The organism is Pulveribacter sp., assembly GCF_032079985.1.
Taxonomy (GTDB): Bacteria; Pseudomonadota; Gammaproteobacteria; order Burkholderiales; family Burkholderiaceae_C; genus Melaminivora.
Genome location: NZ_DAMATK010000006.1, coordinates 1 through 55,874 on the forward strand (window position 1 = coordinate 1; position 55,874 = coordinate 55,874).

Here is a 55,874-nt window from a genome sequence, read left to right on the forward strand (position 1 = left end):
TCCGTCTGGGGGAATTCTCTACTTCCGGGTGGTTCAGGTTTTCAAGGGGACTTCAGGCAGCGACTGCTTCTCCGCGCTGACGCAGAACCTTTGGCGGTTGGCCATAAGCCAAGACGATGGTTTTGGCCTGGGTCGCCATTTCCAGAATCATTCGGTCGTTCTCCGGTCCGATGGGATCGGCCACTTCCAGTAACCGGTTTTTGTCGGTCGCACGGTAGGCGTGGACGTTGCCAACCAGCTGCCCACCGTAACCCCAAGATCGGGCAAACTTGCCTGTCTTGCGCAGCGTCGGGTCACTGAATTCCGTGCAAGCCACACTGGGGTTCATGAGCAGCCAAAGGACGAGGGGTTTGTTCTTGTCCCAGACTTCCGAAAGCTGGTATCGGTACTGCTGACACTCGGAAAACAAGGCGGTGACAGTGGAATCCGCAGGCCATGCCGGGCGAGCTTTACCACCGGCGTCATGCTTTGAAGTAGCCAAACTCATGCGTTTGCTCCTCGTGGCTCAACCAGCCTCGTCTTTCCGGTGAGCAGCTCCTGCATCATGGCTTGTTTGATGTTGCGGGTTTTATCGCGGCTTGCTACGAGCACTGACAGCTCGGAGTCCATGCTCGAGAGCGCGGTGGCAATGGCGTTTTGCTCAGGAAGCGATGGCAGGGCTAGAACGATGCTGGACAAGGCGGCAGCACTAATGTGAACAACGGCATCACCCTGTCCTTTGCTTGCTTTTTGAGCAGCAATTGGCGCAGTGTTGCAGTAGTAGCCCATGAACATTGGGTTGATGCCAGCGGCTCGAAGAATCACAGTGTCTCCACCAGCGTAGGCCTCGCAGTCGTCAATAAAGGCGACACATTTGCCAATTTCCTCCTTGGTCTCGCCTGAACCAGCAAACAGCAAATCGCCTTGCTTCAATTTCGTCGCCGTTGCCGCCACCTGCGGGGAAATCCAGGAGTTAAAAGACTTGATGTAGTCGTTGTGATGCGTATAAATCTCGCCATAACGGATGCAGGGGAGCGTCCCGCTCTGCGCTTCGTCTTTCTTAACACCGCGCCCCTTCAAGAACTGGCCAATATCCCCCAGTTGCTTCACCTCCCAATTTCCACTGAACCCCGGCAGACGAGTTTCACCAGTGAGCAGTTGCTGCATGGTCGCCTGCTTCAGATCGCGCTTCTTGGCGATCATTTGGTCAAGGGTAGCGAGCAACGCATCGACATCGCTCAGAGCTGCGGCGATTACACGTTGTTCGGGGAGAGGGGGAAGGGCTAGCACCATCTCACCGAGCTGTTTTCCGTTCAGTGCGGGAAGGGCCGTCGTGGCAACCAACGCGCCCAGCTTCTTCATCAACAACATCGAGTGGACAAAGCGGACATCGGCGCGACTCGCATCGAGTACATACGCCGCCATGTTGTTGTCGATGCAGCTCGGCTGGCCAAGGATCTTCTTTCGCTCTAGGAAGACCGCAGCCCCAACTTTCGCGAAGACGATACTGTCAGCTGGGAATACTTGGGCGCCTAGATGTTTACGCGTTTGCTCTGAGACGTAGTGGTTGGCTGCTGTCATGAAGGTCTCGTTGCCTTCATTGTTCATGTCCGATACTTTGAAGAATGGGTATTCACCAGTACGTTGTCCCTGAGCCCAAAGAGGGAAACCGCTGCCGCCCTTGAAAAAACCAAATTCACACGCGCGCAGGCAATCCCAATCATCAGGAATGACGCCGACATCGCTGCGCTTGTAGCCAGGCATCAGTTCCATACCGCCCCCATTTTTTTCAGGTGCTCATCCACCCGCGCTGAGAGTGTGGCGAGCTCTTTGGTCAGCGTCGGCAGCGGCGTGGCATAGCGTTCCGCAAGCTGACGGATGCGGCCTGTGAGGGTTTGAGAAACCCGATCCAGCTCACCTTGCACGGCATCGGCCAAGGTCGCCAGCCATTTGTCGTCCACTACAAGCTGCTTGATCTCGTCCTCGGTCAGCTTGGGGTACTTGGCATCCAGCTTGGCCTCAAGGTCGTCCTGCGCCGCTTTCAGCTTGCCTTTGATATCAGTCTGCTTGTCAAGCAAGGCAGCGTAGTCCTGCAGCGCCTTGCGCTCGTCGGCGTAGTCAGGATCTTTGCCGATCTCCTTCAGGCGGACTTTGACAGCCTTAGCCGTGATCTTCTGCTTGTCGCCTTCGCCTTCAATGACCTCGGCTAGCAGCCCTTCTCCGCCGCTGTTCTCTTCCATCATCTCCTGAAGTTGTTGCTCGACATCTGCCAGCTTGGCCTCCAGCGCTTCAATGGCGTCGCGCTCAACGGTGAAGTAACGGGCGATCAGAATTGGCGCGGGAATCAGGTCGGATTTGAAGCGGCGCTTGCCTTTCTTGTAGTCATGCGCTTCGGGCCACGCCAGCTTGCCGTCCTTGTTCTTGACTTGAAGAATTTCACGCGGCTGTGCCCCAGCCTGCCAGCCTGCGTCTGATATCAGGTAGCAGTCGTCTTGCATCGTCTCGGCCCAGTAATCCATGAGGTGTTGGTACACGTCATAGGCATTGACGAGCGGCGTTGGCTTGAATCGGGCAAGCAAATCCTCGGACAGTGCCTCGATCAGTTGCTTTGGGTGGCCGTTTTTCGCAAAGCCCTTCAGTAGCGGGGTGCGGGCGTGCTTCCAATCAACAAAGACCTTGGTGGCCGCCTGATTGAATGCAGTGAACTCAGGATGCGCAAAGATGGTGGTCTTCACCTCGGCGATGGGCAGTTTCAACTGTGCATAACCTGCGCGCCCGGCTGACTCGAACAGGGTATTGCGCACACCGGGGATCACCTTCCAATAGTCGCTCAACGCATCCAGGTCACGCTCTGGAATCCCGCCACGCAAGTGGCCATCGATGTCCTGGATGTCTTCAGGTTCGGTGCTGTCGATGTAGCGTGGCAGGTTGAGGTTGTAGTCGTTCTTGGGATCTGCGATCTCGGTCAGGGGCACCATGCGCGAGTAGCGTGGCAACTCTGCGAACTTGGTGAAGGCATCGACGATCTTGTGAATGTCCTGCTCACGCAGGCGGTTCTTGGCGCCGTCCTTGATGAAGCCCTTGGAGGCGTCGATCATGAAGATGCCTTTGCGTGCAGAAGCGTTTTCCTTGTCCAGCACCAGGATGCAGGCGGGGATGCCCGTGCCGTAGAACAGGTTGCCCGGCAGGCCAATGATCCCTTTGAGGATGCCCGACCGCACCAGCTTCTCGCGGATGACAGCCTCGGCATTGCCCCGGAAAAGAACACCGTGAGGGAGAATGCAGGCGCCTTTGCCGGTGCTCTTCATTGAGCGAATGATGTGCAGCAGGTAAGCGTAGTCACCTTGCTTTTTCGGCGGTTCGCCCCAAGCAAAACGCTGGTGCGCATCGCTGGCAGGGGTCAGGCCGGTGCTCCAGGTCTTGTCTGAAAACGGCGGATTGGCGACGACGTAGTCATAGGTACGCAGCGCCTCGCCATCCTTGAACTTCGGCGAGGCCAGCGTGTTGCCCTGCAGGATGTTGGCGGTTGGAAAGTCGTGCAGGATCATGTTCATACGGGCAAGACCAGCAGTGGTCACGTCCATTTCCTGCCCTTCCAACGTGATGTGCTTGCCAGCCTCGGCGGCCACCTTGAGCAGCAAGGAGCCAGAGCCGCAGGTGGGGTCATACGCGGTGGTCGAGGCCACTGCATTGGCAGGGGAGATGCCCACGACCTTGGCCATGATGCGACTGACCTCGGATGGCGTATAGAACTGGCCTTTGCTCTTGCCGCTCTGCGAGGCAAAGTGCCGCATCAGGTATTCGTAGGCATCGCCCAGAATGTCGTCGTTCTCGGCTCGGTTCTTCGAGAAATCCAACTCGGGCTTTTGGAAGATGCCGATCAGGTTGCTGAGGCGATCCACCATCGCCTGACCTTCACCGAGCTTGTTCGGGTCATTGAAGTCAGGGAAGTCGCTGCGTGCAAGACGGGTGTTGGCGTCGATCAGGGGCTGAATGACCTGTGTGTTGATCTTGTCGCCAATATCGCTTTTGCCCTTGAGGGCAACCATGTCCTTGAAGCTGGCTCCGGGCGGAATGGTGACAGGCGGGGCAAAGTCATCAGAGTCCCCGTACTTGTCCGAGACGTACTTGATGAACAGCATGAACAGGACGTAGTCCTTGTATTGGCTGGCATCCATGCCGCCGCGCAGTTCATCGCAAGATGCCCAGAGCGATGAGTAGAGGTCTGATTTCTTGATTGCCATTTGTGATCCTATTTCCGTGTTGTGCTTGTCGCCGGGGCGCGGTAGCCGGGCGCGAGCTTCGCGTTTTCGACGCCATACAAGGCCAGCGGATCGCTGAGCCAAAGGCGGTACTGTTCTTCTGTGAGGCTGTGATTTGGTGAAGCATCCACGCTCCAGCGCAGCAGCATGTAGCCCGCCACCGCCGCGCGAACGCGCATCCGGATCGAGCCATCGGTCATCCCGTAGTCCATCTTGATGATCTCGGGGCGGGCGAGACGCGGATGCGGTACCAAGTCCAACTCCACGATCCGAGTCCACTGGATGTCGTTATCCGGGCGCTCGTTGGCCTTGGGTTCCTCATCGACCAAAGTCGGCGCTTCGATGCGCGTGACGACGAAGTCGCGGAACTCGCCGGACTTGCGGTCAAACGCCCGAACGTGCCAGCGCAGGCCGGTGTCAACCAGCGCAAAGGGAACGATGATCCGCTCGGACTCTCCGCTGCTCATCGAGTGGTAACGGATGGCGATGGGTCGCTTGGCGTGGATGGCTCGGCAAATCGGTGCCAGCACATCCATCCGGGGGCTACTCAAAGCTGCGGGGGATTCGCAGGGCAGCAGCGGTTGCGACTCGACGTTCACTCCATCGCCAAACCCAAGAGCAAGCGCCGACAAGACACGCTGCGTCGCGTGCTCGAAGATCGGGGAGAACGTCTTGCCGATACGGTAGATCTTGTTGCTGCCGTCGAAGGTGATGTTCTGCGGCGCGATTTCCCGGTACAGCGCCAAGTCGCGCGTTGCCCCGGCTGGAGCCACCCCAAAGCGGCTCGCCAAGTCTGGGCGGCCGATTTCACCCATGAAGTACAGGCGAAAGTCGATGTACGCCAAGCGCTCGCGCTGGGCATGGCTCAGACTCTCGAAACGTTGGGGGTGCATGGTCAGGTGATCCTCACCCACGGAAGATGACGGTTAGACCGAAATTGGTCGTTCGATTGCTCATTTCTAGGCAGTTTACATCATCAAATTGATGACATAATACTCTGCGACGGAAGCTGGGGCAATGAGGTATGGCGAGTGAATGCCGGGGAGTGTGAACTTGATCGGTTTGCGCTCCTCGCCGTCCAGAATTTCGCTTGTCATCAGCCAGCGCCTACGACGCTTTTCATATGCATATGACCCACGATAGAATGAAATTTATGTAGTCACATAATTTCTTATGCCTGATGCCCACACTTTTTACCTGGCTTGGTAACTCAGACCTTCGCGCCTCGGAAGATGCGTCGGGCACAGACTTCGGCCCCATCTTGATGGCGCTGGAGACCGGGGTGTATGACCGTCTAGTACTCCTATCAGATCACGGTCAGCAGAAAACGCAGAACTTCGTGGCGTGGCTGAGCGGCAAATTCACGGGAGCTACAGAGGTGCGGTACGCAAAACTGCGTAGCCCCACCGATTTCGAAGACATTTACGTCGCAGCCAACGGAGCGGTGTCCGCGACGCTCTCTTCTTCTCCTGAGCTGCCGGTCACTTTTCACGTGAGCCCTGGCACCCCTGCCATGGCTGCTGTCTGGGTGCTGTTGGCGAAAGCCAAGTACGGGGCTAACCTCATCGAATCCTCTCGTGAACACGGCGTGCGTCCTGTCGTTGTTCCATTCGACCTGGCCGCTGAGTTCCTTCCAGTTGCGAGCAAGCAAGCTGACGAAGCTCTCGCACACCTGGTCCAAGGATTGCCCCCGGCAGCGCCGGAGTTCGCCAGCATCATTCACCGCTGCAATGCGATGAAGCGTGTAGTCGCGATGGCGCAGCGTTTGGCGCAACGGGATCTGCCCGTATTGATCCAAGGGGAGTCCGGGACCGGCAAGGAACTCTTTGCACGTGCGATCCACGCTTCCAGCAAGCGAAAAGGCGCTCCCTTTGTTGCAGTCAACTGTGGGGCCATCCCGCTCGAACTGATCGACTCCGAGCTTTTCGGTCATGAAAAGGGTGCGTTTACCGGTGCCCATGCAACCCGTGCTGGCTACTTTGAGGCAGCTGATGGCGGGACGCTTTTTTTGGACGAAATCGGTGAACTGCCGCTGCAGTCACAGGTTCGACTGCTGCGCGTACTCCAGGAGCATGAAGTGACCCGCCTGGGGGCCAGTAAGTCCCGAAAAATCGATGTGCGCATCGTCGCCGCTACCAACCGGGTTCTGCCGGAAGAAGTTCGGGCGGGGCGATTCAGAGAGGATGTGTTTCATCGAATCGCGGTTGGCATCTTGGCGTTGCCTCCCCTGCGCGCTCGCGAAGGGGACCTCAATCTATTGATCGACGCTTTGCTGGCGCAGATCAATCGCGAAGCAACTTCCCAGCCGGGCTTTAAAAATAAGAAATTATCTGTTGGCGCAAGAAATCTTCTTCTTCGCCACACCTGGCCGGGCAATGTGAGGGAGCTGCACAACGCGCTTTTGAGGGCGTCCATCTGGGCGCCAGGAGAGGAGATAGCCGCCGAGGATATCGATGAGGTTCTCTCGCTCACAACCACCGGCACAGACGACGCCATTCTTGGGGCCGCACTTGGCGATGGGTTTTCGCTACCTGATCTGATGGCAGATGTGGCCCGGCACTACCTGGATAGGGCCATGGAGCAGAGTCGTGGCAACAAGACTGAGGCAGCGAAGCTGTTGGGTCTTGGCAGTTACCAAACTTTGACGAATTGGTTGCTCAAGTACCAGTCCACAAAAGCTGGCACGGATGGTGCATAAGCATAAGAACTTTTATGAATTGGAGGCTGGGTCATGGGGTTTGCCAAATACCAAGAAGACATCGTGAGTCGATACGTCGGCGATCTCGCGATGCGTTCCACCAAGGTGCCGGTTCCACCACCCAAGCCCCCAAGCTCGAATGCCAAAAATCAACCTGATCAAAGGACAAAGAAGATGAGCAGTCTCAAAAAATTCGCTGTCGCCACGCCCCGGCCTCTCCCCGTGATCGTCTTGGCAGACACAAGTGGCAGCATGGGGGAGAACGGCAAGATCGAAGCGCTAAATGCTGCGATGAAGGACATGGTCTCGACTTTCGCCAAGGAAAGTCGTTTGCGCGCCGAGATCCAGGTGGGCCTGATCACCTTTGGTGGCAAGGCGCAGATGCACTTGCCATTGGTTGCGGCACATGGCGTCGCAGGGTTCTCGGAATTTAAGGCTGACGGTGTCACGCCGATGGGTGCGGCATTTGATCTCGCGCGTCAGTTGCTGGAGGACAAGGATCGCATCCCCTCCAGAGCCTATCGCCCCGTCTTGATTCTGTTGTCTGATGGACAACCGACCGACGACTGGGAGGCTCCTTTCAAGGCTCTTTGCGACTCCGAGCGGGCACAGAAGGCGACCCGGCTAGCTATGGCGATTGGGCCGGATGCCGATGAAGCAATGCTGAAGGATTTTGCAAACGACGCAGAGGCTCCCATTTTTAAAGCCCACAACGCCCGGGACATCCACCGCTTCTTCCGTGCAGTGACCATGAGTGTGACCACTCGCACGGCAAGCCAAAATCCAGACATCTCAACCGCATTCGTTGTCCCGCCGCCGGATGACGACGCACTGGACCTCGACTTCCAATGAGGTTTATTGCCTGCGGCGCGAGCGTCATTGGCCCCCGACACCGGGATCTGGGCGAGCCTAATCAGGACGCGATGGTTCTGGCGGGTTGCCGAGGTGGCTGGATTGCGGCTGTGGCAGACGGATTGGGATCGAGAGCACGTAGTGATCTGGGGGCACGTAGTGCCTGCCAAGTTACCCGGCAGATTTTGCGTGCCACATCGAGCAGTTTCGATCTACCGGCAACGCTGCCCTTGATTCACCAGCAATGGCTTGGAGCGATCGATCCGACAACTCCTCGAGACGCCGCGACCACGCTGCTGTTCGGCCGCGTGACAGATCAAGGCGAGGTCCATGCAGCCCAATTGGGTGATGGTCTTCTGCTGGTGAAATGCGCTGGCGAGTTCCGTCGCGTCACGCCAGAGCGCACAGCTTATGGCAATCAGACCTGGGCACTTGAGTCCACGCACCTGCAGGACAAATGGAGCTGTACGAAAGGCCGATTCACCGAGCCTGGTGATGGTGTTGTCTTGATGACAGATGGCGTGGCCGATGACCTCGAACCTGCACATCTTGCCGACTTCTTTGATGCGCTTTACCAAGACTTAAGCGTTCGAAATCGGCGCAGAGGCAGACGCTGGTTGCAGTCTGAACTGAATGACTGGGCGACACCCTTACACAGCGACGACAAAACACTCGTGGCCATTTTTAGGACTTCTGAATGAGCGCAGCAACACCAGAGGCACCAAAGAAAAACAGGACGGTGCTAGACCAACACGGTCAGTCCTATGAACTGACAGGGCGTATCGGCGAAGGCGGTCAGGGGATCGTTTGCACGACCAACTACCCCAATGTACTCGTCAAAGTCTCTCGCGCAACAACAGAAGAAAAGCGAAACAGTTGGACGAGCAAGATTCGCGCACTTATGCGTCAGCCACTTGAGGGCCTTCCCATCGCACATCCGCAAGCCCTCATCACGCAGCCGCAGCCCGGTTACGTCATGGAACTGATGGATGGTCTGGTCCCAATGACTGAACTGATGCAGGTCGCGACGGACGCCTTGATGTCAGATGAAGGCCTCTCGGGCTATGTGAAAACAGGCGGTCTGTTGCGCCGGTTGAAGATGCTCGCGCGACTGGCTCGGGTCCTGGCTGACTTGCATGGCCGAGGACTCGCTTATGGCGATCTTTCTCCTGCAAATGTCTTCGTATCGCAGTCACTAGAGTACGCCGAAGTCTGGTTAATCGACGCCGACAACGTTGCGAGTCAGTCGCATGACGGTCAGCAAGGTGTATTCACCCCCGATTACGGGGCTCCAGAGATTCTGAGGGGAGAGTCCGGCATCAATACACTGACCGACAGCTGGAGTTTTGCGGTCATGGCGTATCGCATCCTCACGCTGGTTCACCCCCTCAAGGGGGACGTTGTGCTTGAGGGTGAACCCGAGCGTGAAGAGGCAGCCCTCCGCGGCGAACTCCCTTGGGTAGATCACCCGGTTGATCGCAGCAATGTCTTGTCGATAGGTCTGCCTCGCGAAATCACGCTCAATGCGCCACTGCGTGCGCTGTTTGAACGATGCTTCAATGCCGGGCTGAACAATCCGGGTGAGCGACCAAGTCTCAATGAGTGGGCAGATGCCTTCGAGGCTGCCACAGGCCATTGCGATCAATGCGAGTCTTGTGGCAGCACTTTTTTTTACACATCTAAGCACATCTGTCCATTTTGCGATCACACCCAGGGCACGAATCGCACGATCCTCTTGCAGGAGTATCGCTATATGCCACCGGACCTGCTCCGGGAGGGCTTACCGGAAGACGTTCCAGAGTCGTTGATTCGAAAAGAGTGCTGGACTCGCACAGGCAAGGCGATGGTTTTGACTATGAGCCCTGCCGAGTTAAAAACTTTGCCTTTAGGAACGTCTCTGTACGCGGACGCACGTCCGCTATGCACTGTCGAGCTTGCAAAGGATGGCTTGTGGATAGAGCCATCAGCCGGTACGCAAGTTTCCTTGCAAAGAGCATCTGACGACAAAGTCGTCCCGGTTGTGCGTCGGCAGCGGCTCAAGTCAGACAGCCGTTCAGGAGTGTCTTTTTGGCTCCACCTAGGTGCAGTAGAAGAAGAGCACGTCGTTTGGCGTTTCAACTGGTGAGGCAACGATGAAACTCTGCGACTTTCCTCTTCTGTCGGGTGAACTTGGCCAGTTCACATGTGACGACCTGGGAGCCGATTGGCAGATCGGTGAGGCCGTGTCAGTACAGGCACACGGTAATGACTATCTTCTCCGACAGGGCGACGCCGTTTGCGTCGGCAAAGTAGAAGGACGCCAAGATCGAACTGCGCTTCAGGTCCAACGAGGTCTGACGTTGTGGGTGTTAAGGCATCGGCATGGGGAGGTTCTCCACCTTCAATCCTTGGATTTGGTCGAGCAGATCCAGTTGGATATGGCGATTTCTGTTGATGAGGCCATTGCGGAGCAATTGGCCAGCAGGGGTGAGATTTCTGCTCCCGACGTACCCACTGCAGTTGGTTGGTTGAATGAGCAATTCATCTCAGCCGAAAAAGCACCGAATTCAGAAATGGATCGTGTTTTTCTTGGCCGCTTCGACAACCCTTCCGATGAGAGTTTCGTTCTGTTTGGTGCAGGCTGGCGCGGCAACGTCAAACGAGATGCTGGCGTGCTCAAACTGATGAGCGTCACTCGTCTCAAGGGGGCTACAGCACGTGTAGCCATGGCCGTTGGCACGATCTCTTTCCAAGATGCCAGTGTCGCCGTGCGTCTCCAGAGTACAGAACAACGCGCACTTCTGGATGCCGCGCTGCGCGACAACGGCAGCTACCTACGTTTATGGCAAGAGTATGGTGCGCTCGAATGGGAGCAGGCTCGAGATTGCGCGAGGGAACTGGGTTCTCTTCGTTTCAAGAGTGCGGAACTCGTCGAAGGTGAACTGTGGGCCTGGTTTCTAAAAGTTGATGCGGATCACCTGAAGGATTTCCGGAAGCGATGGAAAACTTTGGGGCTGGCGAATACGACGCAAGTCGAGCTTGGGGATCGGGAGCTTGATCTTGATTCCGAGGTTGAAGACGCGCCGAGCAGAGCTGACCGAGCACGCCGTCGCCCCGTTCGTGGTGTATTGCGATTCGAGCGAGAGGGCGTGGTCTTGGTTCCCAGCCAGGACCGGCGCTCAGAACGCCCCCCAACCAAGGGGTTCATCTACTACTCACTGTCAGGTGATGAAGCCGTACAGACCCGTCGTGCGCGCGCAAGGCAATCTATTAATGAAGGGCGGCGACTGCCGCAGCTGAGCTACTTGCTGGAAGGGGTGGCTCCACCAAGCGCCCGGCGACGTCAACTCGTTGGCCTATCTAGCTATGCCAAAGCTTGTTTCAAGGGGCTTCCAACCGAGCGCCAGAAACTAGCCCTGGATGTGGCCATCAATACCCCGGACATTGCACTGATCGTCGGCCCTCCAGGTACTGGTAAAACCCAAGTCATAGCTGCGCTACAGCGTCGCCTAGCAGAAACTCTGGGCGAAAATTCATTGCAGCATCAGGTGCTGATCAGCAGTTACCAGCACGATGCAGTCGATAACGCCCTGAATCGTGCCGAAGTCTTTGGCTTGCCTGCCGTTCGAATTGGCGGCCGAGGGCGCCGTGACGAAGGCGGTGTCGACCCCGTTGGTGTTTGGTGTGGACGCAAACGGAAAGAAATCTCTGTTCGACTCGACGCGATTCGGCTGAATGAGCCGCTGACTCAACCATTGGAAGAGCTAGATCGACGTATCACAGCATTGAGACTCGCGAGCATGTCGGCACAGGAACGCCAAACACAGTTCGAGCAAATTGATGTCCTTTTGCGTCAGCTGTTCGATCTAGATGTTCGTCTTCCGGCCCATATTAAAGACCGATGGGATGAGTTTCTTGCTCAGCAGAAAAGAGTCGAAACCCAGCGTCAGGCCAATGAGCCTGCTGGGCTTGTGCGCTTGGTGAGGGCCCTGCGCACCAGTTCTATCGGGTTCGCCGACGACGGTCCGGACAGAGTTCACCAGCTTGAGCGTACGCTGCGACGTAACAAGGTCAACCTTCAAGATTCGGAATGGAGCTTGCTCCAGCGTCTTTCAACGGTTGCCGATGCAACAGAAGCAGACCTTGCTGAATTGGCTGCGTTTAAACGGTCCATGCTGGATCGGCTGATCCCCGATTACAGGCCCCCGCAGCTTAAGCAGGCGTTGAGCGGAGAAGTGCTCGGGCTCTTGGCCGAGATCGAGCACGCAATAGATGCGCCTTTACGCCAATCTCGCCGTGGCATCTCTGCGGTAGTGGCCTCCTACCAGGCGGCACTTTCCCAAGCCCCCAATGAGGCAGCTAGAGCGGTCCGCGAGTACGCCAGCATTGTCGGTGCGACATGCCAGCAGTCAGCTGGTAAGGCGATGAGCAGCTTGAAGGAGTTGAGCGACCTGGATGCATCAGAAGGAATTGAATTCGACACGGTTGTCATTGACGAAGCCGCAAGAGCAAATCCTCTCGATCTTTTCGTTCCAATGGCGATGGCGCGGCGTTGCATCATCCTGGTTGGCGATCATCGGCAACTACCTCACCTTGTTCAGCGAGAGTTGGAAGATGAACTCATTTCCAGGCAAAGCCTGACTGAGGCTCAAGCGAAGGCGTATGAGCAGAGTCTTTTTGAGCGGCTGGTGAAGCAGCTTAGGGAGCAAGAGAAAGTCGACAACATCAAGCGCGTCGTGATGCTCGATACGCAGTACAGAATGCATCCGAGACTGGGTGACTTCATCAGCAAGCAGTTTTATGAATCTGAGGGATTGGACGTCTTGCACTCAGGTCGGCCTGCGCAGGATTTCGTTCACACGATTCCTGGCTACCAAGGCAAGTGTGCAGCTTGGTTGGATGTGCCTCTGCAGGACGGGAAAGAAAAATTCCTAAAACCCGGTTATGAAAGACGGGCGGAGGCAATTTCTATTGCAAAAGAGGTTAAGCGGATTGCAGATTCTTGTGGGCCGTCGCTGAGCATTGGGGTCATCAGTTTCTACCGCGCCCAGTGTGACCTGATACTTGATGCACTGGCTGACGAGGGCTTGGCCGAGGAAGAGGATGGGGAAGTCCGGATCGCGCGCTCCTACCGGCAGACTGAATCAGGTGATGAGCGACTGCGCGTCGGCACGGTTGACGCGTTTCAAGGCAAAGAGTTTGACGTCGTCTTCCTGTCCGTAGTGCGAGCTAACGACGTGGTGGTTCCCGATCAGAAGGAGGGGGAAGAGCGCGAACGATTGCTCAACGGCAAGTATGGGCACTTGCGGTTGGCAAATCGCATGAACGTTGCAATGAGTCGCCAGAGGAAGCTCTTAGTCGCCGTCGGTGCCAAACATATGGCCGAAGGGCCCGAGGCTGAGGAAGGGGTCCCGGCTCTAGCTGCATTCCTCAAGCTTTGTAGAGAGGAGATGGCGCATGGCCGCTGACCGCTATCTTCGCTTCGATGTCCGTCGCCCCCCGGGTGGGCGTCCGCTTTTGTGGCCTGTCCGCGTTTGGAAGGTCCTTTATCCAACAAATCGTGTCCTCAAGTTAAACCTGTTCCAGCAGGCGATCCTTGGACTTGCAAGGGCCAGATGCCAGGACAGTTCGGAAATGGCTGAGTTGTTGGGGCTGGATCGAGAACTGGTGGCGTTCATCATTGCAACCCAACTGATCCCGAACGGCTGGATGACCACCTTGGGATCAGTCACCTCTCAAGGTGAACGTGTCCTCGAAGAGGCTCAGGATGCCAGCGAAGAAGTCCGCATGGGGTACGCATATCAGGACGCGATCTCGGGGAACTGGCTGCCGCGATTCACTGAAGAACTTCCAGAGATCGAAGCGAAGCGAGTCGATGAACGTGGTTACCCAGTGTTCCTGCGAGACCTCGATTCCGGAAAGGAAGATCGCCCCTTCCGCCTCAATCACTTCCGAGAGGGCACACTGGACACAGCAGCCCTCTTTGATGCGTTTCAGCGCTATCGGACGGATCACGACCACGCCAAACAGCGTGATGACGAGCTTTCGGCACGTGTCCGTATTGAGAGTTTGAGCTTCGTCGAAGATTCGGCGCAGTCGATGTGGTTGTGGACATGGATTTTTCCCGACGAGGCTGGGCCACAACCTTGGTTGGTTGCCGACCCATTCGGGTTGCAGCAGGCTGCGTCTTGGTTGCGCAAACCCCTGCAGGAAGTCTTGCCGCGAAACGATCGACTCGCAAGATACATCGCTGACGCGGTAGGCGAGACAAGATCTAACGATTTGTCGGCAGAGGAATGGCTCCGATCCCTAGAGAACCAGATCGACTTGACGCTGCTTGCAGATTACAACTGGTCGCGGAAGGTACCGATTGTTGAGGGATACCTCGCCAGCGTTCTGAGACGAAGATCCGTGCTGGCCAGTCAGGAGCGGTCTTGGCAGGAGGATGTGACGAGCTTTCTCATTGAGACTCACAACTTGGCAGAAAGCGTGCTGCAGTGGCTGTTGAAAGCATTCCCATCGGACATTCGTAGATTGCCGCACTGGAAAGACCAGAGAGATTGGAAAGATGGGGAAGCGCAATATTACCTCCAGTTCTTCAACCTTCCTTGCCTCACCGATGACGTAATTAAGCGCTTGTCTGAGCAGCGCTTGGATCAGGTGCGCACAGCGGTGAAGCGCGGTAGCAGTTCGCTCAAGGCGTTGTTGTTTGCGGCGCTGTTAGGGACAGTGGATCAAACATCACACCCCTTCCTCAAATTATCCGCCGATGAGCTTCAACTGACTCGTCTGCTTGATATGGCCGATGCTCGCAACAAAAAAGCTGGGCATTCAGGTAGCGAAAGAATCGATAGAGAAGAAGCCATGGAACACGCTGACTTTGTCATCGAATGGGTTCAAATTTTTAAGGGCTGGTATTGAAATGGCAAAACACAATAAGGGGAACAAAGCCCCAGTCGCGCAAAACGCAAATACTGCACAAAGTGCGGTCGCATCGGCATGGCAGAAAGCAACTGCTGGAATTGGCTCCCTTGCATCGTTGGTGCAAGGCGATGCTTCCGCTGTGGCACTCCCTGACTTGGAGAAAGATCAGGTCAGCGAGTTGGATAAGGTAGAGCCCGAGAAAAAACTTGAGCTCGAGAGGTTGCTTGCGGATATCTCTGATGTCGCAAAGAGAGTTCGTGATCTACATGAAGACGCGCAGAAGCGCACAGAGGACCTGGCTCGCAAGGAGGAGGCATTCTCCCGCCGAAGTGATGAGAACAAGAAGCGAACCGAAGAGATCCACAAACTCGACGAAGAGTTGAAGCAAAGACAAGTTGAGATAAAAAAGTCCGAATCAAGTTTGGCTGATAAGGAGCGTGAACTTGAGAAGCGAGAACTGGATGCGCGTTCCGGTTTTGCCGCCCAAAACGTGGCCGCACTCAGTGAACTCAAGAAAGAAATCGTGGAACTTGAGTCTAAGAAGACTGAGATTCAACTTGGCATCCTCCAAGCGGAGCAGAAGGCGCTTGACGACGAGTCCGCGCGCGCATTAGCGCTGATGGAGCGTGAAGCGGAGATTGCAAACAAGGAGAGAGGTCTACAGCAGCAACAACGGCGACTAGATGCGGAGTGGAAAGAGCTAGAACGCGAACGAGCACAGATCCGAGAAGATGCGCTACGGGAAGCGGAGCAGGAAATTGCTGGTTGGAAGACCGCTCATCAAAGAGCCAGGGATAGCCGTCAAAAGGTTTATGACGAGCTAGAGTCAACCAGGCAGGAAATTGAACAATTCCGCGAGTTATCCGAAGTATTGGCAGGGCGGTCTGCACGCGAGATCCTTGACGAGTTGGCTGCCCACAAGCGTCGAGTGACTCAACTAGAGAACCAACTCGCAAGCAGTGAAGATGATCAGTTGCGAGCAGAGAATGAGGCGCTGCGAAAACTCCGTGATGAGCAAAAGGCTCAACTCGACGAGGTACATTTAGATTTGGCTGATGCAAAAGCTCAGCTTCATCGCCTCCGCCTCGGCGTGAGTGACAAAGAGAACCTGGAAAGAGAAAAGCGCGCCCTGGAAAAGAACAATCAGATCTTGAGTGCAAGGCTCAATGACTTGGGCAAAACGGTAGATGACCTAACCCAGTCACAGCAATCTGAGAAGCCGTTCCCTCAAATGGCATGGATGGACTCGGCGTCCACTGCCGATTGGATCAAGGATCGCAAGGCCAAGGAGTTGAGCCTGCCGGAGCAAGACGTTCCTGATCTGAAAAAATTCTCTGTTGAATTGCAGCACCGGATCGCTCAAGCGGAAGAAGGTGCAACACTGCATTTCCGCCTCGAAGATATTCAGTTGCTTATTGCTGGGTTGGCCATGAGCCAGCTTCACATCTTTCAGGGAATCAGCGGCACAGGCAAAACAAGCTTGGCGAAGGCATTTGCAAAGGCTGTCGGGGGGCATTGCACCGACATCGCCGTCCAGGCTGGCTGGCGAGACCGTGATGATCTACTGGGACACTACAACGCTTTCGAAAAGCGCTTCTATGAGCGCGACTGCCTGCAAGGTCTCTACCGTGCGCAAACTGCCGCTTACAAGGACCGGTGCAACATCATCTTGCTGGACGAGATGAACCTGTCTCGCCCGGAGCAGTATTTTGCTGAATTCCTCTCGGCGCTCGAAAAGAATGACCCAAGAGATCGACTCATAAGTTTGTCGGAAAGCCAGTTGCCGAACGCCCCTGCGCTACTGGTGGAGGGGCGAAGGATTCGGGTTCCCCACAACGTCTGGTTTGTAGGCACTGCTAACCACGATGAAACAACGAACGAGTTCGCCGACAAAACCTACGACCGTGCTCATGTCATGACGCTTCCCCGCCACGAAGCGGGATTCAAGGTAGAGCCAAAGCCAAAGGCCAGCTTTAGCTATGGATCATTGATCGAGCGTTTCGATGCCGCTGTGACACAAAACGCTGTTGAGGTTTCAGAGTTGTTGGCGGAGTTGACGACAGGCCCGCTCACGAGCATCTTGCAGGATCGCTTTGACTTGGGTTGGGGTAATCGACTCGAACGTCAGGCCATGCGATTTGTCCCCGTTTACATGGCTGCAGGCGGTCGCAAAGAAGATGCTCTGGACCATTTGCTTGCCAGCAGAGTATTTCGACGTGGCAAGGTTACTGGCAGATACGATGCGACCATCGATGATCTAAACGCCATCGAACAAGCCCTGACCACAGTTTGGAAGGGGTGGAAATCGGAGCCTCGCCGTTCCATGGCCCTGTTGGCTGAAGATCGCCGCCGCAAGGAACGCGGGGCATGAGATTTCTTGATCGCCTTACGGGTGAAAAACTCAGTCACCTACCCGATGCGTTTCTGCCGGGTCGGTATTGTTTGCTTGAGCCACTTGTTGTCAATGGACACAGCCATTTAGAGGCCGGCGATCTAATCACGGATGATGGGTCGGGTTTCATCCGGATTCAAGACACTGAATCACAAGTGCTCTCCATCGATCAAACTGGCGACGATCAAGCGGACTCCGATCTTTCTGCAGAGGCGATTAATTCAATCGCAGGAAAGCTTTCCCACGCAAATGGTTTGAGTGTGTCCCCGATGCTGCCCGCTGAGATGGCCGCGCAGTGTGCCCTTGAGGAACTCGAACGGAATTTGGCCACAGTACTCAGAGATGGTCATTTGCACTCGATATCTGATCGGCCGCGCAGAGACCTTCGGTACGACGATCTGGTTGCACCCGTAGCGCGAGCTCGACGTCTGGCAACCTCGGCGCTAAGTCATCTGGCATCGCACTCGGATTGCTGGCAGCTGCGCACGCTTAGCGGTGTGCAACCTCGCAAGGTTCTGGCGCGTTTCAGCGAGGATGACTACGCCATCTATGAGAACAGACTCTACAAGCGATTGCTGGATCGGCTGGATCGACATCTTGCCAAGAGACTAGCTCGCATCCGTGGTGTTAATGCACGTCTAGCGCGAGCTTTGGAGTTTCAAGACTCTGAGCAGACGCACTTTCGACTTCGCCAAGATATTTGCCGTCTTTGGGGGGAGTCATATCTTGATGACAAGACCGGGATGCAATTGGAGGCCGGAAAGCGTGCTCTATCGGAGATTGAGGCTCAGTTGCGTGCAATTAGAGGATTGAAGCAACATGGTCTTTATCCACACGTCCCCGCAGCGTCTGTAGTACCCGCCCAGGTTCATCGCACCAACATTCTGAATCATGATCCTCACTACAGGCATTTGCCTCCTCTTTGGGAAAGTTTGAAAGACGAACGAGAGGAGCGGCAAATGAGGCCAGAAGAGCGACTGGCGAAGCATCAGCAGTTGCACCTTGCCTACAGAGACTACGTTGGCCTGGTTCTTCGACGAGCCTTGGAAAGATATGGACTGCAAGTTGGAAAGGGTGATCGCTTAGAGTTCGGTTGGGCTGGAATTACGTTTTCAGTGAGACAGGATGGTCAAGATTGGCTAATTCTCAACTCGCACGCTGAGACTCTTCGGTTGATTCCTATCGCTTGGTTTGGAAAAGATGTCGAAGAAGGTGAAAACCTAAATTCAAGTCATGTCGTTTGCTGGCCAGGCTGCTCAGACAATATTTCTTCGCGGCAGCGCTTGGCTATATCTCCTTTAGATCTTTACGTTGTCGAAAAGATGGGGAGATTAATTGATGAGTGGATGATTTCAGGGTTGATCGAAGGCTACGGAAAAAAACTCGGCCCCTTGCCAACACCTGTAAAGCAGATGGCTGACGAATGGCCCAATAATTTTGAGAGCATATCTTCGACGCACGTTCGACTTATCGCGCCCCTGGACTCCAGGCAGGCGTCCCAGATCAAATTAAAACTTCAGGAGTCTGCAAGCGAGCAAATCGAAAATCAGGTGTTGACTGCTGTAGATCAATTGACTGCTCTGTCGCGTCTCTGCAGTCATGATGCTCAATTCAGTGCTAGCCCGCACCGGGAGTTTTATTGCCGATGCCGAACCTGCGAGACCACTTGGTCGCTCAAGACCTTGAGTGACAAGAGAGTCTTTGCAATGCGTCCAAGGGGAGCGACGAATTTGCCTTTAGCTGATGGGTTTAATTGGTCTGGCCGCGATTGGTTGGATTTTGAAGTCTCTTTGTGAGAACGATATTCCTTACTCCCGGGCCTTATTTTGAAAAGTATCAGATACTAGAGAGGCAACATGACTGCACAGATTGCTGAAAAGCTGCGCTACCAGGGCGAGGACGTGGCCATGTGCACGAACCCCCTGAGCGACTACTTCGCTATGGGGGGCACCAACCCGCGCTTCGAGTCGAACTGCACGGCCCTATGGCGCGGCTACGTCGGCAGTTGGGAGATCATTGACGACCGCCTGTACCTGATCGGTCTGAACGGAACGCTCGAAGACGGGACCGATGCGTCGCTGGCAACCATTTTCCCCGGGTTTCCGGACAGGGTGTTCGCCCATTGGTACTCCGGCACGATCCGTCTTCCGCAGGGCAAGCAGCTCGAGTACGTACACATGGGCTACGGCAGCACCTTCGAGCGCGACCTGTTCTTGGAGGTCGAGCGAGGGGTCGTCGTTGCCACCCGCGTGCAGCACAACGGGGTCGCCGAGTCTGATGGCGCCCCTGAGGGCTATGAAGTTGGCGCCATGACGGTTTTCCCGCGAGCCAGCAAAGACGACGGGGGCGCGGCGTGATCTACCTCTATTGGTACCTGGGCGTCGGCATCGCGGTCCTCGCCGTTGTGTACGGTGCCCATCGGCTGACGAAGGAGAAGGAATCCGAGTCCCTTCGGGAGCTGCTCGAGGCGGTCAACCCGGATCGCAAGAAGCTTTCCTACCGAATCCTCAACAACGTCGTCGCGCCGATCCTGGCTGCCATTCTGGTTGTCGCAGTATGGCCTGTTGCGGTTTACATGAAGGCCAAGGAGATGTTCAAGAAAAAGGATGATGCCGAGGTTGAGGAGGAACGGGAGTTCGCCGTCGAGCGGCAACACCTGCTGGAGCGACTGACGGTGCAGGAAGTTGAGAAGCGCGAGGTCGTCACGGATCCTCTCAGGGCGGCGCCTGAACTGCCTTTCGGTCACCTCAACGCAGCGTGGAAGGAGTTCCTCAAGGGTCACGCTGATGGTGGCGAATTGTGGTCGTTCTCAGCACGGTGGCAGACAACCCGGGGGCGGAAGGAGCTGCGGTCCGGTTACGTCCTGGTCCAAAACGGATCGCCGGGTGCCCATTTCCTGACAGTTTGGAGAGATCTCCCGGACGATGCAAGGCCGGACGACAAGGCCAAGCGTGCTGGGGCCGACGACATACCGGGTTGGCTTCGGCGGCAGGCCGACTGAGGTTCGGCTACGAGATACTGTGAAGGGAGGCAGAGAATATGTTTGAAGAACTTACGATGAGCCAATTGCGCTCTCAGAACCTGTTCAAAATCTTTTCCCGATGAGGTCGATGGCCTTTACCGCGCAATCTTCAGCGGGGGAAGGGAACCCTCCGCGGACTGTCGCCTCTAGCGCCTGCAGCCACACTGCCGCCTCAGGTGGGATTGAGGCGATTGCTGCAGCTGTGGCCAGAGGCAGAGGGATGGACATGCACTGATTTTATATACAGTGCCGCCATGGTTGTTCCGAAGCTGTGCAAGCGCGTGTTAGCGCCGCGCGTCTCAACGCTTAAAACGACTCCCAGTCATCGTCAGACTTGGCTGCGGCCAGTGTGCGTGCCGAACTCTTCGGGGTGACATGCGCACTGGCGCGCTGCGCCGGATTTGGTCTTGGACTAGGTGCAGGAATGAAGCGCTTGGCAGGCTGCATTGCGGGCTCAGGGCGCTCGGGCATAGAGGTTGCCCCCGCCGTGCCTCTTGCATCGGTCTTGAAGGTGGAAACCACCTGTGCCAGGCGTTGAGCTTGCTCGCTCATGGCCGCTGATGCAGCGCTGGACTCTTCCACAAGCGCAGCGTTCTGCTGGGTCATTTGGTCCAGGTTCGCAACAGCTTGGTTGACCTGCGAGATGCCGTCACGCTGCTCCGCGCTGGACGCAGTGATCTCGCCAATGAGGTCGCTCACGCGGCGCACGCTTTGCACGATCTCCTGCATGCTTGCGCCGGCCTGGTTGACCTGTTGCGAGCCTACCTCTACCCCGTGCACGCTCTCGGTGATGAGACCCTTGATCTCCTTAGCGGCTGCAGCGGAACGCTGAGCGAGCTGCCGTACCTCGCTGGCGACCACGGCAAAGCCGCGCCCTTGCTCGCCCGCGCGCGCCGCTTCCACGGCCGCATTGAGCGCCAGGATGTTTGTCTGAAACGCGATGGAGTCGATGACGCCGATGATGTCGCTGATTTTGCGACTTGAGGTGGTGATGCTCTCCATGCTGGTGACCACGCGATGCATGATCTCGCCCCCTTGCTGGGCGGTTTGAGCGGCAGTGGCGACCAGCTGATTGGCCTGACGGGCTGTGTCCGACGAGTGTGTGACGGTGGCGGTGAGCTCCTCCATGCTGGCCGCCGTCTGCTGCAAGTTCGCTGCAGTTTGCTCGGTGCGCGCCGACAGGTCGTGATTGCCCGTGGCGATCTCTTGAGCGGCCATATGCACCGAGTGGCTGGCTTCGCGAATTTGGCTCAGCACTGCAGCCAGTTTGGTGGCGAAGTTATTGAAACTGCGCGCGATCTGCGCCAGCTCGTCGTCGCCCTGCGCGTCGATGCGCTGCGTGAGGTCTCCGTCGCCCTCGCCGATTTCATGCATGGCATCGCGTACCAGGGCCAAACGCTTGAGGCGCCAGGCCAGCAACGCGGCCAGCATGGCAACCACAACAAGCATTCCAAGCACGCTGGTGATCACCAGGATCTACAGCAGCGTATTGATGCCCTGCATGGCCTCCCCGTGGTCGGCGGCGATGGCCAGCAGCCAATCCGAACCCTCGACTCGCGAAACCGTCAGCAAGATGTCGCGTTCCTGCAGCTGCATGGCGCTGGGCTTGCCGTTTTGGGCCAAAGCTTGAAGCTGTGCAAGCGTCAACTCTGGCTTTATGGCGGTAGAGGGCTGCAGCGTCATCTTGGAGTCGGGGTGGGCGATGATCGAGCCGTCCCCGCCCACCAAGAAGGCATAGCTGGCAGGGGTCGGCTTGACCGCGGCCAAGCTCTTGACGACCGCATCGATGGACACATCCCCGGCCGCTACTGCGATGACCTTGCCGTCTTCGTAGATGGCACGGGCGATCGTCATGACCAGCCCATTCCCGCCTGCATCCTGGTAGGGACGGGTAAAGACGTACGTGTTCGAGGCTGCAGCCTGTTGATACCACGGCCGCGAAGTGGGGTCGTAATCCGAAGGCAGATTCTGCGGGCTGGAAAACGCAGTGCGCTTGTCCGCGTAGCCGAAGTAGGTCGTGATGTAACCGCCAGCGGTTTTCAGGCGTGCCAGGATCGGCTCCGGAGAAGGCTCATTGGCGGCGGTTGACGCCACCTCCACGATCGTGGCCTTGGAGCGTGCCCAATCGCGTAGACCCTCTGCGTGTGTTCGCGCCAAGGCTTGTACCTGAGCGGCCAGCGCATCTTCAGCCTGGCTGCGACTCGCGATGTAGGCCGCGGCCATGAGCACCGACAGGCCGAGGGCCAAGCAGCCAGAGGCAATGAGGAGGATTTGACCTCGCAAGGTCTTGAGAATCTGCATACGGATATCTGATGGAAGTAGGCACAGAAAAGCGCTCGGCCCATCTTGTGGAGCGAGCGCCTGCGCATTTGGGTATCGTAGAGACGTGCTGGCGCAATAGCGGCTCGAAAAGCGGCAAATTCCAGCGCCTTTAGCGCGTCGCGCCAGTCGGCAACCGGCGTCAACGTACGGCTATCTGAAGTTGCCCCTGAAAACCGGAGTGCGTAACCGCATCGAGCGGTGCTGCGCACGCCTGAAGCAGTGGCGCCGCGTGGCCACGCGCTACGACCGCAAGCCTGCCAACTTCCTCGCTGGCGTCTTGCTCGCCTGCAGCCTCATCTGGCTGAATGTCGATTCAGCCTAGGCAGTTGAGAAGGTAAGCACGCGAGCCGACCAGTCAAGCTCGTGCACATCCCCAAGTAACCGTATGGTGCCTCCCAGCCTAGCCAGTCATGGCTGGGCTAACCACGCAGAAGCCATTGAACCGCCCCGTATTTGGGGAGGTTTAGCAGTCGGGCCAGGATGGGCGCGAAGAGGCTGCCAGTCATTGCGTCATCGCCTCCAGGTGCGGCTGCATGACAAGTTCGGCCCGGTTGATCTTGGCGAAGTGGCTCAACTCATCCATGGGTGAACCTCCGGCTGCGCCAGGCGTCTTTCAGCGCCTCCAGCGCCACGTCCAGGCCGATCTTGTTGCGGAACTCGAAGCAGTCGGTCCCCGTCTTCGCTGCGCTGTACAAGCGGATGGCGGCACCCGGGGCGGTTCAGGGCCTGCAGCCGGGTGCAATCCGCACATCCTGTGCCAAGCTGCCGAACAAGGCCTCCGCATCCTCCGTAAAGTTCCCCGGCCCCACGATGCGGTAGGCGCCCTCCCCATCCGGCCCATCCACTACGTGCGCCTGGGCCTGGGTCAGCACTCGTGTTAAATCGCCTGCCGTGGCGTGAGGCGCGAAGCGCACCATCACGGATGGGCAGACGGCTTTTGCACCGACGCCACGCATGGCTTCTTCCTGTATCGGGCGCTGGGTGAGCCATATCAAGGCGCTGGCCTGTACTACGAGCACTACGGTCGCGAGAGCGCCCACCGGCATCGCGAGCGGACGCCACCAAGCCAGCCACTTTCGCCAGCCGGCAGAGGCGGCCGGCGCAGCAGCGCGTGGTTTTGCGGCATGGTGCCGTGCCAGCGTTTGAAATTCCTGCCATGCGGGCGCTTCGTGCCGTGCCATGCGATCCTCTAAACGCAGGGCAGCTAGCAAGCCGAAGATCGCACAATCATCCGCGATGGCCGGGTCCGCCTGTGCTGCGGCGCGCAGCTGTCGCAGCTCATCCTCAGTAAGAGCTCGCTCCAGACTGGCCTGCAGCAGCGCCTGTGCCGGCCCGCGGAACGTATCGGGCACGTCCGGTTCTTGCGGATCTTCTATATCGTGAGTCATGCGCGCCCCGCTCCAATGCCCATGCACTGCTTGAGCCGTTTCGTGGCCTCGTTCATGCGACTTTTCACCGTGCCTTCAGGGATGCCCAGGGACTGGGCGGTATCAGCCTGCCGCACATCCGCCAGCGCCCCATGTATCACCTCTCGCAGCTTGGGTGAAAGATGGTCAACGCAGCGCCGCAGGCGCTGCAAAAGCTGTCTGCGCTCGGCACCGCCTGCTACATCGTCCTCCGCCGGCGGCAAGAGCTGGTCGAACAGACTCTCGTCCGAGACTTCATCGCCGTTCGGTTGCCACAGGTCACCGACCGGAACCTCGCGGCCTGCTTTGCGCCTCAGGTCCAACAGCCGCCTAGGCGCAATGACCAGCGCGAGGTAGCGCACGAGATCCTGATGGAACCCATCGGACCCCACCGGATGCGGCGATACGAACTGGCCGATACCGTCTTTCCAAAGCTGCTCGAACGCCAGCATGACTGCATCCTCCAGCATCTGGTGAGGCAAGTAGGAGTAGTGGCGAGCCATGGCGCGCAGCATTGCATGGCGGGCGGCCTCGAAGAAGCTGCGCTGCGCGGCAGGTGACTGGGCGAGGGCATCCAAGAAGCTGCGCAGCGACATGGCGCGGATCATAGGTGCGAAAAATCGAACCCACCGCCGGGCTGGGACGATTGCTGTGCATCCAGACTATTTCAGGAGTGCCGCATGAAGCAATCGACCCAAGATTTGATTACCTATCTCGAACAGAACACAATTAAGTACGCGCGACATAGCGACAACGAAGATGTGTTGGTGCTCGGCTTCAACACGGGGCGCGCGTCGCTGCTGCTGGTGTTCACTTGTGACGAGCACACGGTGCAGTTGTCGTGCCGCCTGCCATTTAGCGCCCAACCTGAGCAACTTGACGCTGTGAAGGACTACTTCACACGCATCAACTATTTTCTCAAGACCGGCTGTTTCGAGCTCGATGTGCGCGATGGCGAGATGAGCATGCGCAACGCTACATTCCTCGCAGACGGGCGGCTGAGCGCGGAGCAGACTGCGCTGCTGTTGATCACCACCACTCGCACGACGGAGCAGTACATCGGCGGCCTGCAGGACATCCTGTTCCGACAGGTGGCGCCCAGCGCCGCCGTGAAGGATGCCCAGGCGTGGCTGGAATCCAGCGTGCCGCCCGGGGTGCTGGTCTGTTAAACGCCCTGGACAACGGTCGTGCGGGCGTCAGGTTTCAGGCCCGGCGCTCCGCTATATTCCACCGCGACCAGAGAATGGAAAAGGGTGGATGCATGGTAGCGGACAAGGCTTCCAAGGGAGAGGGCTGGTTGAGCGCGTTGGCCGACTGGCTGAGCGCCCGCACAACAATCATGCTGGCGCTGCTGATGGTTCAGCTGGGGCTGCTGGTGGCGATGCTGCCGCTGCTCTGGGGGCCAGCCGGCCAGCCAGGTGCAGCGACCCGGGGAGAGCGGGGGTCCTGCGGCGGATTCGAGGTTGTGTTCGCGCCAAATACCGATTTGGCTGGTCTGCGCCAGTGGGCGCTGAACTTCGATGCACAGATCGTTGCCGGCCCCAATGCACGTGGCGCCTTCGAGCTGTCGGTTCCCCAGCTGGACACCGATGCATTGCGCCAGGCGCTAGGGCCTCTAGCCGACCAAGTGCGCGTGAATCCGCTGTGTCCAACGGGAGGGGCAGCCTGATGCCGGCGCACGTCTCAGGGGCGATAGCTTCTGGTGCCAGCCGTGGCGCCGACATAGCGATCGGCGCGCTAGCGGCACTCATCTATCTGGGCGAATACTTGGGCCAGGGTGCTATCGCCAACAGGGCCTTCAATACAGGATCCGTGACAGCGTTGGCCACGGCCGTCTTCGGGACCCTGCTCACGCTGCGACTCTCCTCACGCCGCAACCCGCTCACAGGGCCACGCTTTTTGTCGGTGGTCTGCTATGCGGCCATCTTGGACTATGCCTCTGCCCTGCCCCTGCTCAAAGGGGGAGGCGCGCTGCTGGCGTTCGCCGTTGCATCGCTGAGTGTGTCGATGTCGGGCGCATGGCTGATCCTTGTGTGCCGATTCGGCTGGGAAGACCGGCTTCGTGCGCTGATGTCCGTGCCCGCGCTCGGCGCCCTGGCCTTCATTGTGGCCACGACCACCATTTCCGGGCAGGTTGCCGGGTTGAACGCCTGCGGCCCGGGCGTTGCCTGGCCCGCACTGGCGGTGGCGGCGACGGTCGTGTGCGTAGCCTTCGGCCTGAAACACGGCGTGCGCCCGGGAAGCCTGCCGCACCGCGCGCGGCTGTGTGTGGCGCTGGCGTGCGGCAGCCTGGTGTATTTCGTATGGCGCACCGTGGCGCCCACCCCGGCCTTGTGTGGCGCTATTGGCCAGATACAAGGTGGCGGCCTGCGCGATGCGCTGATGGGCGCCTGGCGCTGGCCAGCACAGGTGCTGCCTGCGCTGGCCCATGCCGAAGTGCTGCTCACCTTGCTGGCAGGCAGTGTTGTCCTGGCCTTGTTGTGCCTCATCGATACGGTATCGGCAGCCTCCTCGCTCGCCAGCGACGAGGGGCGACCTGATGCCGATACCTCGCGCGAACTGCTGGCCACGGGCGTTGGCAACCTGGTCGGCGGCGTCCTTGGGCTGCTCCCTATCTCGCTGTCGCTGTCGCGCAGTCGTATGGTGGCGGAGCTTCGCCCTACCAGCGGGCGCCTGCCTGCGTTCTCGCACGCCGCCGTACTGCTGGTGCTGCTCGTGCTACTGGTGGTCCTGCAGTGGCCGCTGCTGGACTACCTGCCCAAGGCGGCCATCGCGGGCGCTCTGGTAGTGGTGTCCATAGAGATGATCGACGAAAAATCCGTGCTGCTGTGGCGTGCCGGGCTGGGCGCAGCCCAGGCCCGCACCACACTGGCCGGTGCGGTATGGGTGTTTGCGCTGGCGTTGGGCGCGGCGATGCTGATGGCGTTGAGCCCGCAGTCGCGGCTGGCGGTGTCGGTGGGCTTCGGCGTGGCCGTAGCCTGCTCGCTGGCGGGACTGCTGCGAATGCCATCCGAGCCCGCGCCGGAGGGCACGCCGCTGGGCGGGCGCCTGCATTTCCTGAACATTGGCGGTCGCATGCGGCAGTGGAAGCAGACGGCCGGCACCCATGCCATTGACCTGTCCCGAACCACGCACCTTGATTTCAGCGCTGCATGCGCCCTTGCTGACCTTGCCCGAGGCAGGGCCGGCACCCAGGCTGAGAGTCCCTTTCATTTCGGCCCTGGCACCGGACCGCAGGTAAGGCAGATGTTGCAGATCTGCTACCAACGCCCCTTTGCACCTGAGCCGTCCTGAACCTCGAATCCGCCCCCTAGCTGCCATGACCCGCCGCCACTTCATCCAGTCTCTCGCGAGCTTCGCCGCAGGCGCCGGTTTTGGCAGCTTGTCTGCTCAGGCTCTTGCAGCTCCAGCACACAAGGTGGCACTGGCGGTGGGCAATGCCGACTACATAGGCCCCGAGCGGCTTAAAAATCCGGTCGCCGACGCCACCCTCACAGCAGCCACTCTGCGCAAGCTCGGCTTCCAGACGAGCCTGGTCACCGACCGCAATACCGCGCAATTCAAAGCTGACCTGGAAGCCTTCGGCCAAGCTGCACGGGGCGCGGACATCGCCCTGTTTTTCTACGCCGGGCATGGCATTGCGGTGGAAAACATCAACTACCTGCTGGCAGTGGACCAGCAGCTGGCTACTGCCACTTCGCTGAACCTGAAGCGCCAGGGCATCTCGCTGCGCTGGGTCGAATCGCTGCTACGCCAGGGCACGGGGGTGTCGGTGATCGTGGTGGATGCCTGCCGCAACCCTCTCCTGCGTGGCATGCCCCAGCAAGGCATGGCGCCGGCGCCGCGCGCCGCGCGCGGCATGCTCACCTTCTACGCTACCGCACCCGGCGCATTGGCGCGGGACGGCACGGGTGTCAACAGTGACTTCAGCGGTGTCTTCAATCGCTACCTGGGCCGCTCTGAGCTGTCTCTGAAGCAAATTGTCGAAGCTACCCAGCGCGATGTGAGTGCCCAGACGGGCGACACACAGGTGCCATGGGTCAACAGCGGGCTGATAGGCGATGTGCGCCTTGCCAGCAGCGAGCAAGCTGGCTTGGCCCTTCCTGTCCAGGCCGCGGCTGCGAATGTCGGGCGCACGCGCGGCGGCATCGACGCACCGCCACCCGCCGTTCCGGTCCGTTTTTGGAACGATAACCTCGCACAGCTCGAAGAGCAGGTGTATCTCGCCGTGATGAACTTTGACATCAACAGTAAGGCCGTGCTGGAGCAGCGTGCGGCTGCTGGCGATGTGATGGCGCTCACTATCCTCGGCAGCGTGTACTCGGCCAACGGTGCGCCCAAAACCCGTATCACGCGCAGCGCCTATGGTCTGGAGGCGCAGTCCACTGTGAAGGACAAGAGCGTCGCTCCAGTAGATCCGCCTCGGGCAGTAGGTTACTTGGCCAGGGCTGCCGAACGGCGCTTCCCGCTCGCGCAGACCCTGCTGGCTGAGCTGCTTATTGAGGGGCCGCGCGGCGTATCGCGCGATTTGCAGCGCGCGGAGAATCTGCTGCAGGACGCTGCTGCAACTGGCTACGCTCGCGCACAAATGGATCTGCTGGACCTGAACATGCGCCGAGGCAAGCTGCAACCTCAGCAGCTGCTGGACAACCGCGAGCTCTTTCAGAAATATATCGAGAGTTTCCAGCCGGGTAAGCGATAGCGTCCTAAAGATGACGTGAGAATGGCTACGAAACAGTGCCAGCTTCTCCTTAAGTGTGAGGGGCCCTACGAACTAACATTCGATCCGCGAGAAGCCCAGTGTTTATGAAGTCGAGGACACAGCCACCGTCCGTTAGCCCATTGGCGCCGGGCGTTTCAGCCGGACCCCAGGGTTGCCGACGCACCGCTGTAACACACGTACCTCACGAACCAGTCAGGACGGCTCCAGCGTCTGCTCCCTATGCATGAATAAGTTTAATAGCTCAATTTTTCCAACTATCAAAATTCAATACTCTGATTATATTGCACATCAGTAATCCCTCTTAGATTCAAACTAATATTACTATCGAGGTTAATTAATGGTTTTAATTCTATTATTCGCAGCCGGAGCAATAGGATTTGGGATAGGCTCCATTATAAAAATGATTAATGAATCATCGAAAAAAAGAGAAAGGCAAAAACTATATGAGAGTTCTATGGAGAAAAAACGCAAGAGAGAACACGAAGCGCTAATAAAGCGCCGCCTTCTCGTAAAAAAACAAATAGAACTCGAGCTTGCAGAGAAAGAATTAAAGAGCAAATCCCCTATTCTCCAACTTTCGGATTTGGTGACAGGGGCTATAAAGCAGACTCCAGTTTTCAAGTATGAAATTCGTTATGATAATCATAACGATCAAGATTTCAAAGGAGATGGTATAGAATCTTTAGAATGGGAAATGCATGATTATTATCATTATGTTGATAACTTTTTTTCCTTGCAGGGAAAAGTTGTATCAATATGGTACCGTAGCTTTGACGTAGTCGGGTTTCTTCCAGAAGAAAATATTGAAGACGATGGTTATAAAATGCTTAAAACGGACGCCCTTCATCTTCATATTGAGATTAATTCAGGAAACACCATTACTCACGCCCATGTAGCCCTGCCCCTTATTGAAGAAGAGGATAGAAATACTGATGGCTATAGAAGATCAGATTATAAAATATATAATGCTCTAAAACGACTTCCTGAAGATAAACAATTTAATATAAACTCAACAATAAAAGCTTCCGGCAATCTTATTTGGGTTGGTCGTGATTACCACCACACGGTTGTAAAGAAAGGATATTTACTAACCGCATGTCTTGAATCTTTTGAGGTCATTCATAATACACATACATAAGATATTCATCTCACTTCAATTTATCAATTCCACCCATCCCTATAGGTATCAATTTTTCAATTTTACAGATATATGATATCGGCGCTATGTTATCGCGCCACCAGCGTCAACGTACGGCTATGCCTCCCTCGGAAATCCATCCTTCGCAGCGAATAGGGTGGAGTAGTGCATTTCATAGCCCAGAGCTGATCGCCTTCACCGCCTCAATGCGATCGGCCATGTCCGCTTTTACATAGATGGCCGTGGTTGTGATCGACTTGTGCCCCAAGATGGCCTGCACCAGCGGCAGATCCTTGTCTGATGCGCGCAAGAGCTTGTGCGCACACGTGTGGCGCAACCAGTGCGGCGATGCGCGCTTGAACGTAGTGTGCGGGTCATCTGGGTTTTCGCCGGCAACGACGGAGCACTTGGCCCAGAAGGCTTTGAGCAGCGCGTAGATCGAGGACGCCGACAACGCCCCGTTGGGCTCTTCCATGGCCTCTTGACCCTGCGCGATGGCCAGCTGGTGCTGCGGGCGAGGGCCAGGTGCACGCTCGTCCAGCACCCCGATCAGGGGCAGCGCGTCCTCATCGACCCCGGCATAGCGCTCCAGTCGCCCGTCCAGCATCAGCTGCTGGCGATCGGCGCGGTGCTCCATGAGGGCCTGGACGATTTGGCCATTGAGCGGGACGTTGCGCACGCGTCGCCCCTTGCCCAGCACTTTGAGCACGCGGTCTTCGGTGCGCTGGCCATCGACCACGGCCTGGCTCACCTGGCCCCAGGTGGCGGTGGTCACTTCCTCTCGCCGCAGACCTGACATCTCCAGCAGCATCAAGAGCGCACGCAAGCGCCTGCGCTGCGGGCCATCGTCCATGTCGTGCAAGGTCTCGGCCATCACCTGCAGATCGCGCTTGGTGAACGAGCGTGCCACGTCCATCGTGGCCTCATCGCGGCGCGCCTGCACGCGCCGCGCCGGGTTGATGGTGATGTAGTCGCTCTCGCGCCAGTGCTCGTACATCGCACTGATCGCGGCAAAGGTGAGGCGCAGGCTTTGCTCGTTGAGCGGCCCGCGCAGCGGGCGCCACGAAGCGGCATCCTTCAGCCGCTCGGCGCGCGGCTCCTGAATCCAGTGCGCTGGCGGATTGGTCAAGAACGCGCGCAGCTCCAGCATGTCCGCCTGCGACAGCGACGACAGCGCCTGGCCGCGCTCGTGCACGGCCCACAGCACCAAGCGCTCGATGGCACGCCGATACGCGGTCTGCGTGGCGGGCGACTTGTCGCGGATCAGCGCAAACCAGGCCTGCACTGCCTGCAGGTCGTTGCCCGCGTCCAGGGCGTTTTCGCGCGGGGAGCGGAACTTGCCATGTGTGCCATCGAGCTCGGCTGGCCAGCGCATCTGCAGCATCGGCGCCATGCCCTGCACCACTGCGGGCAGCTGCTGCGGACTGTCCACCCGCGCCAGGCCCAGCGCAGGCGCGATTGCCCAGCGCTGCAGCCACGCCCACAGCGCCTGCGCGCGCACCTGGCCAAAGCCGGGGAGCTTGCGGTACCACTGCTGGCCACGCAGCGACATCCAATCGACCAGGTTGCCCAGCGTGATGACGCCGATCTCGCGCAGGGCCACGCGCTGCTTGAGCGTCAAGCGCACCCACTGGTCCACGTGCTGCGTGCGATCGGGTCTGGCGCCCAGGTGCCGGTCCAGCCAGTCGATGGCCTCCAGCGCGCGCGCGATGCGATCGGCAGCAGAAAGCCCTGGCCGCGGCGCGGCGTCGGCGCCAGCGCTCGCTGCGGCGGGCGCGGCCTTGGCGGGAGCCTGCGCTTGCAGCTGCTCGGCGAATTCCTCCTGGTACAGCTCCAGCAGTTCGGCTTCGCTGAACATACCCTCATCGAAGCGCTCGGCGAACTCGTCCAAAGTGGGCAGGGTGGGGCGAGCGATAGGTTGAGCAGCAGGAGCTGGGGCAGGGGGCGCAGCACTCGCACTGGGCGCCGGCAGCGCCCCGCCGGACTTCTGTGCAACGTCTTCTGGAGAAGCCTTGCCGGCCGCGCGCTGGTGGCGCAGCAACTCGGCGGCCTTGTGGCGGGACGTCTGGCTGTCGGGCAGGGCAGTCGCCGCCGCCGCGATGCGCCGCAAGAGCGTGCGGTACTGGGCTATCAGGTTGTGGCGCTCGGGCACGCGCCCTGGCCACAGCAGGTACTGGCGCGCGGCCACGCCGATGTCCACGCCTTGCGTGACGGCGCGCAGCACTGCGAACTCATCGGCCGTGAGGCGCTCGTGGGTGATACGTGTTTTGGAGCCAGCGGGCCTGCCCCTACGGCGCGCGGGGCCGCGGGCGGGACCGCCCGGGATGATCGTCTGGTCCTCACCGGGGATCTCTGGGACAAACCGGCGCGGTTGCGTTTGCGGCGTGCCTGCATCGCTGTCCGGCAGGTGCGGAACGGGTAGTGTCGTCTGCGGTGGTGGATCTCGTTCAGTGCTCATGGCGGCTCAAAACAGCGACAGCTGGTTGGCCAGGTGCTGCGCCCACAGCCAGCCATCGTCCCAGGCGCGAATGAACGCGCGCGACCAGCTCAGCCTGCCGCTGGCCTTGCGCTTGTCGGCGTAGGGGCAGCAGCTGCGGTCCTCTCCCGCATGGAACGCCGCCATGCCTTTGCGGAAAGCGCCCACCAGGGCCGGATTCCATCCCTCGGCGCCCACGGGTAGCGAACATGCGGGCGCGGCGCCCCGCGAAGAGGGCAGCGCAGGCGAGGGCGGGGCGGGTATGGGCGCCGTCTCGATGTGCTGGTGCATGGGGCCTCACCACTCCAGCGCCAACCCATTGCCCAGACCGCCGTGCGGCGGCACGCCGTGGCCACGCGGGGCATTGGCGGGCGTCACGAGGCGGTCGATCACGGCGCGCCCTCTGCGCCGCCCTCGCCTGCCAGCTCCCGCGCTGCACTTTCAAGCGAGGCAGCGAACTCCTTCGGGTCCAACGCGAAGGCCTGGGCCATGGACGTGCTGCGGCTGGCCATGTCGTTGAAACATCGGACCAGCTCGGCCCTGTCCAGGAACTCCGTGCCCGTCAGCTCTCCCTTGCGGTGGATCTGCACGCGGCACAGCAGTGCGAACAGGAGCGCGACGGCGCCCATGTCACGCGTGAGGAACCACAGCCAGTGCGGCCATTCGCGCACCAGACGCGCGAAGAACTGGCGCACCTGCGCGATCTCGGGCAGCTCCCTGGGGTCATCATCGTAGCCCAGCACCTGAAACACCAGCGACTCGCGGTAGCGCAGCACGCTTTCGCGGGTTTCTGCGACCACATGCAGGCGCTCCAGGGTGCTGGCGATGTTGCCCGCCTCGACCTCGGCGCGGGAGATCTGCAGCACGAGGAAGGCGGGCGTGTCGTTATCGGCCAGCCCTTGGGCGTCGGTCAGGATGACGGTGGCCGTTGGCGGCTTGTGCATGGCAATCCTCCCGCGCGTCAGCCACCCAGGCCGTTCAACACCTTGAGCAGCCGGTGCCCGAGGTAGAGGGTGCCCGAGCCTACACCCAACCCCAGCACGGCCTCCGTCTGGCTGATGAGCGACAGCGGGATGACGCCGTTGAGTGTCAGAAAACCCAGCAGCACTGCCAGAAAGCCGCATACATGCGCCGAATACGCAATCATTTTGAGTTTGGCCATATCCATGATTTACCCCTTCGAATTGTTTTGAATGCCAGTTGTGTAAGTGGCGGCAGCCGCCTGCCTGACCCTGAGCGCGGCGCTCAATGCGCAATCACCCGCGCGCGCCCAGTCGTCGTGCCACCATTCGATGATGCGCGCGGCGGCAGGGGCGTCAGGCGCAGCGTCCACCTGCCGCATTTCCTTGCAGACTTCGCGCCACCAGTGCTCGCCATTGCCATCGTCCGCCAATAGGTCGATAGCCTGGCAATAGATGGCGCGCGCCTGCTCGTCGCTCAGCTGCAGCTCCACGACGTGCTCCGTCACAGCCAGCCCGACGCCAGGCCCCGCTCCAGCGCACTGGCCTCATCCAATGCCTCGACCACCTTGTAGTCGCCGCCCTTCCAGGGCAGAGGCGGGCCATCGGAGACGGCCTGCACCGTGCCATCGGGCCAAACCCGGTAAAACACATTCAGCGCGACAGAATGATTGCGACCCATGATGGACTCCCATTAACTGCGCCAATTATATTCAAGGGATCAAGAGGGTGCATTAAATACTTAATCTAGTAGCTCAGTTGCAACGCATTAAGAACCGATTATTCTTGTGAATGAATTCCAGAGAATGACCCGCGCGTAATATGAATTGAAGTGCCGTTTCGTAAACGTTGTATTGGCATTCGTCCGATTGGCAATGCCATTGCGCGGGGATGTGGGTTGTCCAGTTTCAGCACGAGCGCGCCGCACGCGGCACGGCAATGTGCTGCGGGATGGTCCAGTCGCCCAGCGCATACACCAGCAGGGCGTGCAGCGCCTGCGCACGGCGCACGCTCGCCGCGGCGACGGCTGGCGTGCTGCGGCGGTCGGCATCGACCCAGGCGTTGTGCGCAGCGATCACGGCCTGCTCGCGCTTGGCCCAGCCGCGGCGCTGGCGCGCGCGCAGCACGGCAGCCTCGCGCAGCCCGCGCGGCTCGACCAGATACTCCATGGCCAGGCGGGCAAACACCTCGCAGTCCTCGCTGATTTGCGCCACGCGCGCCAGCTCCTGGCGCTGCCGGCGCTCGCTCAGCTCCGCGCGTGCGTTGCGGGCAATCACGGCGTTGCCCCGGTGCTGTGCTGCAACTCCCATGGTGGCGCTCCTATTGGCCAGCTGCAGCGCTCGGCTGAGATGCGGCAAGAAAATCCCCGCCTGCCGGCGTGAGGCGGCAGTCCCCTGCGTCGCTGCGCTGCACCAGGCCGCGCAGCTCCAGACCCTTGGCGCTGAGCGTCTGGCGCGGCCGGGGCCGCAGCCAACCCGTTCCTTCCCCCATGGTCTGCACGAGCGCCACGGTCTTGAGCAGGGCCAACTGCTGCGGCGTGAGCGGGCGATCACGCATGGATGGCTTCAATGCCTGGGGGAACAACGCGGCGTGGGATGGCTGCGCCTGCCGGGCGATCTGCCAGCTGAGCTCGCCCCAGGTGTGCTGGCAATACTGGCAGTCCCGGTACAGGCTGCCCGCGCTGGCGTACCACTGCTTGACGCCCTTTTTGCCGCACTGCGGACAGGTGGCCCGCTTGGGCTTGGCGGCGCCGTAGCCTTGGCCTGCGCGCGTTCCCATCACGCTGCTCCTGCCGTTGCGGGCTGCGCAGTAGCAGGCCGCTGGCCATCGCCGGCGAGCCAGCGAATTTGTCTCGCTTCCCACCAGCCTTCCTGGCCAGCGCGTGAGGGCGCCGCCACGGCATGCGGATCGTCCTGCACCAGGCGGCACAGCACCTGGTGTCCCTCGCAACGCAGCAGCAGCGCCGGCACACGGCGGCCGAAACCGGCGCCCGTTGCTGGCCCGCGCTCGGGGTTGCCGCGCTCGATCTCCACAGCCTGCGGCTGGCCCGCCTGGAGGGCTTCGAGCGTGTCCAGCTTGGCCAGGTTCTGGCACAGGCCCTGCAGCTGTTCGGCGAGCTCTTGTGCGCGCCCTGGTGCGGCCGAGGCAAGCTGGCGCTGCAGAGCGTCCTTTTGTGAGATCAGGTGCGTGCGCCAGCCGCCGCGTGTGAGCGCCGTCCAGGCCTGGTGCATGGCGACTTGCTCGCTGGCGCAGGGCGCGCCCGTGACGGTGCCATCGATCTGGCCGTACCACACGCCGTCCGGGAAGGCCGCATGGCCGCGCGCCGGATGGCGCCAGGCCGCAATGTGATGCCCGTGGTCGTGCAGCTCCAGCGGCTCGCCGAATTCCCGGTGCGGCAGCACGCGAGGCGCCAGCGCCTGCGGATCCACCCAGCGCTCGTGTCGCAACCAGCTGCTACGCACGTACCGTTCTGGCTCGCGCAGCTCAATCAGCGCACGTTTGGGGCCAAAGCGCAGGAGCACGGCGGGTTGCACCTCGTGCTCGCTCTTGCGCCAGTAGATGCGCTGGCGCGGCGCCAGCGCGGTGCGGGCGGCGCCGAACGCGGCGCGCACCTGTGGCCACCACTGGGCAACGGGCTGCTGCAGGGCGAAGGCAGGCTTGGCCGCATCTGGAGCGGAGGCGTGCTGTGCGTCGGTCTCGTTTTGCTCACTCATATGACTAACGATAACTGCAATTATCGTGATTGCCAAGTTAATTGCAGAACCGTTTCCCAGGAAGGCTGGCGCGTGCGAAATCAACGACTTGCAGGCGCTTGGCCCCCGTGGCGCCGGCATGCGCCAGCAGCTGCCCACCTCTGCGCCCTCCCCGCCCGCACGACAGTCCGAGGTGCTCAACGCCGGCAGCGGACGGGTCGCCCTGGTCCGCCAGGTTCAGGGAACGGCGACCTCTGCAGTGTCTGCAGTGTCTGCGGTGTCTGCGGTGTCTGCGGTGTCTGCGGTGTCTGCGGTGTCTGCGGCAGGATCGCCCGAACGGCGATCGACCATCTCTTCCTGGCGAAAAGCAACCATCCCCCAGGTTCACTAGCGGTGCACTGGCGGTACACAAGGACAGAAAACATCGGCCAACACGATGAAATTGGTCAAAGTACACTAGCGGGTCACTAGCGGTACACTGGCTGCGTATTAGACTGTTCGATGGGCTATCGCTCTACCTCGCGCAAGGCTTCAAGTTCACTAGCGGGTCACTAGCGGTGCACTAGCAATGCACGGTAGATTCGCGATGTGCGCCTGGTGGTGAGAAAATCACGTGCCAGGTCAGAACTGGCGCTGACCACCGCGGGCAAGGATGGCCAGGGACGTTTATCCGGATAAACCTGCACCGTTCAATCCTGTCCATCGCGGTATCCAGGATCGGGATGGCCTCGGAGGGCCAGGGGTACGCGATTGCCAAGCACGCGCCTCTAGCGCCTCACGGCCTGGTATATCCGGTTAAACCAGTGCAGCACTGCATCGCCGTAGAGCCGCCTCCAGCAGCTTCGAGCCCTGCCTCGGGGGAGCACGTGCTCATGTCCTCCGTGCTCTTGCCGCGCGCCGTCCGCATCAACGGTTTATCCGGATAAACCAGGCCGATGACCAACATCGCTCCAGAGCCTCGGGTGCTTGCCCATGTCGCCCCCCCGCTCCGCTCGCACGCCTCCTGCTTGGTTTATCCGGATAAACCGTCGAGAACACCAATGGCCTGTAGCACTGCCGAGCCTTGTGTCATCCCTGGCGCCACCAGGGTGCTCATGCTTTTGGCGCTGCTGCTCATCCGCGACCCCGGTTTATCCGGATAAACCGACTCGCCGATCCGCCGCGGCCCCCGCGCATGCGCGTCTCCTTGCTCTGGCCTGCCCGACAGGCTGTCGTCGCTGACGCCCGGAGCTTTCCTTGCTTCCGGCGCAAGCCGCAGGTGCCTGGTTTATCCGGATAAACAACTCTGGCGAGCACCTGAGCGCATGCCTATTGGCATAGCTCTCACACGTAGCACGGGCCAGTCAGCGCTGCCGAACGACACATCTTGCCCAAAGTCTTCTTGCGTTTCACGCGCGCCACCGGCCCGGTTTATCCAGATAAACCGCGGCGCGCATTGCTCTGGCTATGTTTGCTGCTCATCGGCGTGATTTATCCGGATAAACCAACCGCTAAAGCGCTGCGGCATTCAGCAGCGGGCATGCCTTGACCCTGGCAGGCCTGTCGGTACGGCCGCAGCTGGACGTGCTCCCTTCGCGCCGCACACGCTCTCTCGTACCGGTTTATCCGGATAAACCGGCGCGAGCAACGGTCGCCAAGGATCGCAACTGATTGGATTCGACTCCAAGAACAGAGATGCTCAGCGTCGCGCCCTGCCGCCGCTCATCACCACTGCAACTGGTTTATCCGGATAAACCGGGGTCGCCCTACACCAGAGCGAGCCATGCACCCAACGTAGCGATTGCGGCGCCATCGGCTCCACCCGGCCTAGACTTAGCATCCTGGATGCTGCGAGTTCGCGCCGGCCGCGCCGTCCCGGCGTGGTTTATCCGGATAAACCGGGCGTCTACAAGGGCGACGCGCGGCCCTTCACGTCGGGAGCCGTGCGGCCGGTTTATCCGGATAAATTGGATGCCGCCAAGGTGCGACGCGAGGTACTCCGCGTCGGCTCCGGGCGGCGGCGCGTGGCTGGTTTATCCGGATAAACCGGGCGCCGCCAGGGCGCGATGCATGGCACTTCGCGTCGGCTCCGGGCGGCTCAGGGCGTCACCGGTTGGAGCCCTGGCGCGGCGCCAGCGACCGGCAGCGGTCGGCTGGTTTATCCGGATAAACCAAGAGTCGCCAGGACGTGGCCGCAGCTCTTCACGTCGGGCGCCGCGTGGCTGGTTTATCCGGATAAACCGGGTGTCGTCAGGGCGTGGGCGCAGCCCTTCACGTCGGCTTCGGACGACGTGGTTTATCCGGATAAACCGGTTCAGAGCTAGTCGTCTTTCGCCAGCCTTCTCGGCTCAACGGCTACGACTTGTTCAGTGAGTGCAAAAAAAAGGCAACCAGGCCGGAGCGCGGTTGCCATAAGGGGCGCATGCGCCCCAAGAGGGAGGAATTCCAATGTATCGCGTCGTCCTCAAATACCAGCGCCGAGACGCGTCCGAATCGGTCCTGTTTAGAGCACTTCCTCCCTGCCATTGGCTGCGCTGCGTCCATGGTTTATCCGGATAAACCGCGAGAGCCCTGTAATGCTCCCAGGTTCACTAGCGGGTCACTAGCGGGTCACTAGCGGTACACAAGGGCAGAAGCGGATGGTCTCTACCCCCAGATTGGTCTAAGTACACTAGCGGTACACAACAAGCGGCGACGTTGATGCGCCATGTGCTGCAGACGCTACAAAGGTTCACTAGCGGTGCACTAGCGGTACACAGGAGTTCGGGACTGAGCGCTCCTGGCGCGCCAGCGTCAGTCGCGCAGTCTCAGCTCAAGGGCAGCGCGCGAAACACCTCTACAGGAGCGAGCTTGAGCAACGCGCTCGCCTCTTCCAGCGACCCATGGAGCCACTGGTCCACGTCGCTGAGCTCGATGGGGATGACGCTGCGCTTGTCCTGGTCGAACGCGGGGCGCTTGGGGTCGGGTTTGTGCATCCGGCGCATGAGGGGGTGCTCGTCCGCGTTCAGGGTCAGCATGGTTTCTCAACAGCAGTAACTGTTACCGGCACTTATCACCAGCGCGCTGCGACCACCAATTCGCAAACGCAAGAAGGTCGGCGTGATGCGAATCCGTGTGTACCAACAGGTCGCCCGCGTTGGGCGACCCGGTAATCCCACGCAAAATCAATGCGCGATGGATCGCGGCATCGACGCCCACGAAGTACGGCAAGTAGTCGTCGACGAAGGCGATCGGCTTTAGGGAGTTGAGCGTGTCGGCCTTAGGGCTCGCGGCCGTTGCCACGTTGTCGGTGGCGTGGACCAGGTGAATCGGGAATCCGTGCAGTCTCAGGTTGTGCTCGCGAGCTGCCCTGAATTCCGCAGGCAAGGCCGTGACGCATACCAGTTCGTAGCCCGCCGCGGCGAGCTTGTGGCACGCCTCAATCGCTCCTGGAACCGGCGGGATCGATGACCAGAACTCGTTGTCGAAGGCCCGCCGAAGCAGATCAAGCCTATCCCCTTCAACTCGCTCCACTTCCCATCTGTCGATGGGCCAGTAGGCGAGCGGATCGCGCTCGCCAGGGTACGTGCCGAACGCCTTCTGCCAAGCGCTGGCATAGGCCAAGCCGTAGTCCAGGAGGACTCCGTCAGCGTCAAGCGCGATGATTCCTTTGGTCATCAGGAAGTTTCGCACAGCAGAGCACGCCTGCACGCGCGGGTTGGGGGGCTCCCTTGTTGTCGGGACTGCTAAGCGGCAACAGTTACGTGTGCCTTCGAGAGGATGTGTTTGCCTCGCGGTGCCCCAGAACTGACGATGCAATGAGACCAACGGCGCCACCAACGATGGCCATGTCGGCGATGTTGAATGCCGGCCAGTGCCAGCCGTGCAGGTGGAAGTCCAGATAGTCAATCACGGACCCGCGCACAGCCCGGTCGAAGGCATTGCCCAGGGCGCCGCCCAGGATGAGGCTATAAGCCAAGCCCTCGAGGCTGCGCACCGGCTTGGCGAGCAGCCAAGCGAGCCAGGCCGACGCGCCCAGGGCGATGGCCAGGAAGAACCAGCGTTGCCATCCGCCGGTGCCGGCCAGGAAGCTGAAGGCCGCGCCGGGGTTCAGTACGTGGACCAGGCTGAAGAACGGTGCGACCTCGCGCGACCAGCCGAGCAGGGTGGTCAGATGAATCCAGGTCTTGGCAGTCTGGTCTGCGGCAAAGACTACAAGCGCAAGGCAATACCAGCGAGCTGGTCGGTTGACATACTTCATCGTTCTTGTTGGTTAGACCAGATCGCAGGGCCGTGGTTGGATTCAGCGCGTTGCCGCACCGTGCTCGGCCGTGAGTGCTATTGACGCGGACAGAATTTCAGCGAGTTCCGGTCTCACAGCATTGGCGCGAAGGCACTGACCGTGGCCCGGCCAGGGTTGCCAAGCGGCAGCCTGCCCGAGAGGTGGCCAAGCGGCACCAGCAGGATCCTAAACAGCTGGCCCGCGGCTTCCCGCACGTCACGCTCACGCGCGGCCAGGGCCAGCATGTACCAATGACTCCGCAGATGAAGCCAGAAGCGCTCTTGGCCAAGCACGTGCGCGGCCTCCAGGACCTTCCACCGGTCAGGTCCTCGGGATCTCGCCCGCTCCACGAGGTGAGCAAATGCTGCCCCGCGCTGCCGATCGTCTATGGCTGTCAGGTTCGTCATTTGAGACTCAGGATGCGCCGGGCACCGTTCAAGACGATCAGACCCACCACGGTGCCGATGACCAGATCAGGGTAGTTGGATCCGGTCATGGCCACCAGGAAGCCAGCCAGGATCACGCCCGCATTGGCGATCACGTCGTTGGCCGAGAAGATGTAGCTTGCCTTCATGTGCGCACCGGCATCCCGCTTCTTGGATATCAAGACCAGGCAGATGACGTTGGCGATCAGGGCCACCAGGCCCATCCCCATCATCAGGCCCGAGACAGGTTCGCTCCCGGCGATGAAGCGTCGAACGATCTCGCTGAGTGCCATGAGCGCAAGCGCCAGTTGCAACCAGCCCGCCGTGTGAGCCGCACGCGTCTTAAGGGCAGCTGCTCGGCCGACGGCAAACAGGGACAGCCCATACACCGCAGCGTCGGCGAACATGTCGAGCGAGTCGGCGATGAGCCCGGTCGATTGAGCGATGAAGCCCATCACGATCTCGATCACGAACATGGCCGCATTGATCGAGAGCAGTATCCATAGCAGCCTGGCCTCGGCCGCATTGTCAGGCGGGTCGATTTCATCGTCGTCACCCATGACCGCGTCCGATTCCAGCAGCTTGGCGCCCAGACCCAACGGCTCCAGGCGTTGCAGGACCTGCGCCACCGGAGCGCCATGCACTGCGGTCAGCTTGCGGTTGGCCAAGTCGAAGGACAGGGATTTCACCCCGGGAACGTCTTGCAGGGCCAACTTGATCATGTTCTCTTCCGATGGGCAATCCATCTTCGGGACATGGAAGGTGCTCTTGAAGCTGCCGGCGGCGCTATCGTCTACCGCGGCCGAATGCACCAGCTTCGCGCCCAAGCCCAGCGGTTCGAGACGCTGCAACACCTCGGCGACCGGCGCGCGATGCACGGCCACCAGCTTTCGGCCCGGCAGGTCGAAGGTGAGCGACTGCACGCCTTCGACGCTTTGCAAGGCCATCTTGATCATGTTCTCCTCGGACGGGCAATCCATCTTCGGAACGGCAAAGGTACTTTCGAATTTTGTGGTGGCGCTCATGGGTATTCCTCGGACTGCATAATTGGAAACCCTCTAGCAACTACAAAGTCAAGCCCGCTGCAAGGGCGGCTCATCCATGAAGATCGGCGACCTGGCCAAGGCCACCAATACGCTTCCCGAAACGGTCCGCTTCTACGAGCGCGAGGGACTGCTGCCGTCCCCCGCCCGGACCGAGGGGAACTACCGCAGCTACACGGCTGAGCACGCCCAGCGGCTCGCCTTCATTCGGCACTGCCGCAGCCTGGACATGACGCTGGCTGAGATCCGCACGCTGCTGCACTTCAAAGACGCTCCTTCCGAGAATTGCGGCGTCGTGGATGAGCTGATTGCAAGTCACATCGAGCAGGTCGTGGTCCGCATCCGGGAGCTGAAGGCGTTGGAAGCCGAATTGCGCTCACTGCACCGCAGCTGCTCGGTTGGCCGTGCCGCGGTCAACTGCGGCATCCTGGGTGGACTTGAGCGCGCGGCCAAGCAGAATTCAAAGAATGTGCGCTCGTTACCACTCGGTTCTTGACGCAGCGCGGCTGCGCGAATTCTTTCGAGCCATCCGCGACAGCGGCTTGGATGTTCTCGATCGAGATGTCTTTCCAGGACGCTTTGCGCCCATCGTGAGGCGCCCGCCCGAGCTCGAATCGGGCGACGAGGCGGTTCCTGAGCGCGAGGCCGTTGTCGCGCGGTTCGGCCTGATCCCTTTCTGGGCCACCGATATGCGCAAGGTGAAGCTGACGTACAACGCCCGCTCCGAAACAGTTGCCACCGCGAGGCCGTTCCAGGCCGCTTGGAAGAAGGCCCAGCACTGCATTGTCCCGGCTGAGGCCATCTACGAGCCAGACTGGCGCTCGAACGTGCACGTGCCCACACGTATCAGCGCGGCCGACGGCAGCCCCTTGGCGATCGCCGGGCTATGGAACACTTGGCATTCGCCTGCAGGAGAGCGCGTTCATACCTTCACGCTCATGACGGTCAACGCCGACTCCCATCCCGTCATGTGCAACTATCACCGCCCAGGCGAAGAGAAGCGTATGGTCGTCCTGCTGGACGAATCCCAGTACGACGCCTGGCTGGACGCGCCCGCCGAAGGCTCGATGGACTTCATGCAGGCTTGTCCGCCTGAGCGCCTGGCAGCCACCGGCGAGCCGGTCGAGCGAGCGCCGGCTAAGGCCGTTCCTCAAACAGCTTCCCTATTCGACTAGCGTGTCGGTGCCCCGGGCACGAAGCTCACGACCTTCGCGTGGCCGGTCGCATGCAGAATCCTGACCTCCTGCCGCAGCGCTTCGTTCACCGAGGCCATGGCCTGAAGCTGCTTGCGCAGGTCCAAGTTCTCGGCGCGCAAATCACGGGCAGTCTCCTGTTCGCGTTTGAGCGCCGCCTTGAGGCTGTCCTCGCTTGCGCCGGGCTCTCGGCCGCTCAGGCGGCGAACCTCCTTCGCGACATCCGGGTAGCGGTTGTGAATCAACGCTGGAGTGACGCCGACCTCGACCGCTAGGGCTGTGATCGTCGGAACGGCCTCGGCACGCTGCAGGCGTGCCAGAGCCTCCCACAGATCGGCGGTCGTTGTGTCTCGATTGCGCCCGCGAACCTCTTCGGGCGCCTGGCGTCGGTCCCATCTGGCTTTCATAGCGGTTCGATCCCCGGCCCCAGCTGCTTCAAGACGTCTTCGACCCGGTGGAGGTCTCGTTGCACGCGCTGGACCGCTGCCGGTCCCAACTCGCGGGCCTCCACTTGGAGCTCCAGTTGGTGGGCGTGTATTGCCTGCCACGCGATCCGCTGGGAACTGTCGATCACAGAGTCATTGCAGGCGCCGCACCGCCACGGCTCATACAGACCGGCCCCGCCACAGCCATCATCCTGGGCCAAGCAGTACGAATGGCCGGTGCTGCGGATATTGATCCAATCGGCCGTCTCCTCGATGAGAGTTTCGCGGCTAGGGAAGTCGTGGGCCCGCATGCTCACGATTCGCTGGCCGGCGCGCCCCGCCAGGGGCGTATCCGCGTGGAGCCAGCCTTCGATCAGCTCGACTTTTCGGGCACTGATCTCCGTGAACAGGTCTTCAAACAGCGCGTCATCTTGCATAGGGTTCGCCGCATACAGCTGCGTCATCTCGATGCTCGAGTGTTTGAACTGCTCCTTGAGGAAGAGGACATTTCCCAGGCGATGCCGCACGAAGGTCCAGGCGTACGCCCGGCGCAGTTGGTGAGGCGAGAGGCGCCAATCAACGCCGGCGTAGGCGGCAAAGCCTTTCATCCGGCCGGCCCAATGCAGGCCGGACACGGTCCGGATCTGCGGTGTCGGGCCTGCCCGGCCCAGGAACAGGCGGTTGCAGTCCGCCCGTGCGGCCGCAAGCACACGCATGCGTTCTGGCAGGCCGACGGGCGAGTGGTTGGCCTCCAGTTGAAGCACGCAACTCTGGAGCTCCTGGCGCAGCGGCGCCGACCAGCGCTCCATGACCTTCAGCACCCGGTGGCCGACGGCGGGCATCAGATACTCAACGCGCCCCTTTTTCGTCTTGTGTTCGATGCTTTGGACCCAGTTGTAGACGAGGCCCTCCTTGCGCTCCTTGCGGCCTGCGCCAACTTCAATGCCTGCGATCTCTTCGCATCGCATGCCAGTGAGCACGCCCAGCAGGAAGAAGCACGCATCCCTGAGTAAATTGAGCTCAGGATCGAATCCGGTGAGGCGCAAGCCGAGGTCCCGGTCGTTGAGCATGATGTCCGCCCGTGCCAGCAGGCCCTCGGCGGTGACGTAGAGCTGCTGGAGCACCGCCGGCGGGATCAAGGCCGTACCCCCAGTGGAGCGGGCCGGGCCGGTGTGGCCCGCCTGGTCACCCGCCGATGAGCCCGGCCAAGGATGGAAGCCCAAGGAGTCGACACCTTCTGAGCGGAATCGGTACAGCAGTTCGATTCCAAGCAAGTTGCGAACGAGCGTGCCTGACTTGACGCGGTCCACTGTGCGCCGGTGATGGATGAACCCCGATATGTGGATCGGATGCACCTGGCCCAGGCCGCGCACGCCGAGTTGCGCGAGATACTTGAACACCACGACCATATGCCACGTCAGCATCACGATTGAACGGGCAATCGGAGGAGTCGTTCCCGGCAAGCCTTCCTTCCAGTAGCGGTAGACCACCGCCTTGCACTCGGCCCTGAATTGCTCAGGAACGTTTGCCCAGTCGATGCGCTTGCTGCTGGGGGTCAGGTTCGACTGCTCGAAGTAGGGCCACAGCTCCCACACGTCGTCGCGGTAACGGCTCAGGACTTGGGTGGCGCCGGCCGGGCCCGGCGCAGAGCTGACGACCAGGTCAGCTGGCGCGCCGTCAGGGGCGGTTGCCGGGGCCATCGATGGTTGTGCGTGGCTAGGCAAGTGCGCCTCCCGAGATGCGGTACCGACTCCAGAATTTCAGAGGCTTGCTGCGGGCGGCCTCTCTGGACTGGGTCACCAGTTCCTCATCGAATTTGTCCATGGTGAACAGGTCAATTTGAGTGCGTATGAGCGTGAAGTATTCAGCCCATTCGCGGGACCTCGTGTTCCTGCTCTCGGCTTCCAGGAACCAGTAGAAGCTGAAGAGGCGGTGCAGGTCTTCACTGGTGCCGACCACGGTGTAGCTGCGACAGCTGAAGCAGCTCAAGAAATCGATGCAGTGCGTGCCGTCCTTGGGTGCCCGGTCGCCGTGAAGGCTGTCCTTGCAGCGCCCAGTTGGTGTGCGCTCCAGTGGCGGTGGCGTAGGCCCTTTTGCCGTGCGGTATGTGTCGGGCAAGGCCTCGCCCACGAAGACAGCGTTCGACCTCATCTCGTCGGTGACCGACAGGTAGCTCTGGTCAGCGACCTTGGGGTCGTGGCCCATGATGGCCGCCACCGTGAACAGGTCGCCATTGCTCAAACGCCACAGCCTGTTCTCCATCGTCTTGCGCAGGCGGGAGGCATTCAGAGCGAGCCGCCGGCCGTTGTCACCGAGAAGGCCGTGCCGGCTCACGAAGCCGGCGACGTTGTAGCCGAGTACCGATCCATCCAGTTTGGTCAGCGTACCCCAGTGGGCCTTGGCTTGCGCCTGGTAAAGCCAAACGCTGTCCTTGAGCTCCGCTGGGGCGATGGCCACCAGTGGCTCGGTGCGTTTGAGCAGATGCTCGAAGAGCGCGACGCCGTCCATGGGGATCGACGTGGGCACCTCGACGCTGCGCGTATATCGAAGGGCCTTGATCTGGGTGGCATTCCCCCGTCCTTTGAACGCCTCGATCAGGCGCATGCGCGGCATGAACGGATGCGGCTTCAGGCAGTCCCGCTTGAGTTCCAGCAGTGGCGTGGTGTTCAGGCCGGTTCGCATCGCGAGCGCCAAGGCATACACCGTCAGGGCTTGTCCGTTGGAGGCATTGAACGTCCCGTTGTGCAACGCGATGACGTCAGCTCGCAAGGCATCTGCCAGCCTGACTCGTTCGGCCTGAGACAGCGGAGTCTGGCCCTTTTTCTTGCTGTTGATCGAGGGGAAGGGGTTGGCCGGGAACAGGCCGTCCTGCGGTTCGATCACGCGCCGGTCGATCAACCCTTGTAGAACTGACTTAGTGTGGCTGTAGGCATTCTTCTGTGAGACCTCGCTACCGGGGCCTCTGCCAGCTTTCAGCCAGGCAACGTATTGGTCCAGCTGCCTACGGTCCAACCCAGCGGGACCGGCCAAGGCGCCTTCGGTCGCGAGATAGTCGAAGAAGTATCTCAGCGCCTTGCCGTAGGAGACGACTGAGGACGGCGCTACGGTTTTGGCTTGAATGAAGGCGCGCAGCTGCAGCGAGCAGCTGACCACCCATTCGTCAATACCCTTGCCCAGCCACTCGCCCAGGTCGATCTTGTGAGTACTGGTGGGGTTTTTGGGGAGCGCGACTTCCGCTGATGCTGGCTCCGTCGCTTCTGGACGCCCCGGTATCGCTACTGGATCTGCGGCCTTGAAGTTTTTCCTTTGTCGGCCCATGCTATCCCTCGATCCCGAACAGCGCATCGATTTCGTCTTCCCACAGCAGAACGAGTTGCGCCCCCAATTGATTGATTAGATGCAGGTAGATCGAAGTGGTGCTCACGCTGCTGTGACCCATCCGATCCCGCACGTAGAGCAATGGCTCTCCGTCGAAGCCGACCTTCCGCAGCTTCCACAGCGTGTACGTTCCATAGGTGTGCCGAAGCATATGGGGGCGCACCCTGAAGCCCACGCGCTTCTCCAGGGCCACGAAGATGTCGGTGAGGGCTGTGTCTCCATAAGGGGTCCCGTTCTGAGTGAGGAACAAAGACGTGCTGGTTGCGCCGGCACCAGCCGCCCGCTGACGTGATTTGCGGTGTCGCGCGGCATACCACCAAAGGTCTTCCATCAGGTCATAAGGGACGTCGATAGCGCGCGGCTTGTCATACTTGAGCTTCATGTCCTTGTTGCTCAAAGGTAAGCGGATCATTTGGCCCTGCACCAAGTCGCGCCGTCTGGCCGGGTCGAACAGGTACTTGACCGGGAAGGTCCTGCATTCGATCTGGCGCAATCCGCAGCGGACCATGAGCTCGAACATCATGCGGTGGGTTATGTTGCTCAGGACACCGAGGCACACCAGCACCTGTTCCATCGTGAGGAATTTAATTGGCGCCGACTTCTGAGACAGCATCGCACTGGGCACCTCGACCAGGTTCGCTGACGCGTCCACGTGCGCCAGGAACCCCGGTGTGCGCGCTACGCGGACGACCTGATAGCGGAAGGGCAATTGCTTGATGAAACCCATTTGCTGGGCCCATCGGTAGAACCGAGCAATCAGACGCAGCCTGGCGTTGATCGTGACCGAATCAAGACCGATCTCCCCCTTGGACCAGTCGCGATACCAGTCCACGACGCTCGGCATGCCTCTCGAGGGGACGGTCTGCCAATCCAGTTCGTTGGCGTCGAGAAACGCGAAGTAGTCGTAGATGTCCCGGCCATACTTGGCCCAGGTCAGTGGACTCTGCGCCCTCCCATTGGTTGTGAGCACGTCCCACAGGAAGCTTTGCGCGGGCTCCACGGCCGTGCCGTCTCTATGGACCAGCAGAGGGAAGCCCACGAAGGCGCGACCCTGCACGACTAGGCTTTCGTCCGAGAGAAACAACCTCACAGCCCGCGTTCCACCAGGAACGCCGCGGCGGGCTTGAAGTGGCAGCCATTGAGGTGCATCACCAGATCCACGGCACCGCCCCCACCACGGTTGGCCCGGGCATCCCAGAATTTCGGCCCGGTCAACAGCAGCTCGAACTCGCTCTGTCCGACTCGGGCCTGCCACCGCGTAGTCGCCGCATTTTTCGCCGGCACAAACGAACTGTCCTCCTTTGCGTAGTCCGCGACAGCAATAAGTACCTGGCTTGCATCCAGCTGTTGCCAGCGGTCGAGCACCTTGTTATCCACACGCATTGTCCCTCCCCCGGACCCCCTCCCGCTACTCGCCTCAAAGAGGCAATTCGGGGAAACCGGGGAATCTAGCAGGCGGGACAGCTAAGTAACGTGAGACCCCCCTAAGATCATCGTATAGCTCTCGTGCACCTCGCCCGTCGCCTTGTCGGTCCAGGTGTTCCACAGGCCCGCCAGGCCCCATGGATCGCCGTCCTCGCGCCAAAACCGCCACCACACGTTGTGGCCGCTCTCCCAGTTGGGCTCATCGAACGAGCTGGCCGGGATGATGCAGCGCTGGCCACGCGCCCAGGGCAGCTTGTACGAGGCCTTCTGCGACAGCTCTTCGCTGCGCGCGTTGTTGGTGCTGTACGGGAGTTTGGGTTCCTTGGCAAACCAGGGAATCAGGCCCCACTGGCCTGCGACCAGCTCACGCGCTCCCGTGCTGGCTCGATCCTGCCCGCCGCGCGCGCTGCGAATGAACGCGCCCTGGCGCCGTGGCGCGACGATCTCGTCCCACCAGCGGTTGGGCTGGTCGCGCCCCACGCGCCAGGCGCGCTCGATCTCGCGCTCAGTGGGTGACTCGTAGCGGTTGCACATCGTGCGCTGCTCCTACTGCGGCCAGGACAGGCCCCAGGCCTCGCAGATGGCCAGCACGCGCTCTCGGCCCCTGGGCACCAGGGTGTACAGATCCGCGCGTCCCCATCGCAGCGCGTCCAGGCACACGAGCATGTCGTCGCTGATGGGCACGTCCAGCGCCCGCAGATCGAACAAGTCGAAGGGGAAGGTCTGGCCGTCGAAGGTCGAGGCGACGAAGTGCGCAACGATGCGTGGCTGGCCACTGTTGCCCGCCTCGGCCAGGTGCAGCAGCCGCTCGTATGCCTGGGCCGCGCCCGCTTGCGCACGCTGCGCACGCGCTTGCCACTCGCGGTCCTGCTGCTTGATGTCGTCCCAGTTGCTCATCGCCTGCGCCCCTTGCAAAAGCTGCGGCCATTGTGCCCTGGGCCAGGCGCTGGAGTTGTCCACAAAAACCGTGGGTAACCCGCCCAGCCGCGCCGCGGCGGCCCGCGTCAGAACTGGCCTACGCTGGGTTGCCTAAAAATGCGGCAGCGACACCAGGGCGTGACGCTTGCAAGAAGGCTGGCGGCACGGCCATCCTTTCTCAGGCGACCCCTGCAGATCGACGGCTGCACCCGAAACAAGGTAGAAGGCCTCATGCAAGTGACCGTGACGCTCGAAGATGCGCTCTACCAAGAGGCGCTTTCCCTGGCGGATCCTGGCACCAACGCGGCCGACCTGGTGCAGGAGGCGTTGCGCACGTTCGTGCGCGTGCAAGCGGCCAGACGGCTGGCAGCCCTGGGCGGCCAAGCTGGGCAGATGCAGGACATTTCCCGGCGAGCAAACGACGCATCGCGTTCAGCAGCACAAGGGTGAGATGAACGCAGCAGGTGACCACCCGCGCGACAATGCCAGCTGCTCCATGCCCAAGAAAAAGAAGTCTTCCCGCTCGCGCCGCGCCTCGCGCATTCCGTCCTTTCGCCGCCTGCTGGTGCTGTCGTTCAGCGCCGCGCTTGTCGCGCTGCAGGCCAGCAGCTGCGGGTTTCATCCCACGCTGCCCGGGGGTGGCCAGGGCGCGCCCACGTCGCCCGCTTCCAGGCCAGCGCCCGCCCCTGGTCCTGCACCCGCGCCGGCACCCCTACCTGCTGGCCAGCAGGTGCACACGCGCTTTGCCGAGTGCCCGCAGTTCTTCGCCCCTGGTGGCATGCCGATCGTGCCTGGCCAGCGCGCCCTGCGTGAGCTGTGCTTCGACAGCTTTGCCGTGCTGCACAGCGGCAGCACGCGCACGCCCGTGCTAGTGGCCGAGCGGCTGAGCCGTGCAGTGCTGCAGCAAGGCAAGGGCCTGAAGCGCTCCGATCGGTTCTTTGCCGATGCCAGACTGCCTGCGGCCGAGCGCGCGCAGCTGGAGGACTATCGCGGCTCGGGCTACTCCAGAGGGCACATGGCCCCTGCCGGCGACATGCCCACGGCCGCTGCCATGGCGCAGAGCTTCTCGCTTGCGAACATGGTCCCCCAGGACCAGCAGCACAACGCCGGGGCCTGGGCCAAGATCGAGGCCGACACGCGCTCCTACGCCATGCGCGCGGCAGGCGACGTGTACGTGATCACGGGACCAGTGTTCGACGCCAATCCGACGCGCATTGGCGGCGGCCGGGTCGCAGTGCCCTCGCACCTGTTCAAGCTCGTGTACGACCCCGGCACCCGCAAGGCCTGGGCGCATTGGCAGCAAAACGCGCCGGGTACACGGCCTGGCCCGCCCATCAGCTACGACGAGCTCGTGCGCCGCACCGACATGCAGCTGCTGCCGGCGCTGCGCTAGCGCGCGGCAGCGGCGCCTGTCAGGGCTGCGCTTGTGCCAGCGGCGCATCACCAAAGAACGCCCCGTGCAGCTCGTGCAATGACACGCCTTCGCGCTCGGCCAGCGCTTTGAGCTTAGCGATCGCCTCGCGCTTGCGCTGCTCGCCTGCGATCGCATGCACCAGCGGTGCCAGGGCCTGGCCCGCTTGCTCGGGTTGCTGTAGCACGATGTGCATCAGGTCGATGAACGAGCGAGCACCGGCCGCGCGCACCATCGTCTGCAGGCTTGCCCGCTGCGCGCGCGCCAGCGGCACCGTCGCACGGTAGGTGCCAGACTGCTGGGAGTGCATATTCACGCGACTGCTCATCGCCGAGCCTTGCGGCCAGGCAGGTTCCACACGGGGCGCAGCTGGGCAATCAGCTGCCGCTCGGCCTGCACCAGGGCCTCGTCCTCAGGCAGCCCATCGTGCAAGCCCAGCGTGCCCGCGCAGCAGCGGCGCAGCTCCTGCAGGGACGTGAAGCGCAGCGCAAACGGGCCTTGGCCCTCATGCAAGCCACGGGCAATGTGAAACACACAGCCGCCGCTTTTGATGGAGTGCGTCCAGTAGTGCGTGGCGGGTCCTCCTGAATCGCCCCGGATTCCCTAGACACTTTTGAGCCGTTGGGAATGGCGTCGTTCGAACTCAACCGGGGGAGTATCTCCGGCAGTGGCGTGGCGCCGCTTTGGGTTGTAGAACATCTCGATGTAGTTGAAGACGTCGGCCTTGGCGGCATCGCGCGTTAGATAGATCTGGCGGCGGATACGTTCGCGCTTGAGCAACTGGAAGAAACTCTCGGCCACGGCGTTGTCGTGGCAGTTGCCCCGGCGGCTCATGCTGGAGATCAGCTTGTGGTCGCGTAGGAAGTCCTGCCAGTCATGCCCAGTGAATTGACTGCCTTGGTCCGAATGCACCGTGACTGGCTGCTCGGGTCGACGACGCCACAAGGCCATTACCAGCGCATCGAGCACCAGCCCGGTATCGATGCGGCTACCCATTGACCAGCCGACCACCTGACGCGAGAACAGATCGACCACCACGGCCAGGTACAGCCAGCCCTCATGGGTGCGGATGTAGGTGATATCAGTCACCCAGGATTGATTGGGCTGCGCCACGGTGAACTGGCGCTGCAGGTGGTTGGGCGCGACGACCGCGGGCTTGCCACCACGCATGCCAGGGCGACGGCGGTAGCCGGTCTGCGAGCGCAGTCCTTCGAGTTTGAGCAATCGGGCCACGCGGTGCTTGCCGCAGGACTCGCCTAGATCGCGCATGTCCAGGGTGAGCTTGCGGTAGCCGTACACGCCGCCGCTCTCCAACCACGCGTGCTTGAGCAGGCCCAGCACCCGTTGATCGTCCTGGGCACGTGGGCTCACCGGATCGGCCTTCCAGGCGTAGTAGCCGCTGGGGTGCACCGTCATGATCTTGCACATGCGGCGCACGCTGTGCTCGTGTTCATGGCGCTTGATGAATGCGTACTTCACCCGGACTGCTTGGCAAAGTACGCTGCGGCCTTTTTTAAGATGTCGCGCTCCTCGGTCACACGCTTGAGCTCAGCCTTCAGGCGGCGCATCTCGTCGGCTTGCGAGCACTGCGCTTGGCGCTGGTCAGGCGACATCTGCTTGACTTTGATCCATTGATACAGACTGTGCTGGCTGATGCCAAGCCTGGCCGACACATCGGCCACCTTGTGGCCTCGTTCGGTGATCTGCTTGACCGCTTCGATCTTGAATTCTTCGGGGTATCTCTGCTTGCTCATGGCACCTCCTATTGGGCCTCAGGTTTGAGGCTCAGAGGTGTCTAGAAAACCCGGGGCGATTCAACCGAACCAGAAGTGGGTGGCCGACTTCACCTACATTTGGACGGCCGTAGGCTGGCTATACGTGGCAGCGGTGTTGGACCTTTACTCGCGTCGCATCGGGGGCTGGTCGACCCAAGAGAGCATGACCTCGCAGCTCGTGGTGGACGCATTGAAGATGGCAGTGTGGGCCGGGGCAAGCCGGTAGCACTGCTTCATCACTCGAACCAGGGCAGTCAATACACCAGTGCGCAAATCCAGCAACTGCTGCGCGAGCAAGGCATTACCTGCAGCATGAGCAGAGCCGGCGAGGTCTGGGACAACTCGGCGATGGAGAGCTTCGTCAGTTCAATGAAGACTGAGTGCATCGCTAGGCGGGTGTACCGCAGCAGGGGGCAAGCTCGGGCCGATGTGTTCGACTACATCGAGCGGCTCTACAACCTGATGCGCCGGCATTCGACGCTCGGCAACGTCAGTCCCGTGCAGTTCGAACAAGCTCAAAAAGCTTAGGTTGGAATCAACGAAACTGGCAGCAGCCCAGATCAACGGCACTGCATCTCGCACAGTAGCGCTTCACTGCCTGGACTGCCCCAGCTATCCGCAACTTACGTTGTAGCCGCCTTGACTTGAAACATCACACGCCGGCGCTTGTCGCAGCCGGTGTTGTTGTGCAGACCTTCCCTAACCGCGATTCCAGGCGGCAATCAGCATCGTGCCGACTTCATCAGGGTCTGCATCTTTCTTTGTGCCAGTGCGCTGCGAAGTGGCTCGGCTTGCCCGTGCACTCCCATGAGCCGCCTTTTGGGTGGCTGAGTCGATCAATAGCCCACCTAGCAGCACCCGGTAGAACTCTTGGAATGCGTCCTCAAGGGTGAGATTGGCCTGGGCAAGGAAGGCCGGACGGCGCAGCCTCAGTGCGGCTCCAAGAATGAGTTCGGATACGACCCGCCCGTGGCAGGGTACGAAGACGCCCTGGTGCACGCCCTCGTCGATGAGTTGGGACAGCCTCAGGGTGCGAACCTGCTGATAGTGATCGAAGATGCCTCTGGCAACTGCTGAATCTTCGACGTCCTTCAGGAACTGGACACCTATGCGACTGGCCGCCTGGACGCCTACGTCCAAGTAGGTAGCGAGTGCCGTCGTCAAATCCTGTTCACGGTGGATCAGTGCTTCACCCTGCCTCAGCACGCTGTCGAAAAAGCGTTGCACGACGGCGCAGAAGATCTCTTCCTTCGTCTGCGCAATGTCGTAGAGGCGCCGCCGCGAGCAGTGCAGCCGTGCGGCGATTTCGCCCACGGTCAGACCTTTAACCCCCGCCGTCAGGAGCAGATGGGTCAGCGCATCGAAGAACTGCTCGTCTGTGAGCTTCTTTTTCATGCGGGTTTCTCCTAGTGCGGCATGGTACCAAATCAATTGACATGGTACCAACCATGCCAGTCTAATGGTACCAATTTAAACGAAATAGTACCGCTTGAACAGCATGCATGGCGCGTCACCGAATGCAGAGGCCTCCAGCTGAACGCCGCTGCTGCAGGCATGTGGATTGTTGGCGATAGCTGTTCCACCGAACCAGATTGACTTGAACGGAGAAGCACAGCAATGAATCTGCTGGACTATTTCGATGCTGGTGTTACCAGTCATCCGGATGCACCTTGCTTCGTGGACTGCGGGCGTGATACCCCGGCCATCACCTATGCACAAGCGGGAGCGCTCACCTGCCAGATCGCACGGGGGCTACAGGCCTTGGGACTTGCACCTGGTTTTCACGGCGCAGTGCTAAGCGGCAATACCGGGGCCGCTTTCGTTGCGCTGCTGGGGGTGCTGCGCGGAGGGGGTGTCTGGCTGCCCGTCAATGCGCGCAACAGTGTGGAGACCAACATCGAGTTCCTGCAGGATATGGACTGCGACATCCTTTTCTATCAGGCCCGCTATGTCGACCAGGTCGCCGAGATCCGCGGCAAGGTCCCACGCATTCGTCACTACATAGCTCTGGAAGAGGCCGATGGGGCGGATCTGTCGATTGCTTGGTTGATCCAAGGCCAGTCACCCGAGATGTACGCGGCGCCGCTGCAGCCGCAGGGGCTGGCCATGATCATGGGTACTGGTGGCACCACGGGGCGGTCGAAGGGCGTCATGCTCAGCCACCGCAACCTCACTGCGACCATGGCCAACCATATGTCGGCCATGAACATTACCGACTGCATGACCGTGCTGGCGGCGGCACCTATCACCCACACGGCGGGGCTGGTGTCGCTGCCCTTCATGGCGCGCGGTGGCCGCGTCGTCCTGATGGACGGGATTGATCCGCAGAACCTGCTGAAGGTGATCGAACAGGAGCGGGTCAACATGCTGTTCCTGCCCCCGACAGTCATCTATACGCTGCTGGCACAGCCCAACATCCGCGATTTCGACTTTTCTGCGCTGCGCTACCTCATGTATGGCGCCGCACCCATGTCGCCTGACAAGCTGGCGGAGGCCATCGAAGTTTTCGGCCCCGTCATGCTGCAGATCTATGGCCAGGCGGAAGTGCCTGGCGCGATCTCCGTGCTCCGGGTTGAGGACCATTTCGTTGATGGGCAGATCGCGCCTCGCCATCGCCTGTTGAGCGCGGGGCGCCGCTTCCCCTTCACTCGGGTGGCCATCATGGACGAAGGCGGAAGCTTGCTTACCGAGCCGGGGGCCGTGGGCGAAATCGTCGCGCAAGGCGACATCGTCACCACGGGTTACTACAAGAACCCGGAGGCCACGGCCGAAGTGCAGCGCCACGGCTGGCATTGCACGGGCGATGTGGGCTACTTCGACGAACAGGGCTTCCTGTTCATCGTTGACCGCAAGAAAGACATGATCGTCACAGGCGGTTTCAACGTTTTCTCGTCTGAAGTTGAAGCGGCTGTCATGGCTCATCCGGCGGTGAAGGACTGCGCCGTCATCGGCGTGCCCGATGACAAGTGGGGCGAGGCCGTCATGGCGGTCGTTGAACTGCGCCCTGGCCAGTCCGTGGAGCCTCAGACGCTCATTCAGTTCGTCAAGGATCGCCTGGGCAGTGTCAAGGCGCCCAAGGAGGTCGAGATCGTCGCGCAGCTGCCGCGCAGCGCGGTGGGAAAAGTCCTAAAGAAGGAAGTCCGCAAGAAGTATTGGCACACCCAGGAACGCATGGTTTCCTGAGGCACGTTTGGTGATTCAACCCGGAGGTATCGCAATGCAAGAACCCGTTCTCGTTGCCGGTGTCGGCATGACCCCTTTCAAGAAACCCGGAGACAACCTGCCGTATCCGGAGATGGCCGCACAGGCCATCCGCGAGGCGCTGCAGGACGCGGGCCTGGCCTATTCCGACGTGCAGGACGTCTACGCGGGCTACGTCTACGGCGACTCTGCCAGTGGCCAGCGCGCTGTCTATGAGGTCGGCATGACCGGGGTGCCGGTGATCAACGTCAACAACAACTGCTCCTCCGGCTCCACGGCCCTGTACCTGGCGCGCAAGGCCGTGGCCAACGGCTCGGCGGACTGCGCCCTGGCGGTGGGCTTCGAGCAGATGCCGGCCGGAGCCCTGAAGGCGTACTGGGACGACCGGCCCGATCCGCTCGACCGTTTCAACGGGGTCATGGATGAGGTCTTCGGCCACCCCGAGTTGCCCATGGCGATCCGCTACTTCGGCGGTGCTGGCCGTGAGCACATGGAACGGTACGGCACCCCGCTGGATACCTTCGCCAGGATTCGCGCCAAAGCGAGCCGCCACGCCGCGCGCAATCCGCTGGCGCTTTTCCGAAAGGAGGTGACGGTGGAAGAAGTGCTGGCCAG

54 protein-coding genes and 3 pseudogenes (1 of these 57 running past the window's edge) are annotated in these 55,874 nt (G+C 60.5%); 24 read left to right on the forward strand and 33 right to left on the reverse strand.

Features of this window, described 5'->3' with window-relative positions; genetic code table 11:
- Positions 1 to 52: 52 nt before the first annotated feature.
- Genes RT282_RS14405 through RT282_RS14420 form a run of 4 tightly spaced genes read right to left on the reverse strand, consistent with a single transcriptional unit; the run spans position 53 to position 5,134 of the window.
- Positions 53 to 487 (reverse strand): DUF1643 domain-containing protein, encoded by a 435-nt coding sequence (locus RT282_RS14405; RefSeq protein ID WP_313315310.1) that lies wholly within the window; start codon positions 485 to 487, stop codon positions 53 to 55.
- The gene (locus tag RT282_RS14410) at positions 484 to 1,752 is read right to left on the reverse strand and encodes a restriction endonuclease subunit S (RefSeq protein WP_313315313.1); all 1,269 of its coding nucleotides are present in this window, start codon (positions 1,750 to 1,752) and stop codon (positions 484 to 486) included. Before RT282_RS14410 ends, RT282_RS14405 begins: the two co-directional genes overlap by 4 nt.
- Positions 1,743 to 4,223, reverse strand: a complete 2,481-nt coding sequence (locus RT282_RS14415; RefSeq protein ID WP_313315315.1) for a type I restriction-modification system subunit M — start codon at positions 4,221 to 4,223, stop codon at positions 1,743 to 1,745. The genes RT282_RS14410 and RT282_RS14415 overlap by 10 nt, the downstream gene beginning before the upstream one ends.
- An 8-nt stretch (positions 4,224 to 4,231) precedes the next feature.
- Positions 4,232 to 5,134, reverse strand: coding sequence for a WYL domain-containing protein (locus RT282_RS14420; RefSeq protein ID WP_313315316.1), 903 nt, complete (start codon positions 5,132 to 5,134; stop codon positions 4,232 to 4,234).
- A gap of 287 nt (positions 5,135 to 5,421) precedes the next feature.
- Here RT282_RS14420 and RT282_RS14425 point away from each other — a divergent pair, with 287 nt between their 5' ends.
- From RT282_RS14425 to RT282_RS14470, 10 genes are read left to right on the forward strand one after another with little or no spacing between them, the layout of a single operon-like run.
- Positions 5,422 to 6,939, forward strand: a complete 1,518-nt coding sequence (locus tag RT282_RS14425; RefSeq protein ID WP_313315319.1) for a sigma-54 dependent transcriptional regulator — start codon at positions 5,422 to 5,424, stop codon at positions 6,937 to 6,939.
- A gap of 33 nt (positions 6,940 to 6,972) precedes the next feature.
- Positions 6,973 to 7,791, forward strand: a complete 819-nt coding sequence (locus RT282_RS14430; RefSeq protein WP_313315322.1) for a VWA domain-containing protein — start codon at positions 6,973 to 6,975, stop codon at positions 7,789 to 7,791.
- Entirely contained in the window at positions 7,788 to 8,492 is a 705-nt protein-coding gene (locus RT282_RS14435) for a PP2C family serine/threonine-protein phosphatase (protein ID WP_313315325.1), read from the forward strand. Before RT282_RS14430 ends, RT282_RS14435 begins: the two co-directional genes overlap by 4 nt.
- Positions 8,489 to 9,916 carry a protein kinase domain-containing protein gene (locus RT282_RS14440; protein WP_313315327.1) on the forward strand — a complete coding sequence of 476 codons (1,428 nt, stop codon included), beginning with the start codon at positions 8,489 to 8,491 and terminating at the stop codon, positions 9,914 to 9,916. The genes RT282_RS14435 and RT282_RS14440 overlap by 4 nt, the downstream gene beginning before the upstream one ends.
- Before the next feature lie 7 nt (positions 9,917 to 9,923).
- Positions 9,924 to 13,238 (forward strand): AAA domain-containing protein, encoded by a 3,315-nt coding sequence (locus RT282_RS14445; RefSeq protein WP_313315329.1) that lies wholly within the window; start codon positions 9,924 to 9,926, stop codon positions 13,236 to 13,238.
- Positions 13,228 to 14,691 (forward strand): hypothetical protein, encoded by a 1,464-nt coding sequence (locus tag RT282_RS14450; protein ID WP_313315332.1) that lies wholly within the window; start codon positions 13,228 to 13,230, stop codon positions 14,689 to 14,691. Before RT282_RS14445 ends, RT282_RS14450 begins: the two co-directional genes overlap by 11 nt.
- Positions 14,576 to 17,065 carry an AAA family ATPase gene (locus RT282_RS14455; RefSeq protein ID WP_313315334.1) on the forward strand — a complete coding sequence of 830 codons (2,490 nt, stop codon included), beginning with the start codon at positions 14,576 to 14,578 and terminating at the stop codon, positions 17,063 to 17,065. The genes RT282_RS14450 and RT282_RS14455 overlap by 116 nt, the downstream gene beginning before the upstream one ends.
- Entirely contained in the window at positions 17,062 to 18,882 is a 1,821-nt protein-coding gene (locus RT282_RS14460) for a hypothetical protein (protein WP_313315336.1), read from the forward strand. The genes RT282_RS14455 and RT282_RS14460 overlap by 4 nt, the downstream gene beginning before the upstream one ends.
- A 60-nt stretch (positions 18,883 to 18,942) precedes the next feature.
- Positions 18,943 to 19,443, forward strand: coding sequence for a hypothetical protein (locus RT282_RS14465; RefSeq protein WP_313315338.1), 501 nt, complete (start codon positions 18,943 to 18,945; stop codon positions 19,441 to 19,443).
- Complete coding sequence (locus RT282_RS14470) at positions 19,440 to 20,087, forward strand: hypothetical protein (protein WP_313315340.1); 648 nt, start codon at positions 19,440 to 19,442, stop codon at positions 20,085 to 20,087. Before RT282_RS14465 ends, RT282_RS14470 begins: the two co-directional genes overlap by 4 nt.
- Before the next feature lie 327 nt (positions 20,088 to 20,414).
- On the opposite strand, the pseudogene RT282_RS14475 reads toward RT282_RS14470, so the two are convergent.
- Both RT282_RS14475 and RT282_RS14480 read right to left on the reverse strand, forming a co-directional pair.
- Positions 20,415 to 21,563 (reverse strand): annotated as a pseudogene (locus RT282_RS14475) (methyl-accepting chemotaxis protein); the annotation flags it as partial.
- A 21-nt stretch (positions 21,564 to 21,584) separates the two neighbouring features.
- Complete coding sequence (locus tag RT282_RS14480) at positions 21,585 to 22,409, reverse strand: cache domain-containing protein (protein WP_313315342.1); 825 nt, start codon at positions 22,407 to 22,409, stop codon at positions 21,585 to 21,587.
- Positions 22,410 to 22,611: 202 nt separating this feature from the next.
- Between RT282_RS14480 and RT282_RS14485 the strand changes: the two are divergent.
- A pseudogene (locus RT282_RS14485) lies at positions 22,612 to 22,752 on the forward strand (IS5/IS1182 family transposase); the annotation flags it as partial.
- Between the two features lie 397 nt (positions 22,753 to 23,149).
- Here the strand turns inward: RT282_RS14485 and RT282_RS14490 are convergent.
- Together RT282_RS14490 and RT282_RS14495 are read right to left on the reverse strand one after the other, a co-directional pair.
- Complete coding sequence (locus tag RT282_RS14490) at positions 23,150 to 23,818, reverse strand: hypothetical protein (RefSeq protein ID WP_313315344.1); 669 nt, start codon at positions 23,816 to 23,818, stop codon at positions 23,150 to 23,152.
- Complete coding sequence (locus RT282_RS14495) at positions 23,815 to 24,432, reverse strand: RNA polymerase sigma factor (RefSeq protein WP_313315345.1); 618 nt, start codon at positions 24,430 to 24,432, stop codon at positions 23,815 to 23,817. The genes RT282_RS14490 and RT282_RS14495 overlap by 4 nt, the downstream gene beginning before the upstream one ends.
- 84 nt (positions 24,433 to 24,516) lie before the next feature.
- Between RT282_RS14495 and RT282_RS14500 the strand changes: the two genes are divergently transcribed.
- The 5 genes from RT282_RS14500 (at position 24,517) to RT282_RS14520 (ending at position 29,697) form a co-directional block, all read left to right on the forward strand.
- Positions 24,517 to 25,005 (forward strand): YbjN domain-containing protein, encoded by a 489-nt coding sequence (locus tag RT282_RS14500; protein WP_313315347.1) that lies wholly within the window; start codon positions 24,517 to 24,519, stop codon positions 25,003 to 25,005.
- A 92-nt stretch (positions 25,006 to 25,097) separates the two neighbouring features.
- Positions 25,098 to 25,505 carry a hypothetical protein gene (locus tag RT282_RS14505; RefSeq protein WP_313315349.1) on the forward strand — a complete coding sequence of 136 codons (408 nt, stop codon included), beginning with the start codon at positions 25,098 to 25,100 and terminating at the stop codon, positions 25,503 to 25,505.
- Complete coding sequence (locus tag RT282_RS14510) at positions 25,505 to 27,130, forward strand: SulP family inorganic anion transporter (protein WP_313315352.1); 1,626 nt, start codon at positions 25,505 to 25,507, stop codon at positions 27,128 to 27,130. Before RT282_RS14505 ends, RT282_RS14510 begins: the two co-directional genes overlap by 1 nt.
- Before the next feature lie 25 nt (positions 27,131 to 27,155).
- A complete protein-coding gene (locus tag RT282_RS14515) occupies positions 27,156 to 28,538 on the forward strand; it encodes a caspase family protein (protein ID WP_313315355.1) in 1,383 nt (460 codons plus the stop codon).
- Between the two features lie 358 nt (positions 28,539 to 28,896).
- The gene (locus RT282_RS14520; protein ID WP_313315358.1) at positions 28,897 to 29,697 is read left to right on the forward strand and encodes a hypothetical protein; all 801 of its coding nucleotides are present in this window, start codon (positions 28,897 to 28,899) and stop codon (positions 29,695 to 29,697) included.
- A gap of 172 nt (positions 29,698 to 29,869) precedes the next feature.
- Here the strand turns inward: RT282_RS14520 and RT282_RS14525 are convergent, their stop codons facing one another.
- From RT282_RS14525 to RT282_RS14565, 9 genes are all read right to left on the reverse strand, one after another.
- Positions 29,870 to 32,155, reverse strand: a complete 2,286-nt coding sequence (locus RT282_RS14525) for a tyrosine-type recombinase/integrase (RefSeq protein ID WP_313315361.1) — start codon at positions 32,153 to 32,155, stop codon at positions 29,870 to 29,872.
- A 6-nt stretch (positions 32,156 to 32,161) separates the two neighbouring features.
- On the reverse strand, positions 32,162 to 32,464 hold the full coding sequence (locus RT282_RS14530) for a hypothetical protein (RefSeq protein ID WP_313315364.1): 303 nt from the start codon (positions 32,462 to 32,464) through the stop codon (positions 32,162 to 32,164).
- A 98-nt stretch (positions 32,465 to 32,562) separates the two neighbouring features.
- Positions 32,563 to 33,117 (reverse strand): chlororespiratory reduction 6 domain-containing protein, encoded by a 555-nt coding sequence (locus tag RT282_RS14535; RefSeq protein WP_313315367.1) that lies wholly within the window; start codon positions 33,115 to 33,117, stop codon positions 32,563 to 32,565.
- A 17-nt stretch (positions 33,118 to 33,134) separates the two neighbouring features.
- Positions 33,135 to 33,335 (reverse strand): hypothetical protein, encoded by a 201-nt coding sequence (locus RT282_RS14540; protein WP_313315372.1) that lies wholly within the window; start codon positions 33,333 to 33,335, stop codon positions 33,135 to 33,137.
- 9 nt (positions 33,336 to 33,344) lie between these two features.
- Positions 33,345 to 33,626: a hypothetical protein gene (locus RT282_RS14545; protein WP_313315375.1), complete on the reverse strand. Its 282-nt coding sequence runs from the start codon at positions 33,624 to 33,626 to the stop codon at positions 33,345 to 33,347.
- An 11-nt stretch (positions 33,627 to 33,637) separates the two neighbouring features.
- Positions 33,638 to 33,814, reverse strand: coding sequence for a hypothetical protein (locus RT282_RS14550; protein WP_313315378.1), 177 nt, complete (start codon positions 33,812 to 33,814; stop codon positions 33,638 to 33,640).
- Positions 33,815 to 34,040: 226 nt separating this feature from the next.
- Complete coding sequence (locus RT282_RS14555; protein WP_313315380.1) at positions 34,041 to 34,442, reverse strand: hypothetical protein; 402 nt, start codon at positions 34,440 to 34,442, stop codon at positions 34,041 to 34,043.
- 10 nt (positions 34,443 to 34,452) lie between these two features.
- A complete protein-coding gene (locus RT282_RS14560) occupies positions 34,453 to 34,911 on the reverse strand; it encodes a hypothetical protein (protein ID WP_313315384.1) in 459 nt (152 codons plus the stop codon).
- Complete coding sequence (locus tag RT282_RS14565) at positions 34,911 to 35,846, reverse strand: hypothetical protein (RefSeq protein WP_313315387.1); 936 nt, start codon at positions 35,844 to 35,846, stop codon at positions 34,911 to 34,913. Before RT282_RS14565 ends, RT282_RS14560 begins: the two co-directional genes overlap by 1 nt.
- Before the next feature lie 1,345 nt (positions 35,847 to 37,191).
- Here RT282_RS14565 and RT282_RS14570 point away from each other — a divergent pair.
- Positions 37,192 to 37,353, forward strand: coding sequence for a hypothetical protein (locus RT282_RS14570; protein ID WP_313315390.1), 162 nt, complete (start codon positions 37,192 to 37,194; stop codon positions 37,351 to 37,353).
- Between the two features lie 1,258 nt (positions 37,354 to 38,611).
- Here RT282_RS14570 and RT282_RS14575 read toward each other — a convergent pair.
- From RT282_RS14575 to RT282_RS14595, 5 genes are all read right to left on the reverse strand, one after another.
- Complete coding sequence (locus RT282_RS14575; protein WP_313315392.1) at positions 38,612 to 38,821, reverse strand: hypothetical protein; 210 nt, start codon at positions 38,819 to 38,821, stop codon at positions 38,612 to 38,614.
- A 22-nt stretch (positions 38,822 to 38,843) separates the two neighbouring features.
- Positions 38,844 to 39,461 carry a 5' nucleotidase, NT5C type gene (locus RT282_RS14580; RefSeq protein ID WP_020228492.1) on the reverse strand — a complete coding sequence of 206 codons (618 nt, stop codon included), beginning with the start codon at positions 39,459 to 39,461 and terminating at the stop codon, positions 38,844 to 38,846.
- Between the two features lie 82 nt (positions 39,462 to 39,543).
- Positions 39,544 to 40,044 carry a signal peptidase II gene (gene lspA, locus RT282_RS14585; RefSeq protein ID WP_020228493.1) on the reverse strand — a complete coding sequence of 167 codons (501 nt, stop codon included), beginning with the start codon at positions 40,042 to 40,044 and terminating at the stop codon, positions 39,544 to 39,546.
- A gap of 113 nt (positions 40,045 to 40,157) precedes the next feature.
- Positions 40,158 to 40,472 carry a DUF3703 domain-containing protein gene (locus RT282_RS14590; protein ID WP_020228494.1) on the reverse strand — a complete coding sequence of 105 codons (315 nt, stop codon included), beginning with the start codon at positions 40,470 to 40,472 and terminating at the stop codon, positions 40,158 to 40,160.
- Complete coding sequence (locus tag RT282_RS14595) at positions 40,469 to 41,515, reverse strand: cation transporter (RefSeq protein ID WP_313315400.1); 1,047 nt, start codon at positions 41,513 to 41,515, stop codon at positions 40,469 to 40,471. The genes RT282_RS14590 and RT282_RS14595 overlap by 4 nt, the downstream gene beginning before the upstream one ends.
- 76 nt (positions 41,516 to 41,591) lie before the next feature.
- Between RT282_RS14595 and cadR the strand changes: the two genes are divergently transcribed.
- Both cadR and RT282_RS14605 read left to right on the forward strand, forming a co-directional pair.
- The gene (gene cadR / locus RT282_RS14600; RefSeq protein ID WP_020228496.1) at positions 41,592 to 42,029 is read left to right on the forward strand and encodes a Cd(II)/Pb(II)-responsive transcriptional regulator; all 438 of its coding nucleotides are present in this window, start codon (positions 41,592 to 41,594) and stop codon (positions 42,027 to 42,029) included.
- On the forward strand, positions 42,001 to 42,708 hold the full coding sequence (locus RT282_RS14605; protein ID WP_082564899.1) for an SOS response-associated peptidase: 708 nt from the start codon (positions 42,001 to 42,003) through the stop codon (positions 42,706 to 42,708). The genes cadR and RT282_RS14605 overlap by 29 nt, the downstream gene beginning before the upstream one ends.
- Here RT282_RS14605 and RT282_RS14610 read toward each other — a convergent pair.
- From RT282_RS14610 to RT282_RS14640, 7 genes are all read right to left on the reverse strand, one after another.
- Positions 42,705 to 43,133, reverse strand: a complete 429-nt coding sequence (locus RT282_RS14610) for a hypothetical protein (RefSeq protein ID WP_020228498.1) — start codon at positions 43,131 to 43,133, stop codon at positions 42,705 to 42,707. The two genes, RT282_RS14605 and RT282_RS14610, sit on opposite strands and share 4 nt — an antisense overlap.
- A complete protein-coding gene (locus tag RT282_RS14615; protein WP_083235514.1) occupies positions 43,130 to 44,851 on the reverse strand; it encodes a tyrosine-type recombinase/integrase in 1,722 nt (573 codons plus the stop codon). Before RT282_RS14615 ends, RT282_RS14610 begins: the two co-directional genes overlap by 4 nt.
- Before the next feature lie 16 nt (positions 44,852 to 44,867).
- The gene (locus RT282_RS14620) at positions 44,868 to 46,469 is read right to left on the reverse strand and encodes a hypothetical protein (RefSeq protein WP_291329306.1); all 1,602 of its coding nucleotides are present in this window, start codon (positions 46,467 to 46,469) and stop codon (positions 44,868 to 44,870) included.
- Between the two features lies 1 nt (position 46,470).
- On the reverse strand, positions 46,471 to 47,619 hold the full coding sequence (locus RT282_RS14625) for a tyrosine-type recombinase/integrase (protein ID WP_069106183.1): 1,149 nt from the start codon (positions 47,617 to 47,619) through the stop codon (positions 46,471 to 46,473).
- Positions 47,616 to 47,912: a hypothetical protein gene (locus RT282_RS14630; RefSeq protein ID WP_291329309.1), complete on the reverse strand. Its 297-nt coding sequence runs from the start codon at positions 47,910 to 47,912 to the stop codon at positions 47,616 to 47,618. The genes RT282_RS14625 and RT282_RS14630 overlap by 4 nt, the downstream gene beginning before the upstream one ends.
- A gap of 81 nt (positions 47,913 to 47,993) precedes the next feature.
- Positions 47,994 to 48,488 carry an SOS response-associated peptidase family protein gene (locus RT282_RS14635; protein WP_313315417.1) on the reverse strand — a complete coding sequence of 165 codons (495 nt, stop codon included), beginning with the start codon at positions 48,486 to 48,488 and terminating at the stop codon, positions 47,994 to 47,996.
- Positions 48,489 to 48,500: 12 nt separating this feature from the next.
- Positions 48,501 to 48,851, reverse strand: a complete 351-nt coding sequence (locus RT282_RS14640; protein WP_313315420.1) for a hypothetical protein — start codon at positions 48,849 to 48,851, stop codon at positions 48,501 to 48,503.
- A 252-nt stretch (positions 48,852 to 49,103) separates the two neighbouring features.
- Between RT282_RS14640 and RT282_RS14645 the strand changes: the two genes are divergently transcribed.
- A complete protein-coding gene (locus tag RT282_RS14645; RefSeq protein WP_313315422.1) occupies positions 49,104 to 49,322 on the forward strand; it encodes a type II toxin-antitoxin system VapB family antitoxin in 219 nt (72 codons plus the stop codon).
- A gap of 1 nt (position 49,323) precedes the next feature.
- Entirely contained in the window at positions 49,324 to 50,265 is a 942-nt protein-coding gene (locus RT282_RS14650) for a DNA/RNA non-specific endonuclease (protein WP_313315425.1), read from the forward strand.
- 19 nt (positions 50,266 to 50,284) lie between these two features.
- Here the strand turns inward: RT282_RS14650 and RT282_RS14655 are convergent, their stop codons facing one another.
- The 3 genes from RT282_RS14655 to RT282_RS14665 form a co-directional block, all read right to left on the reverse strand.
- On the reverse strand, positions 50,285 to 50,611 hold the full coding sequence (locus RT282_RS14655; protein ID WP_313315427.1) for a hypothetical protein: 327 nt from the start codon (positions 50,609 to 50,611) through the stop codon (positions 50,285 to 50,287).
- Positions 50,608 to 50,796: a hypothetical protein gene (locus RT282_RS14660; RefSeq protein WP_313315430.1), complete on the reverse strand. Its 189-nt coding sequence runs from the start codon at positions 50,794 to 50,796 to the stop codon at positions 50,608 to 50,610. Before RT282_RS14660 ends, RT282_RS14655 begins: the two co-directional genes overlap by 4 nt.
- A 90-nt stretch (positions 50,797 to 50,886) precedes the next feature.
- Positions 50,887 to 52,037 (reverse strand): IS3 family transposase gene (locus tag RT282_RS14665; protein ID WP_313315433.1). Its coding sequence is split into 2 segments (ribosomal slippage): positions 50,887 to 51,791 and positions 51,791 to 52,037, totalling 1,152 coding nucleotides; the frame shifts between segments, so codons are not numbered across the junction.
- A gap of 55 nt (positions 52,038 to 52,092) precedes the next feature.
- Here RT282_RS14665 and RT282_RS14670 point away from each other — a divergent pair.
- A pseudogene (locus RT282_RS14670) lies at positions 52,093 to 52,586 on the forward strand (IS3 family transposase); the annotation flags it as partial.
- A gap of 171 nt (positions 52,587 to 52,757) precedes the next feature.
- Here RT282_RS14670 and RT282_RS14675 read toward each other — a convergent pair.
- On the reverse strand, positions 52,758 to 53,453 hold the full coding sequence (locus tag RT282_RS14675) for a TetR/AcrR family transcriptional regulator (protein WP_313315436.1): 696 nt from the start codon (positions 53,451 to 53,453) through the stop codon (positions 52,758 to 52,760).
- A gap of 222 nt (positions 53,454 to 53,675) precedes the next feature.
- Between RT282_RS14675 and RT282_RS14680 the strand changes: the two genes are divergently transcribed.
- Entirely contained in the window at positions 53,676 to 55,241 is a 1,566-nt protein-coding gene (locus RT282_RS14680) for an AMP-binding protein (protein WP_313315438.1), read from the forward strand.
- Between the two features lie 34 nt (positions 55,242 to 55,275).
- Positions 55,276 to 55,874: the 5' portion of a lipid-transfer protein gene (locus RT282_RS14685; protein ID WP_313315439.1), read on the forward strand. It continues 589 nt past the right edge of the window; 599 of the gene's 1,188 nt are visible here — the first part of the coding sequence; the start codon lies at positions 55,276 to 55,278; its stop codon lies off the right edge, out of view.

Excerpts from the sequence above, each read along its gene's own strand:
- RT282_RS14405 (WP_313315310.1), bottom strand. The coding sequence starts at position 487 with ATGAGTTTGGCTACTTCAAAGCATGACGCCGGTGGTAAAGCTCGCCCG.
- RT282_RS14410 (WP_313315313.1), bottom strand. The coding sequence starts at position 1,752 with ATGGAACTGATGCCTGGCTACAAGCGCAGCGATGTCGGCGTCATTCCT.
- RT282_RS14415 (WP_313315315.1), bottom strand. The coding sequence starts at position 4,223 with ATGGCAATCAAGAAATCAGACCTCTACTCATCGCTCTGGGCATCTTGC.
- RT282_RS14420 (WP_313315316.1), bottom strand. The coding sequence starts at position 5,134 with ATGCACCCCCAACGTTTCGAGAGTCTGAGCCATGCCCAGCGCGAGCGC.
- RT282_RS14425 (WP_313315319.1), top strand. The coding sequence starts at position 5,422 with ATGCCCACACTTTTTACCTGGCTTGGTAACTCAGACCTTCGCGCCTCG.
- RT282_RS14430 (WP_313315322.1), top strand. The coding sequence starts at position 6,973 with ATGGGGTTTGCCAAATACCAAGAAGACATCGTGAGTCGATACGTCGGC.
- RT282_RS14435 (WP_313315325.1), top strand. The coding sequence starts at position 7,788 with ATGAGGTTTATTGCCTGCGGCGCGAGCGTCATTGGCCCCCGACACCGG.
- RT282_RS14440 (WP_313315327.1), top strand. The coding sequence starts at position 8,489 with ATGAGCGCAGCAACACCAGAGGCACCAAAGAAAAACAGGACGGTGCTA.
- RT282_RS14445 (WP_313315329.1), top strand. The coding sequence starts at position 9,924 with ATGAAACTCTGCGACTTTCCTCTTCTGTCGGGTGAACTTGGCCAGTTC.
- RT282_RS14450 (WP_313315332.1), top strand. The coding sequence starts at position 13,228 with ATGGCCGCTGACCGCTATCTTCGCTTCGATGTCCGTCGCCCCCCGGGT.
- RT282_RS14455 (WP_313315334.1), top strand. The coding sequence starts at position 14,576 with ATGCTCGCAACAAAAAAGCTGGGCATTCAGGTAGCGAAAGAATCGATA.
- RT282_RS14460 (WP_313315336.1), top strand. The coding sequence starts at position 17,062 with ATGAGATTTCTTGATCGCCTTACGGGTGAAAAACTCAGTCACCTACCC.
- RT282_RS14465 (WP_313315338.1), top strand. The coding sequence starts at position 18,943 with ATGACTGCACAGATTGCTGAAAAGCTGCGCTACCAGGGCGAGGACGTG.
- RT282_RS14480 (WP_313315342.1), bottom strand. The coding sequence starts at position 22,409 with ATGCAGATTCTCAAGACCTTGCGAGGTCAAATCCTCCTCATTGCCTCT.
- RT282_RS14490 (WP_313315344.1), bottom strand. The coding sequence starts at position 23,818 with ATGACTCACGATATAGAAGATCCGCAAGAACCGGACGTGCCCGATACG.
- RT282_RS14495 (WP_313315345.1), bottom strand. The coding sequence starts at position 24,432 with ATGTCGCTGCGCAGCTTCTTGGATGCCCTCGCCCAGTCACCTGCCGCG.
- RT282_RS14500 (WP_313315347.1), top strand. The coding sequence starts at position 24,517 with ATGAAGCAATCGACCCAAGATTTGATTACCTATCTCGAACAGAACACA.
- RT282_RS14505 (WP_313315349.1), top strand. The coding sequence starts at position 25,098 with ATGGTAGCGGACAAGGCTTCCAAGGGAGAGGGCTGGTTGAGCGCGTTG.
- RT282_RS14510 (WP_313315352.1), top strand. The coding sequence starts at position 25,505 with ATGCCGGCGCACGTCTCAGGGGCGATAGCTTCTGGTGCCAGCCGTGGC.
- RT282_RS14515 (WP_313315355.1), top strand. The coding sequence starts at position 27,156 with ATGACCCGCCGCCACTTCATCCAGTCTCTCGCGAGCTTCGCCGCAGGC.
- RT282_RS14520 (WP_313315358.1), top strand. The coding sequence starts at position 28,897 with ATGGTTTTAATTCTATTATTCGCAGCCGGAGCAATAGGATTTGGGATA.
- RT282_RS14525 (WP_313315361.1), bottom strand. The coding sequence starts at position 32,155 with ATGAGCACTGAACGAGATCCACCACCGCAGACGACACTACCCGTTCCG.
- RT282_RS14530 (WP_313315364.1), bottom strand. The coding sequence starts at position 32,464 with ATGCACCAGCACATCGAGACGGCGCCCATACCCGCCCCGCCCTCGCCT.
- RT282_RS14535 (WP_313315367.1), bottom strand. The coding sequence starts at position 33,117 with ATGCACAAGCCGCCAACGGCCACCGTCATCCTGACCGACGCCCAAGGG.
- RT282_RS14540 (WP_313315372.1), bottom strand. The coding sequence starts at position 33,335 with ATGGCCAAACTCAAAATGATTGCGTATTCGGCGCATGTATGCGGCTTT.
- RT282_RS14550 (WP_313315378.1), bottom strand. The coding sequence starts at position 33,814 with ATGGGTCGCAATCATTCTGTCGCGCTGAATGTGTTTTACCGGGTTTGG.
- RT282_RS14555 (WP_313315380.1), bottom strand. The coding sequence starts at position 34,442 with ATGGGAGTTGCAGCACAGCACCGGGGCAACGCCGTGATTGCCCGCAAC.
- RT282_RS14560 (WP_313315384.1), bottom strand. The coding sequence starts at position 34,911 with ATGGGAACGCGCGCAGGCCAAGGCTACGGCGCCGCCAAGCCCAAGCGG.
- RT282_RS14565 (WP_313315387.1), bottom strand. The coding sequence starts at position 35,846 with ATGAGTGAGCAAAACGAGACCGACGCACAGCACGCCTCCGCTCCAGAT.
- RT282_RS14575 (WP_313315392.1), bottom strand. The coding sequence starts at position 38,821 with ATGCTGACCCTGAACGCGGACGAGCACCCCCTCATGCGCCGGATGCAC.
- RT282_RS14580 (WP_020228492.1), bottom strand. The coding sequence starts at position 39,461 with ATGACCAAAGGAATCATCGCGCTTGACGCTGACGGAGTCCTCCTGGAC.
- lspA (WP_020228493.1), bottom strand. The coding sequence starts at position 40,044 with ATGAAGTATGTCAACCGACCAGCTCGCTGGTATTGCCTTGCGCTTGTA.
- RT282_RS14590 (WP_020228494.1), bottom strand. The coding sequence starts at position 40,472 with ATGACGAACCTGACAGCCATAGACGATCGGCAGCGCGGGGCAGCATTT.
- RT282_RS14595 (WP_313315400.1), bottom strand. The coding sequence starts at position 41,515 with ATGAGCGCCACCACAAAATTCGAAAGTACCTTTGCCGTTCCGAAGATG.
- cadR (WP_020228496.1), top strand. The coding sequence starts at position 41,592 with ATGAAGATCGGCGACCTGGCCAAGGCCACCAATACGCTTCCCGAAACG.
- RT282_RS14605 (WP_082564899.1), top strand. The coding sequence starts at position 42,001 with ATGTGCGCTCGTTACCACTCGGTTCTTGACGCAGCGCGGCTGCGCGAA.
- RT282_RS14610 (WP_020228498.1), bottom strand. The coding sequence starts at position 43,133 with ATGAAAGCCAGATGGGACCGACGCCAGGCGCCCGAAGAGGTTCGCGGG.
- RT282_RS14615 (WP_083235514.1), bottom strand. The coding sequence starts at position 44,851 with ATGGCCCCGGCAACCGCCCCTGACGGCGCGCCAGCTGACCTGGTCGTC.
- RT282_RS14620 (WP_291329306.1), bottom strand. The coding sequence starts at position 46,469 with ATGGGCCGACAAAGGAAAAACTTCAAGGCCGCAGATCCAGTAGCGATA.
- RT282_RS14630 (WP_291329309.1), bottom strand. The coding sequence starts at position 47,912 with ATGCGTGTGGATAACAAGGTGCTCGACCGCTGGCAACAGCTGGATGCA.
- RT282_RS14635 (WP_313315417.1), bottom strand. The coding sequence starts at position 48,488 with ATGTGCAACCGCTACGAGTCACCCACTGAGCGCGAGATCGAGCGCGCC.
- RT282_RS14640 (WP_313315420.1), bottom strand. The coding sequence starts at position 48,851 with ATGAGCAACTGGGACGACATCAAGCAGCAGGACCGCGAGTGGCAAGCG.
- RT282_RS14645 (WP_313315422.1), top strand. The coding sequence starts at position 49,104 with ATGCAAGTGACCGTGACGCTCGAAGATGCGCTCTACCAAGAGGCGCTT.
- RT282_RS14650 (WP_313315425.1), top strand. The coding sequence starts at position 49,324 with ATGAACGCAGCAGGTGACCACCCGCGCGACAATGCCAGCTGCTCCATG.
- RT282_RS14655 (WP_313315427.1), bottom strand. The coding sequence starts at position 50,611 with ATGAGCAGTCGCGTGAATATGCACTCCCAGCAGTCTGGCACCTACCGT.
- RT282_RS14675 (WP_313315436.1), bottom strand. The coding sequence starts at position 53,453 with ATGAAAAAGAAGCTCACAGACGAGCAGTTCTTCGATGCGCTGACCCAT.
- RT282_RS14680 (WP_313315438.1), top strand. The coding sequence starts at position 53,676 with ATGAATCTGCTGGACTATTTCGATGCTGGTGTTACCAGTCATCCGGAT.